Below are 57671 nucleotides of genomic sequence, written 5' to 3' on the forward strand. Positions count from 1 at the left end.
CGCTAAAGTGCAGGAGCTGAGGGGCGGCGGCGCCTTCAGCCAGCTCGACATCAATCTCGATCTCGCCGGCTTCCGCCTCACCGGAAAACTCGACCACCTCCTGCCGACCGGCCAGCTCCTCTATCGATGCGCGAGAATGCGCGCGCAGGATCGTCTCCGTTCGTGGCTCCTGCACCTCGCGCAAAATGCGGTCAATGAGGACGCAAGGCGCGAAACGCGCATCGTCACGCTCGACCGCGCGATCCGCTATCGACCCGTCGAAGGCGCAACCGAACGACTCGAAGCGCTGCTCGACCTCTACCGCGAAGGGCTTGCCGAGCCGATTCCATTTTTCCCGCGCACCTCGCTCGCCTGGGCCGAAAAAGCCGACAAGCCCGAAGCCGACCGGCGCAAAGCCGCGCTCGGCCAGTGGCTCGACGGCTTCGGCGGAATCGAAGGCGAGGGAAGCGACCCCGCCATCCGACGCTGTTTCGGCGAAGAACCGCCCTTCGGCGAGCGCTTCGCACAGATCGCGGACGAGCTGCTCCAGCCAATGATCGAGCACGGAGGGAAAGGATGAGAATCTGGCAACATTTTTCCCGTCGAGACCGTCAATCTGATGATATGTATCAGGATCATGCCGATTCATTCGAGACCTGGCTGTTCAATTGCCCCGGACTTCAGTCCGGGGATAGCGCACGAAAAAAAACAATGGGCTTTAGCCCAATTTCTTCTCTTGCTCTTTGGGGGACATTTCGTCGCTCCCGATCTTTTGAAAATGATTGGGCTAACGCCCTGATATATTTTGTGTTATTCATAAACCCCGGACTGAAGTCTGGGGCAATTGTTTGACAATTTTAATGGCCGGATTACTAAACATCCTCGACCATGCCGCCGTCGCGCTCTCCGGCATGACCCTCATCGAGGCGAGTGCGGGCACTGGCAAGACCTACGCCATCGCCTCGCTTTACCTGCGACTGCTGGTCGAAAAAGAGCTGCGGCCCGAGCAGATTCTCGTTGTCACCTTCACCGAGGCCGCCACGAAGGAGCTTCGCTCGCGAATCCGCCGCCGCATTCGCGAGGCACTCGACGTATTTCGCGGCGATGAGACGGAGGACGAATTTCTTGTCGCCTTGCGCGACCGCGCCGAACAATCCGGCTCGACCGAACAGGCCGCTGTGCTGCTCGAAGCGGCGCTTGCCGAGTTCGACATGGCCTCGATCTTCACGATTCACGGTTTCTGCCTGCGGGCGTTGCAGGATCAGGCCTTCGAGAGCGGGGCGCTGTACGACACCGAGCTGATGGACGACCAGTCCGCGCTTGCCGGGCAGGTGATCGACGACTTCTGGCGGGAGCGCTTTTTCGGAAGCGCCAACCGCCTACTCGCCTACGCGCTGCTGAAAAAGTGGACGCCCGACACCCTCATGGCGTTCCTGCAATCGTTGCAGCTCTCGGAGCACGACGTGGTGTTGCCGGTTTACGGCGAAACGGAGATCACACGGATCGAGAATGAAGCGCAAGCGGTCTTCGACGAAATACGGCGTATCTGGCGTGACGAGCGCGAGGCAATTTCGACGATTCTGCGCAGCGACAAAAGCCTCAGCCGTTCCGAAAAATTTTATCGCGATGATAAAGTCGAGCCGTTGCTGTCGTCGCTCGACGAGTTCGCGGCTGGCGGCAATCCCTTCGCGCTTTTTGACGGTTTCGAAAAGCTGACCGCCTCCGGCATCGCGGCAGGCACAAAGTCTTCCAAGACATCACCTGAACATCCCTTTTTCGAGGCCTGCGAGCGGTTGCAGTCGGCGGCGGATGAGCGGTTGCTGGCGCTTAAGTCCGAGCTTGTGACCTTCTATCGAAAGCGGCTGCCGGAGCGCAAAAAGGAGGGCAACATCCGCTTTTTTGACGATCTGCTTGCCGACCTTTACCACGCCCTCGCCGACGGTACTGAGGCTGACGCACTGACCGAGGCGCTGCGAAATCGCTATCGGGCGGCGCTGATCGACGAGTTTCAGGACACCGATCCGGTGCAGTACGACATCTTCCGGCGCATTTACGCTGGTTCGGATGCGCCACTTTTTCTCATCGGCGATCCCAAGCAGGCGATCTACAGCTTCCGGGGGGCCGACATTTTCACCTATCTGCAGGCTGCCAGCGACGTTGGCGAGGAGCGGCGATTTACGCTCAACACCAACTGGCGCTCGATGCCAAAGCTGCTCGACGGCTTCAATCGGCTTTTCGACCATGCCCGCCAGCCCTTCGTTTTCGACGGCATACCGTCACCGCCGCTCGTGGCGGGCCGCCTCACCGCCGAAAGCTCCGCCGAGCCGCCGCTCGAACTCTGCCTGCTCGATGGCGGCGAGGAGGACGGCAGCCTGAAAAGCGGCGACGCCACGCAGTTCGCAGCGGAAGCGTGCGCTTCGATGGTGGCCGAAACGATCGGTGGTGGCACGGAAGCGAGCGACATCGCGGTGATCGTGCGCACCCACCGGCAGGCCCGGCTGATGCAGGCGACGCTGCGTAAAGCGGGCATCGTGTCGGTCATGCGCAGCGACGAAAGCGTCTTCGCCTCCATCGAGGCCGAGGAGGTGCGCATGCTCGTGTCGGCGCTCGCCGATCCGGGCCGCGAAACGCTCGTACGCGCTGCGCTCGTTACGCCGATTTTCGGCCTGAACGGTAGCGACATCGCCCGCCTCAACAGCGACGAAAACGCTTGGGCCGCGCGGTTGCAGGAGTTTCGCGACTACCACCGCCTCTGGCGAGAGCGCGGCTTCATGGTGATGGCCCGTGAGCTGATGCGCCGCGAAGGGGTACGCGAGCGACTGTTGGCCACGGCGGGCGCGTCCGGCGAGCGGGCGCTGACCAACGTGCTGCACTGCTTCGAGCTGCTGCATCGCGAGGCGCACGCCAGGGGGCTTGGTATGGAGAGTCTCGTGGCGTGGTTCAGCGAGCGCGTGGCGAGGCGCGAGCGCGGCGAGGAGTACCAGATTCGCCTCGAAAGCGACGAACCGGCGGTCAAAATCGTCACAGCGCACGTCAGCAAAGGGTTGCAGTACCCGGTCGTCTTTTGCCCGTTCCAGTTCGTCGGCGGCAACGGCAAGGATGAGGTGGCGCTGTGCCACGATGAGGCTGGGCGGATGCTCCGCGATTTCGGTTCGGCAGCGCTCGCCCGTCACCGGACGCTTGCCGCGCGGGAGACGCTCGCCGAAAACCTGCGGCTCTTCTACGTCGCTCTGACGCGGGCCGAACAGCGCTGCATCTTCTTCACCACCCGCATCGTCGATGGCCGCAAAAGCGGCAAGCCGCCGCAACTTGCGCCTGCATCATATTTACTCTACGCCTCGGACGACGCCCGCCGTAGCGTCGATCCGGTTGCCAACGCGACGGCTGAGCTTTCGGCAATTGGCGTGGATACAATGGCCGGACGATTGGAGAAACTGGCGGATGAATCGGATGGCGCAATGCAGGTCAAACGGCTGACGCTGGGCGACGATTTCCGCGTGAGCGTCCCGTCTGCCGGAACGACGGAGCAGCCTGAACTCGTGCTTCGCCGGTTCGAGAAAATCCTCGAAACCGACTGGCGGATTGCGAGTTTCACCACGCTCAGCCGCCACAAGCACATGGCTTTCGAGCTGCCCGACCGCGACGAAAGCGCTCCGGCGGAACCCGCCGCGCCGCTCGCGCTGCCGGAAGCGGATCGCTCCATTTTCGCCTTTCCGAAAGGAGCCGGAGCGGGCATCCTGATGCACTCGATCTTCGAGACGCTCGACTTCGCCTCGGCATCGGAGACCGACATCGACACGGCCTGCGCGACGGCGCTCGACCGGTACGGCTTTGATGAGGCGTGGCAACCGGCGCTTGCCGGCATGGCGAGGGAGGTGCTCGCAACGCCGCTTTCGTCGCCCGGCGGCCCATTCACCCTCGGCGGCCTGAAGCCGCGAACATGGTTCACCGAGCTGGAGTTCTTCTTCCCGCTCAAACGCATCACCGCGCCGGAGTTGGCCGAAATGCTTGCGCAACATGGCGTTATCCCTGCGGGCGCCGATCCTGCCGCCGCGTTGCAGGCGCTCGATTTCGCGCCGGTGAAGGGGATGCTGATGGGTTTCATGGACATGGTGTTCGAGGTCCGGGGGCGATTCTGGCTGCTCGACTGGAAGTCCAACCATCTCGGCAATTCGGTCGAGGAGTACCGCCGCGAGCGGCTCGAACAGGCGATGACGGACAACCTCTACCGCCTGCAATACCTGCTCTACACGGTCGCGCTCGACCGCTACCTCTCGCTGCGCGTGCCGGGCTACCGCTACGAAACGCACTTCGGCGGCGCAATCTACGTCTTTGTCCGTGGCGTCAGTGCCGAACGCGGCGAAGCGTTCGGTTTCTACCGTGACCTGCCGTCCGTGGAGCTGATCCGCGAACTGAGCGAACTGCTTGTCGAAATGCCAACGGGGGAGGACGAAGGATGATCGATTTCATCGAACGACCTATCGACCGGCAGGCGGCGGCGTTTCTCTGCCGGGGCGTGACGGAAAATGCGGAACTGCTGCGCACTGTCGTTTCGCTGCTCAGTCAAGCGGTGGGGCAGGGGCATGTCTGCCTCGATCTGGAGGAGATCGCCGAAGAGGCTGTGCGAATTCCCGGAGAGGAAGAGGCGCTGCGTCTGCCCGACGCCGCCAGCCTCATCACCGCTCTGCGCTCGCTGCCGACGCTCGGCGAGCCGGGGGAGCATCGCCCGCTGATTCTCGACGACGCCGGACGGCTTTATCTTTATCGCTACTTCCGTTACGAAACGCTGCTTGCCGACGCCATCCGCGCCCGCGCTGGGTCGGAGAGCGTCGAGATCGGCGAAGCCGCGCTTGCCGCGCAGCTCGACCGCTACTTCGGCCCCGATTCATCGGGGGAGGATCGCCAGAGGCAGTCTGCGCTGACGGCGCTCAGGCGGCGCTTTTCGGTCATCTCCGGCGGCCCTGGCACCGGCAAAACCACCACCGTCGTGCGCATCCTCGGCCTGTTGCTCGAACAACCCGGCGGAGAGCGCCTGCGCATCGCGATGGCCGCGCCCACCGGCAAAGCCGCCGCGCGTCTCGCTTCGTCCATCGCCTCGCTTCGCGACGCGCTGCCGTGCGCCGAAAAGGTGAAAGGTGCGATTCCGAGCCAGGTCACGACGATCCACCGACTGCTCGGCACCTTGCCCGGCTCGGCCGGTTTTCGTCACAACGAGCGCAACCCGCTACCTTGCGACACCGTGATTGTCGATGAGGCCTCGATGGTCGATCTGCCGCTCATGACGGCACTCGTCACGGCGCTCCCGCCGCACGCCCGGCTCATCCTCATCGGCGACCGCGACCAGCTCGCCTCGGTCGAAGCCGGGGCGGTGCTTGGCGACATCTGCCGCGCCGCCGAATCGCCCGACTCTGCAATCGCCGGATGCGTCACTGTACTCGACCGCAACTATCGCTTCGGCGACGGCTCCGGCATCGCCGCCCTGAGCCGCGCCGTCAACGCTGGCGACGACCGCGAAGCCTTCCGCCTGTTCGCCGATTCCGGCAGCAGCACGATTGCGCTCGAAGCGCCGCCGACGCGCGAAACGCTCAAAAAGCGCCTCACCGCCGTGGTACTCGAAGGCTTCCGCCCCTGCCTCGAAGCCGAAACGCCCCTCGAAGCGCTGCGCCGCTTCGACCGCTTCCGCATCCTCACCGCTCTCCGCGAAGGCCCGTGGGGAGCAGCCGGCATGAACCACACCGCCGAAACGCTGCTCCACGAGGCCGGTCTCATCCGCTGCGACACGCCGTTCTACCGTGGCCGCCCAGTGCTCGTCACCGAAAATGACTACACCCACAAACTCTTCAATGGCGACACCGGCATCATTCTTCCCGACCCCGAAAACGGCAACCTCCGAGCCTTCTTCGCGGCTCCCGACGGCACCATCCGAGCTATCCCCCCGGAATTTCTGCCCAAGCGCGAAACCGCTTTCGCCATGACCGTTCACAAAAGCCAGGGATCTGAGTTTGACAGGGTTTTTGATGGTTTTGCCGCCAGAGGATACTCTTTTGCTGACGAGGGAGCTGATTTATACGGGGATTACGAGAGCGAAGCAGTCGGTGACGATCTGGAGCGAAGAAGCTGTTTTCGGCGCCGCAGTGAAGCGCCGGACGGAGCGGAGAAGCGGGTTGAGGGAGAGGTTTTTGAAAAACAAGTGAGATTTAACCGGACGTAAGCCTGAAAAAGCGGGAGCACTTGGTTGTGGAAAAAATGATTCAAATCAACCAAGGAGGTTCCACGCATGAAAACCAGGCATTACAGTACAGAACAGATCATCAGCACCTTAAAGGAAGCCGATTCCGGCATACCGGTCAAGGATCTTTATCGTCAACACGGCCTCAGCGATGCGACGATTGACAACTGGAAATCGAAGTACGGCAGCATGACGGTCAGTGAAGCCAAGCGCAACGCTGTCAGGCACTTGCATGAACACTTCGGGCGGCGTTTTAGAAAGCTCTGTATGCTGATTGGGCTGAGCCGTACAAGTTGGCATGACAAACCCAAACCGGATACCCATGAACCGGTTCGCCAGCGATTATGGGAGTTGGCCGATGAACAGAAGCGTCGGAAATTCGATAACGCCCCTGCATTCATCGGGAAAGCTCTTGATGCATGGGCGCATCGTCATGGAGTTAAACTGGTGTTCAATCGTCCGGGCAAACCGGTCGACAACACCTCTATTCGAGAGATCATCGGGCAATGGCAGGAGGATGACAATTCGATCCGCCCGCACAGCTCTTCAGGAAGGCTGATACCGGAAGAATTGATGGTTCAGCAAACGGATTTTTACCAAAAAGAAGTGGTCTTATAGACGGGGGCACGTCATACGCGGCCCGAGACTGATTTGCTTCTGTCCTCTGGGTAGTCGTTTTATTCTTAACTCTCTTTATTACATGATTTTATCATGAAAAATACAAATGATATTCTGCTGAAGTTCAAGCCGCTTGCTACACTTCTGGTTTCCCTGGCAATGGCTCCGGTGTCGGCTCCGGCAGCCGAGGTGCAGTCCGAGGAGATTGTCGTCAAAGGGACGGTTAATGCAACGCAAGGTTCGATTGAGTCGAAACGCCTGAAGAGCAGCGATACGACGACGATGCTCGAAGACACTGCTGGCGTCAACGTTCAGTCCGCAGGCGGGGTCTCCGGTCTGCCGGTCATCAACGGTCTGGCCGATGACCGGTTGCTGATCGCTGTCGATAACATGCTCGTCTGCTCGGCGTGCGGCAACCATATGAACCCGCCGCTCTCCTACATGCCCTCTTCAAGCGTCGGGAACATCTATGTTAACTCCTGCGTCGTCCCGGTCAGCAAGGGAGGCGACAGCATCGGCGGCATGATCCATGTTGAATCGGCAACCGCCGCTCTATGCTGTTGATGACCAGCTCCGAACCGAGGGCGTTGTCTCCTCTTATTACCGAAGCAAGAACCATGCCGCCGGAGCTTCGTTTGGCGCTACCGTGGCCAGCAGGAACCTGAGCCTCGGCGTTACGGCCTCGATCGATCACGCCGATGATTACCGCGACGGGAACGGGAACAAGATCACCTCCACCTATTACGAGGCGCGAAATTTCGGTTTGACCCTCGGGGCCAGGTCAGAAAATCATCGCCTGACGCTCAAAGCGGGTCACCAGTACATTCCGGGCCAGGGGTTCGTCAACCAGTGGATGGACATGCTCGTGAACAACTCCTCTTTCGTCAATCTCGGCTATCACGGAAGTTTTGACTGGGGCGCGATCGACGCTACCGGCTACTGGCAGAACACCTGGCACAAAATGGACTCCGGTGACGACAAGCTACCAATCGCGCTTGCTCCGCCGGTGAGCATGCCCTACATGCCGATGATAACCCGAGGTGTTTCTGTCGGTTATACCCTCAAGACGGGAATCAACCTTTCCGATGACGACATCCTCAGAGTCGGCAACGAGTTCCACCGGTTCAGCCTGAACGACTACTGGCCGCCCGTGGAGGGCTATCCTTCGATGTGGCCGGAAACGTTCCTGAACATCAACCACGGCCATCGCGATCGTTACGCTATTTTCGCGGAGTGGGAAGGGAAAGTATCCACCGACATGACGGCAATTCTCGGTGTGCGCAACGAGCAGGTGCGGATGGACACCGGTGACGTGCAGGGCTATTCGGGTGCTGCGATGTATTCAACACCTGCCGCTGCTTTCAATGCAGCGGATCATGCAAAGAGCGACAGCAACTGGGATTTCAGCGCACTGCTGAAGTTCGAGCCGGATGCTGCTTCGACTTATGAACTCGGTTATTCGCGCAAGACCCGCTCGCCCAATCTCTACGAGCGCTATGCCTGGTGCACCACCTGGATGACCAGCGGGATGCTGGGCTGGTTCGGCGACGGCAACGGGTATGTGGGCAATCTGAACCTCAGGCCGGAAATCGCCCACACGATCAGCGTGTCCGGGACGTGGCGCGATGCGGAGCGCAATGCGTGGCAACTGAAGATCACGCCGTACTTCACGTATGTGCATGATTACATCGATGTGAAGAAAATCGGAGAAAAAACCTTTCCTGCCCCCGGCAATGAGGTGCGCAACATCCTTCAGTTTACCAACATCAATGCCGAACTTTACGGTATCAATGTCTCGGGTTCGGTGGCACTCTGGAATAGCGAAGGGTTTGGCAACGGACGGCTTAACGGAACGCTCGGCTACGTTCATGGCATCGACATCGCAAATGGCGACAGCCTCTATCACATGATGCCGTTCAATGCCCGGTTGTCGCTGGAACAGAAACTTTCGGGCTTCACCAACACCTTTGAGATGGAGCTGGTATCGACGAAGAGCAAAACTGATCCGCTCCGGTTCGAGCCGCGAACGTCGGGCTATGTGCTGGTCAACATCGGCACGGCCTACGAGTACAAGAACCTGAGGGTCGATGTCGGAGTAACGAATCTGTTCGACAGGTTCTACTATCTCCCGCTGGGCGGCATCAATTACGATGATTTTCTTGCGAGCAAGAAGAGTACCGCATTCGAGCCGCTTGCCGGAATGGGACGTTCATTCAACGTAGCATTCACCCAGAAGTTCTGAGTAAAGCTGACTCCAAAAGCGGAGAATTGCCCTTGTGAAATTCTCCGCTTTACTAAAACGTCTCTCGATTTTGCTATAATGGCCCTACGGTGATTCTATGAACTCATTCTTAATCGACAAGTCATACCTTTATGAAGCGATTCACACTCAACACATGCAGGGCGACACTTTTTACCCTTATGCTCTCCTTGGGCCTGAGTGCCAATGCTCACGCATTTGAAAAAGGAGACAAAGCCGCGGATTTTTCGTTACCCGGCAAACAGGGGACGGTAAAGCTTTCGGACAAGGCGGGATCGGTGGTCTATCTCGATTTCTGGGCTTCGTGGTGCGGGCCGTGCCGCCAGTCGTTCCCGTGGATGAACGAGATGCAGACGAAGTATAAAGCCAAGGGCTTTCAGGTCGTCGCCGTCAACCTCGACGCCAAAACCGACGCCGCCGTGAAGTTCCTTGCGCAGGTACCTGCGGATTTTACCGTAGCGTTCGACTCGAAGGGGCAGATGCCTCGCGTGTACGGCGTGAAGGGTATGCCGACCAGTTTTCTGATCGACAGGAACGGTATGATTCTGTTACAGCACGCCGGATTCAGCTCCTCTGACAAGGCGGAGCTTGAGCGCCAGATTCAGGCGGCGCTGGGAGTCAAGTGATGAAAAAAACGATTGTTCTGGCTGGAGGCTCGCTTGTCGCGTTGCTTGCGATGATATCCGGACTTTCTGGATGTTCGAGCGTTCAGCCGTGGGAAAAGCAGAATCTGGCCAAGCCTGAAATGACCTTTGATCACGATCCGCTCGACGTACACTACACCGAGCATATCTATAGCAGCAAAGAGGGCGCCTCGGGCGGTTCCGGAGTCGGTGGCGGAGGGTGTGGATGCAATTGAAAAACAGATCGAAAATGGCGACGGCGCTGCTCACCAGTGCTGCCATGCTCCTGCCGTCGGCCAAGAAAGCCCAGGCGGAGGCAGCTCCCGAAGAGGGCGTCGTCAGCCTGAAATACCTGAACTATCACGACAGCCAGACGGGCGACACCGATCTGACGGCGGGCATGTCGATGAATCGTATGACTGTCAACGCATTGTCTTTTTATGGTATGGTGCCGATTGCGGGCAAGTGGTCGATCGCGACGACCTTCATCGAAGATTCGGTTACCGGCGCATCGCCAACCTACCACGGCTGGAGGTTTCCATCGGAGATCAAAAACGACAGCTCCTCCGGGGCATCGGGAGACCTGCGGCACGCCGGCGACCTGAGCCTCACCCGTTACTTTTCGCGAGGTACGCTCAGCCTCGGCACGAGCTACTCGCAGGAGTCCGACTACATTTCACGAGGCATTTCGCTTAACGGCACGCTCTCAACCGAGAGCAAAAACACCACCTTCAGTCTCGGGGCCGCCTACAGCAGCGACACGGTTTATCTCGACAAGCCGGCGGTCATCGAGTCAAAGCAAAGCGACACGCCGGGGCGCAAGTGCGTCGTTTCCGGACTGTTCGGCGTGACGCAGGTTGTGTCGCAGAACGACATCATGCAGGTGACTGCCACCTATACGCACGGCGACGGTTATTACAGCGATCCATACAAGGATCCTGACGTAAGACCCGGCAAACGGCGGATGTTTATCCTCATGACCCGCTGGAACCATCACTTCGACGGACCGGATGGTACAGCGCGGCTTTCGTATCGTTACTATACCGACACCTTCGGTATCGAGGCGTATACCTTCACGGCTGAATACGTCCAGCCATTGCCGCATGGCTGGGAGATCACACCGATGGTGAGGTACTATTCGCAAAGCGCCGCCAGCTTCTACGTGCCAACTGGTGACGATCCGCGTGCAGTGGCCCCGACGAACGGCATGGAGTATTACTCCGAAGATCAGCGGCTATCGGCTTTCGGTGCATTCAGTTACGGCGTAAAGGTCGCCAAGGAGCTGGGACGAAGCTGGAGCGCCGATGTGAAGTATGAACATTGTGAGCAGCGCTACGACTGGGGCATCAACGGCCACGGCGACCCGGGCATCCCGACGTTCGACTTCAGAAGCGTCCAGGTCGGCCTGTCGCGCAAGTTCTGAGGTTGGCCTTTCAAGGAAAAAAGGCTGAATCGATGTAACTTGCTGCTTCTATGCACAGATTCGGATTCAGGGCAATGGGCAGCGGGTGCGAAATCGTACTTGCCGGGATGACGAAAAAAGAGTCGAAAGCGCTTGCGGCGCTTGGCATGGAGGAGGTCGCCCGAATTGAGCGAAAGTATTCTCGATACCAGCCTGAAAGCGTGGTGTCGAGGATCAACGATTCCGCCGGAAAAGCGTGGGTCAAGTGCGATAAAGAGACGGTGGCACTGCTCGATTACGCCGATGCGGTTTGGCGCAGCAGCGGCGGACTGTTCGATGTGACGTCAGGCGTGCTGCGCCGGGCGTGGGATTTCGACAAGGCCGAAGTGCCTTCGCAGGAGTCGCTCTTCTCGCTGCTGAAGCTTGTCGGATGGCAACGGGTCAAGCGGCGTGAAAACGAAGTCCAGCTGTCGGAGAGGGGAATGCAGCTCGACTTCGGCGGCATCGGCAAGGAGTACGCCGCCGATGCCGCTGCGGAGACTCTCCGTGACCACGGCGCTCGGCACGGCTACGTCAATCTCGGCGGCGACATCCGCATCATCGGGCCAAAGCCCGGCGGCGAGCCGTGGACAATTGGCATCCGCGATCCGCGCAATCCCGACGGAACGATCGCCTCGATTTCGGTCAGCTCCGGAGCTATCGCCACCAGCGGCGATTACGAGCGATTTTTCGAGGTGGACGGGCGGCGCTACTGCCACATCATCAACCCGGCAACCGGCTGGCCGGTAACGTTCTGGCGCTCGGTGACGGTGCTCGCGCCGCTTGCAACCACGGCGGGCAGCGTCACCACCATCGCCATGCTGCTCGAAGCGGAAGGATTGAGCTACCTGAAAAAGTCAGGTTTTAGCTACCTAGCCATCGATCAAACCGACAGGATATACCATAACCACTGAAAAAAATCATGATACGACCATTGACCCCTCGACGCCTGATCTCGGTTCTCATCGTGCTGCTCATCATGCTCATGCGAAGCGCGAGTAGCATGGCCGCCGATTTTCTCGATCCCGAGCAGGCGTTTGTACCCAGCGCCGAGCTGACCGCAAACCACACCATTGCCCTGCACTGGAAGATTGCCAGGAAGTACAAGCTTTACCGCGATCAGGTGAAGGTGAGCGTCACGAATGGAGAGGCGAGTCTCGGCAAGCCGGTGTTTCCCGAAGGCATTCTTTTCACCGATCCCTCCACCGGCGAAAAGCAGGTGATCTATCATGATGAACTGAAGGTCGATGTGCCCATCAAACAGGCCGCCGCGCCCTTCACCGTGAGCATCGAGTATCAGGGTTGCTCCGAAGACGGGCTGTGCTATCCGCCGGTAACGACGGCCTTCCGGGTCGATCCGTCAAAGCCGGGCCCGCTTGCCATCGCCACCGCCGAAGCGGACGACAGCGGTTCAGCGGGGTTGGCACCCGCAGTGGCTCCAACGCAGCCGGAGACGGCCACGCCCGCCGATACATCGGAAAAATCGGGCGGTCAGAACGATATGTCGCTCGCCCAATCGACGCTTGAAGGCGGAAGCTGGTGGAAGATTTCCGCCGCCTTCCTACTGTTCGGCCTGCTGCTCTCGTTCACTCCCTGCGTGTTGCCGATGGTGCCGATTCTCTCCTCGATCATCGTCGGAGAAGGGGAGTCCACCAAGGCGAAAAGCTTCCTCATGGCGGTGGCCTACTGCCTCGGTATGGCGCTGGTTTACACCTCCCTTGGCGTGGCGGCAGGGCTTGCGGGCGAAGGGCTTGCCGGAGCGCTCCAGAAGCCGTGGGTGCTGGTAATGTTCAGCCTGCTGCTGATTGGCCTTTCGCTCTCGATGTTTGATGTCTACCAGCTTCAGGTGCCTGCGTCGTTGCAGAACAGCCTGAGCAAGACCTCCGGCAAGCTCAAGGGCGGCTGTTTCGTTGGCGTTTTCTTCATGGGAGCCATCTCTGCACTGATTGTCGGCCCCTGCGTCGCCGCACCGCTTGCCGGAACACTGGTTTACATCAGCCAGACGAAGGACGTTGTCATCGGCGGTCTGGCACTCTTTTCGATGGCGATGGGCATGAGCGTACCGTTGCTCCTGATCGGCCTGTCGGCGGGCAGCCTGCTGCCGAAAGCCGGGGCGTGGATGATTGGGGTCAAATATGTGTTCGGTCTGATGCTGATCGCCGTGGCGATCTGGATGGTGACGCCGGTGCTGCCTCCGCAGGCGCTTATGGTTGCATGGGGCGCACTCGGCATCCTCTGCGCAGTTTTCGCTGGACTGTTCGGTCCGCCTGCCGAGAAGCTCACCATCGGCGGCAAATTCACCAAAGCGCTCGGCCTGGTGCTTTTCATCATCGGCGTGATGGAGCTGGCAGGAGCCGCTTCGGGGGCAACCAATCCGCTCGAACCGCTGGCCGGACTGCGCGGCGGTTCTCCGGTTGCGGCTGCTAACAATGGCGAGACTGCTGAACTGGCCTTCAAAAGAATCCGTTCCGCCGAAGACCTCGACCGCGAACTTCAGGCATCGGCAGGCAAACCGGTCATGCTCGACTTCTACGCGGACTGGTGCGTTTCGTGCAAAGAGATGGAAAAATTCACCTTCAGCGACCCGAAAGTTCAGCAGGCTCTCGAGGGCGTCACCCTTTTGCAGGCAGACGTGACCGCGAACACCGCAGATGACAAAGCCCTGATGAAACGCTTCAACCTTTTCGGTCCTCCCGGCATAATCTTTTTCGACAAGTCAGGTCAGGAACAGAAAAACAACCGGATTGTCGGGTTTGTGGAGGCAGAGGAGTTTTTGGGACACTTGAAGAAATTATGAATCATGAGTGCTGAATGATGAATTGAAAGAGGGAGGTGTTGACGAAAGAGGAATTGGAAGTGCGTTGGGCGGGCCAGTGTGTCCGCCCTTTTTGTTTTTATAGACAGGGGCGTAAATGGTTTCATAATCTTTTCGTAGTTTTTTGATAATACTGACACCCGCGAAATAACTGGAGGGAGATTGGTCATGCGTACATTCGCCAGAAAATCGAAGAGCAGTTCGCAAAGTGCGGCACAAAAATCAGCAAATCCAGCCCGATCTTTTTTTGAGCAGAGCCGTGGGGCCGAATCGTTTTTTCAAAAACAGTCCGAGACTCCGCAAACGGCTCCCAGCGCGGGTACTGTAACCACGTCAATCATTCAGGCATCGCGCGGGCTGAAGCCGGGCGCGAGATTGGAGAAAATCAGCGGCGGCAGCACATTCAGCGGATTGAGCCGGTTTCCATCAAACGCCAAGTGGCGCGTGCCGCCGTCAGCTGATCTTCAGGCGATCCTCTCGTCCGGCACGGTTGAAGAGTCTGTTGTGCACTCCCGGGTTCGACGGCTGCTTGAACGGATGTACCGGGAGGGGCGGTTGTGCTCCGCCACCAGCGCAACCGATATTGGCGTGGTGATGAATGAAATATTCCCGATGCCAGGCCAGCTCGACCAGGCGGCCTACGAGCGCTATATCGATCCAGCCGACCGGACGATGGTCTATCACTCGGTTCGGGATGCCTACACCACGCCCAATACCGCCAACCGGGCCAATCTCGGTACCGCCATGCAGGATGCGGCTACCACGGCGCTGGCCGTCTCCAACGACGCCACCGGTCTTCGCGCAGTGTTCGGCCCCACCGAGTGGAGCACGGCACAGGCTGGCTATCGGCTGATTCACAACAGGCTCATCGCCATAAGCGCTGACATTGAGCATCGCATCAGCACCGATTACAACCTCGATGCTGAGGAAACCTTCCTCGGCAGGTGGGCCAGCTTCGACGATCAACACATTCACCTCCTCTCCAGAGTCGTGTCGGACCCGCTTACCCCGCAATCGAAGGTCACGCTTCTGCACGAAGCATCGCATCTGGCCGCGTCCAGAATCGACGATTACGGTTACTATGGGAGCCCCGGCTTCGAGGCCGCCGAAGAGGCGACAAAGGTCAACAATGCGGCGCACTACGAGGAGCTTCCCCGGAGAATCTGGGGCATAAGCCGCTATGCTGGTCAGACATTCACACCCGGCCTTTCGAGTTCTGGAGCGCCCCTCACCACCGAGGAGCAGATCCGGGCCGAAGGAGTGGAGTACTACCGTCTTGCGTGGGACGCGGCTGCGAACTTCGACAAACTCATCAAGGATGTTCGTCGCAACCAGCTGGACGGCACGCCTCTTGACGGAGCAACGGTTGCCCGGATGCTCGAAGTTTCGCCGCTGATGGATCTGACGTTGCACGAGCAGATGATTTCGCCGCCCGAAGTCACCGGGCTCGACATCACCACATCGGAGAGCATTGTCCGGGCAATGGGCATGGCCATGCGCAACGTTCCGAACGTGCCAAATGTCATGCCCATGGGGTCGTTCCTCTCCGCAGCTGACGAGATCGCCGCCGGAGTGAGCCTTGCCGTTGACGCAGCCATGGCCGCCTATGGTGGACTGTTGGGAGATGCTGCGCGTGATCGTCGGCTCGTGGACTGGCTCCACGATCATTACCGGAACGTCTATCCATGAGCGCTGAAACACCATCGATCCTGTTCGCCGGTGAACGGTTCGCACCCGGAACCGAGGTGATCGACCTGGTCAATGCTCTGGTGGTGACGCTCGATCCGTTGGGCGAGTTGCCTGAACTGCGCGTTCTGCGGCTTCAGCAAACCAACCCCCACGAATCACCTGGCGGCGCTCTGCTCGACTTGTCGGTGCTGCGCAAATGTCCGCATCTGAGCGTCGTCGAAATTCCGGAACAGAACGTGCGCTCGCTCGCCGGACTTGAGAATCACCGGGAGCTGCACACCCTCGACGTCAGCTTTACGCGAGTTACCGACCTTACGCCGCTGGCCGGTCTGCCAAATCTCGCCATCTTGCGGCTACGTCACACCCGCGTGACCGACCTCGCGCGGCTGGCCTCACGCGCAACGCTGAAAGAACTCGACATCGCCCACACCCCCGTCGCCGACATCTCCGCACTCCGCCATCATCCGTCGCTGGCGTCACTTGACCTCCGAGCCACAAGCGTCACCGACCTCGCCGCGCTCGCGGAAATGCCAGCGCTTCGCCGCGTCGTCGTGCAGCGCCTCGATGTTGATGATGCCGCGATCAAGCGACTGTGTAAGGTTCTGCCTGATGTTGAGGTGGTGTGAATGGGGTTGGAAAATGAGCTTTTGCTCTGTCATTTTGATAGAAGCGAAGAATCCAGTACATTTAAGTAGTCACGAAGTGTTCCGACGGGTTTCTTCACTACACGTTGTTCCGTTCAGAATGACAAAATATTCGTTTTTGGATTATTCGAGCCATCACCACTTTAAGCTTCATTAGGGGGTGTTATGCTACTACGTTTCTTAGCAATTATTGTATGTATGCTGACCGCACAAGCCGTTTTGGCCAAAGAATGCTGGTTACTGACAAAACTTGAGGGGAACATTGCGATGTCAACGGACAAGTATGCGTTTGTACCCGATAAATTCTCGAACCCGATAGTGCTTTGCTTCAATGATGATAACACGGGGACAGTTACGGATGACAATACTCAGTTTGTGAAGTTTGGTGCTTCCACGCTAGTTGGCTTGGCCACGAACCAAGGAATTGAGCTGATAGAGACATATCAGATTGATCGAGTGAAAGGAAAAGTTCTTTTTACAAAGAGCAGAATTGGAACTGCTACTGTTCTGCCAAACGGACCAGATGTGGTTTCGGCATGTGTGGGTAATGCTGAACGGATAAAGGATAAGCCTTAACCCAGCGATTTGCCAATATTTTTTTGTATCGGTTAAGTTTGATCTCTACCTCTTCTTGCGCAGTCTTTCGTTCAAATAACAGAAAATCATCCTCACTACAACGCCTCGAAAAACCCCTCCAGCGAACTCTGCGCAACCTCTTCATCACCAGCCTTGATCAGCTCGAAAGTCTTGTTTTTCGCCTTTGGATGCCAGAGCGAAATCACGGCGGATTCGGCGACGTCCGCCCGCGAGATCGAGCCACTGATTTTGTCGCCGGTGTCGAAGCGCAGCTCGTGCCGGAAGGCGGGGGCGTCGAGGAGACCGCCGGGGCGGAGGATGGTGTAGCGGAATCCCGTTTCTCCGTAGAGTTCGCGGACGGCGTCTTCTCCGGCGAGCTTCATGTCGAGCACGCGGCCGTACTTGTTGAGCGGGTGTTCGGGATGGGTGACGCCGAGCGAGCTGATGAGCACGAAGGTCGTCACGCCCGCCGTTTTTGCCGCCGTGGCGAGGCGGATGACGCCGTCGCGATCGATGGCGGAGGGCGGCGGCGCGTCGGGGTTCATCACGTTGCCGCCAATGGCGCAGATGAGAGCGTCGATATTCCGTACGGCGGCCTCGACCTCCGGGTCGCTCTGCACCGATCCGATGACGAGCTTGTCAACAATTTCGGGGCCGAAAAGCTCGATGGCTTTTTCGCCGGAACGCACGAAAAGCCGGAAATCGATGCCGTGCGCCTGAAGCCTGCGGACGACGAGCTGGCCAGTTCTGCCGGTCGCTCCCGCGACCAGCACGGTTCCTTTAAATGGTGGTTTCATCAGATCAGCCATTTACAGTTCAGAAAAACATCGAGAACTTCACGTTCATGATCATCGTGAGATCGACCAGCGCGTGCAGCACGAAAACGGTGCGGAGGTCGCGGTACCAGAAGAACGAGAGCGCCCAGCTCAGGGCGATCAGGAGCTGGATCGGCATGAAAAAGGGCTTGAACGGGCTGGTCTGCACGACGTGCTCTGGCAGAATGTTGAGCCAGAAGAGGCCGTGAATCAGGCCGCTGTAAATCATGAAAAAGAGGAAGCCCACGATGAAGCCCGCCCACTGGTTCTTGGTGAATTTGCCGACAAGCGACTGCCCGATCCTGAACACGGTGTAGAACATGAAGGTCTCCGCGATGCCGTTGCCGACGCTGAAGATGAGGGCGCTCCAGGGATCGAGCGTCCGGCCTCCATCGCTGGTCGAGTGGGAATAGATGTAGGCGTTGAGGCCCAGAATCACCACCGAAAAGATAAGCAGGCCGATGCGCCGCGCATCCAGTGGCGGATTGGGAGCGGTGATGTCCTTGCGAAAGAAGATCACACCGATGAGGATGGCGATGGCCCAATAGGCGTAAATCAGCAGGGGAGCCGGAATGTTGTGCATGGGGCGTTAAGGTTTTGGTTCAGGAAATTTCTTCAACCGGCTCGAACGCTTCGGCGTTGTAGGAACTGCGCACGAAAGGGCCGGATTGGACGTGCCGGAATCCGGCGTCCAGCGCGATTTCGCGGTAGCGCTCGAACTCTTCGGGCGTGACGTAGCGGCTGACTGGCAGATGCGCGGCGGTCGGTTGCAGGTACTGGCCGATGGTCACCATGTCGCAGCCGTGACGGCGCAGGTCGCCGAGCGACGCTTCGACCTCCTCCGGCATTTCGCCCATGCCGACCATCATGCCGGACTTGGTGGCGAGCCGGAATTTGCGCTTCGCCCGCCCGATAACCGAGAGCGACCGCTCGTACGACGCCTGTGGCCGCACCTTGCTGTAGAGCGACGGCACGGTTTCGATATTATGATTCAGCACTTCGGGCCGCTCCCGCATTACCAAATCGAGCGACTGTTCATTACCGCTGAAGTCGGGAATGAGGCATTCGAGACTCACACCGGGGTTCGCGGCGCGGATCACGCGGATGGTCTCGACCCAGTGCGATGCGCCGCCGTCGGCGAGGTCGTCGCGATTGACGCTGGTCAGCACGGCGTGCCGGAGCTTCATCGTCTTCACCGCCTCGGCGATCTTCGACGGCTCCGCCGGATCGGGCATCGCCGGGCGGCGCTCGGTGCCCACCGCGCAGAAGCGACAGGCGCGGGTGCAGACGTTGCCAAGCAACAGGAACGTCGCTGTGCCTTTCGACCAGCACTCGTGCAGGTTCGGACACATCGCCGAGCGGCACACCGTGTGCAGGCTTTGCTGGTTGAGCAGCTTGCGCGTCGAGGCGAACGACGAACCGGAAGCGAGCTTGATCTTGAGCCAGTCGGGTTTTTTTCCGGAGCCGGATTTCATGCGGCAGCGTCGGGTTGAGGGTGAACAAAATTTCACGAATATAGCCAATCCTGACAATTATGCCTGCTATCGTCGGATGGAGGGGGGGGGAGGGAGACGGGGTGGACAGAGAGACTGGAAAACGGTACATTGTTTGAAAGGAACTGCTCCGTTCAATCGTTCATTTCTCCGATCATGAAAAAGCTTTTCGCTGTTTTTGTGGTTTTTGTCGCCATGGCGCTGCTGCCCGTACTTGCTTCCGCAAAATCTGCTTCCAGGCCGCTCGCATTCGGTCTCTACAGTTACGAACAGCGCTCGAAAATCAATGCTGAGACCTACTGGAAATGCGACTATCCGGTGTTTGAAAGATCGAAAATTGGCGACATCATCAATGCGTCAATCCTGAAAGCGGTCGTCAGCCAAACCCCTTCGCCGGAGTCGCGACCGGCAGCAGCAACCATCAAAGCAGCGGCGAGCGCTTTCATCAAGGAGTGCGAAGCGATGATGAAAGATGAGCAGGTGCACTCATGGCCGTGGCAATCTGAGACCACCGGCGATGTGCTGCTTGACCGCCCTGGCCTGTTGACGGTTTCGATCTTTACCTACGCCTTCACCGGCGGAGCACACGGGATGAGCGTCACGCAATACCTGGTTTTCGATACCGCCACCGGCAGGCTGCGTGGTCTGAAGGACCTGTTCAGGCCGGGGTTCGAGGCAACGCTCGACAAGCTGATCGAGCGCCGATTCCGGCAGATGCGGGGCCTGTCGGCAAGTGACCCGCTCAATGGCGAAAAGGGAGGGCTGTTCGAGAACAAAATCACGCACAACAACAACTTCGCCGTGACCGGCTCCGGTATCCGTTTTCTTTTCAATCAGTACGACATCGCCCCCTACGCCGCCGGTCAGATATCCGTCGATCTCTCTTTCGACGACCTGAAAGGCATCCTCAAACCCTTGCCAGAACTCAAACCAATCAAGCCATGATGCGTCCAAACCTTCGATCTGAAGCGAGAACCAACGCTCGCCCGCGACAACTGTTTCTGTCTATCCTCTGGATGGCGTTGCTTTCGGAAACGCAACTGCCATCGATCAAAGTCGGCCAGGAGGTCGAGGTGCTGATCGACGATGAGAAGGCTGCGAGCAAGAAACTGACCGGCACAATCACCTGGATTTCGTCGAAGGCCGAATTCACGCCCAAATGCAGATATGACTATCAACTTCAATGGTGGGGGACATTCTTTAAATCAAGGTGAGATTTCAATATCTGCAACTTTACATAATTTATATTATACAACAATTTTGAGATTTAGCGGAGACTGGCTGATGGGACATGATCATGAGAGTCGTTCATATCAAAAAATCTCCGCACTTCGGTATATCTCATCATGAAAACTGTTACTTTCCGTTCTCCGGATTTTCGAGCCGTTTGCGAATATCGAGCAGCTCTTTGCGGCGGTCCGGGCTGGTTTCAGGGTATTTGAGATTGAGACTTTCGAGCGTATCAAGCACAATGCGGGAAACGATCAATCGCGCATTCTTTTTATCGTCTGCCGGAACGGCGTACCACGGAGCGTCTTCGCTGCTGGTCTCCTGGAGACAGGACTCGTAAGCCTCCATATACTTGTCCCAGAATTTCCGCTCTTCGAGATCGGCGGTACTGAATTTCCAGTTTTTGTTTGGGTCATCAATCCGGTCAAGAAAGCGCTTGCGTTGCTCCTCCTTCGACAAATGCAGGTAAAACTTGACAATACGAGTACCGTTACAGTGAAGATGCTGTTCGTGGCTGACAATTGAGCGGTACCGGTGATCCCATACTTTGCCGTTATGGGTGAGATCGTGAGGGATGTTCTGCATTTCAAGAATTTCCGGATGTACCCGGACAATAAGTACCTCCTCGTAATAAGAGCGGTTGAAAATACCGATCCGGCCCCGTTCAGGCAGCCAGCAGTTGGTTCGCCAGAGAAAATCGTGTTCGAGTTCCGTAGCTGACGGATGTTTGAAGCTGTAGACCTGGCATCCCTGCGGATTGACTCCCGACATCACATGCTTGATGGCGCTGTCCTTTCCGGCGGCATCCATGGCCTGAAAAACAAGCAGCACGGCATACCGATTGTCGGCGTACAGGATGTTTTGCAATTTGCTCAACTTTGCAACATGGTCGGCCAGCAGCTCATGGTACTCCTCTTTCGAGCTGTACACCGGATCGATCCGGGTTGGCCGTTTGGCGAGATTTGGCTTTTTACCCGGCTGAATTCTGAAAGCATCGAGATTGAATTTCATAAAGTTTCTCCCTTTACAGCGTCTCCCCGAAGGGATAGGCAGATCGAAATGAAATGAGATACCTCTTCTTCAAGTTCGCAAAAAACAGAATTGAATCATATCTTTTTCAATACCGCAGGATAAACAGAATCATTGCCATCCCCGTCTCGGAAAAACCAGGTTTTGGCATTCGGTTGTCAGGAGCCGTTTGAAGACTTGAGCTGGTTGACTTATAAGATCCTTCGGGAAGAATTGCATTTTCCACGATGCCGGTGCAGAGCAAATACCCGTCATCTGAACGCTAAATTCCACAGTTATGCAGTTTGTGATTACCGGCTCATTGGGGCACATCAGCAAACCATTGGCAACCCAGTTGAGCAAAGAGGGCCACGCTGTGACGGTCATCAGCAGCAACACCGAAAGAACAAAGGAGATCGAAGCGATCGGCGCTAAAGCAGCCATCGGCGGTGTGGAAGATACCGGATTCCTCACCGAGACCTTCCGGGGCGCGGACGCTGTTTTTACGATGGTACCTCCAAACATGAATGCCGCTGACTGGAAAGCCTGGATCGCCGGAATCGGCAAGAATTATGTGGCGGCCATCAAAGAATCGGGCGTCAAGCACGTGGTGAACCTGAGCAGCATCGGCGCCCATATGGTCGATAAATGCGGTCCGGTCAGCGGACTATCGCAGGTTGAACTGGCCATGGACGAAATGGCGGGGGTAAACGTCCACCATCTGAGGGCGGGCTACTTTTACACCAATTTTTTGACCGCTATCGGCCAGATCAAAAATCAGGGAATTCTGAGCGGCAATTACATGCCTGATGCCCCGATGGTGCTGGTGCATCCGGCAGACATCGCCGATATCGCCGCAAAGGCACTCAAGGATGAATCGTACCTCGGCAGAGGCTTCAGCTACATCGCCAGCGACGAGAAAACCCCGGCTGAAATCGTCACCATGCTCGGCAAGGCAACGGGAAGGACGGATCTCAAATGGGTCGAACACGCCGACAAGGAAGAATACGACGACCTGATTGCTATCGGCCTGCCAGAGGAGGTTGCCAAAAATTATACCGAAATGGGCGCCGCCCTGCGGTCAGGAGATATGAATGCGGACTATTTTCGCAACCGCCCGGTCATGGCCGGCTGGAGAACGTTTGATTCGTTTCTGCCCGAATTTACAGCGGCCTACAACGCCTGATACGCTTCCGGGGGGGGGCTGTTGCCTCTGGCGCAGCCCCGTTCACCGGTTTGTTAAGACAATGACACCGAAACAAACGCCGCAAAGCTGCGGCGTTTGTTATTTTATCCTTCCCTCTTCCCTTGCCCACTGCACCAGCGCGGCAAGAGCGCAGGAGAGCAGCCGGGTGCGCAGATTGTCCGCTCGGCTGGTGAGAATAACCGGCACTTTCGCACCCATGACGACACCCGCCGCGTCGGCGTGGCTGATGAAGGTGAGCTGCTTGGCGAGAATGTTGCCTGCCTCGATGTCCGGCGCGAGCAGAATGTCCGCCTCACCCGCAACTTGTGAAACGATGTGCTTCTCTTTCGCGGCCTGTCGGCTGATGGCGTTGTCGAAGGCGAGCGGTCCGTCGATGATGCATCCCGTAATCTGGCCACGCTCGGCCATTTTGCAGAGCGCCGCCGCGTCGAGCGTGGCCTGCATGGCGGGGTTGACCACCTCCACTGCCGCCAGCACGGCGATTTTTGGCAAGCAGCTCTCCCCTGTTAACGCAACCCAGGCATCGACGGCGTTCCTGCAGATGTCCGCCTTGGCGCAAAGATCAGGCGAGATGTTCACGACCGCGTCGGTAACGATAAGCCACTTGTGGTATCCCGCCGTATCCATCACGTAGGCGTGCGACAGCCGGCGCTCGGTGCGCAGTCCAGAACCATGGGCAACAATCGGCCCGAGCAGTTCATCGGTATGCAGCGAGCCTTTCATGATTGCTCTGACCTGTCCTGAAACCGCCAGCTCAACCGCCTTTTCTCCTGCGGCGTGGCTGTGCGGTGTGTCGATAACCTGCCATTTCGACAGATCGATTTCCGCTTTTTCAGCGGCTTTTTCGATGCGTCCAGCTGGCCCGACAAGTACGGGAGTGATCAGCTTTTCCATCACCGCATCGGACACCGCAGAAAGCACCTGGCTGTCAACCGGATGCACCACGGCGGTCACAAGCGGTGGGAGTGAAGAGCATTTTTCGATTACGGCATGGTAGCGGTCGTGAGGATGAACCTGAATTTCCGGCGGTTCATCGCTTGTAAAAGCGTGGTTTCTGTCGCTCATGGCGTCGGATCATTGGTTACGCAGAATGCATAAAAGAATATACGCAATGCAAGCATCGCCTACCCAGCTTGTCGCAAGTATTCACAAACGTTATTGCGTGGGCTGTGGCTCATGTGGCAACTCTTGTTAATTATTGGCATATGACCAATATTTCACTATATTAATGGCCTTACGTCTTCTAATGCCTTCGGGCATTAACCATTACCAGTGATCCGAAGTGAAAAAAGTACTGATTCTTGGCGGAGGTATTGCCGGTGTTGCGGCAGCCATCGCGTTCCGCAAGCGAGGGTTCGAGGTCGAGGTGGTCTCTGACCGGGAGTTCGTCTTCATCTACCCCATCGCCATCTGGATTCCGGTTGGCACAGAGAAGTTCAAGAATGTGGCGTTTCCGCTTGAGAAGCTTGCGCGGAAGCGCGGATTTGCGTTGACGCTCGACAAGGTGACGGCCATCGACGCCAGCCGCGATTCGGTCACGCTTGAAAAAGCGGGCGTGCGCAGCGACTTCGATTTTCTGGTGATCGCCCTTGGTTTGGACAAGATGAAGCACGAAGGCATCGAGTACACCCTGTCGATCTGCGGTGCTCCAGAGCACTCGATTCGGCTGAAGGAGAAGATCGACGCGCTTGTCGAGCGAGGCCACGGCAAGATCGCCTTCGGCTTCGGCGACAACCCGAAAGACCCGAGCGGCGTACGCGGCGGCCCCGGCTTCGAGCTGTTTTTCAACCTGCACCACAAGCTGACCAAGCTCGGCATCAGGGACAATTTCGAGATGACCTTCTTCGCCCCGATGGCGCAACCCGGCGCGAAAATGGGCCAGAAGGCGCTCGACATGATGGCCGTGATGTTCAAGGCGAAGAGCTTCAAGCAGCGCTACGGCAAGAAGATAACGCGCTTCGAGCCTGACGGCGTGGTGTTCGAGGATGGCAGCAAGCTTGAGAGCGATTTGACGATGTTCATCCCCGCCGGATCAGGCCACAGCGTTTTCAAAAACTCTGATCTTCCGCTGAGCGAAGCGGGCTTCGTGAAAATCGACGATTTCTGCCGCGTGGTCGGCGTGGATAGCTGGTACGCTGTCGGCGATTCAGCGGCGCTCGAAGGGCCGGAGTGGAAAGCCAAGCAGGGCCACATCGCGGAGTTCATGGCGGAATGCGCGGCCAACAACTGCCTCGCCGAGCACTTCGGCCATCAGGAACCGATGAAGGGCTACCAGGAGCACCTGAACGTCCTCTGCGTCATGGACACCGGCGACGGCGCAGGCTTCGTTTACCGCACCGGCCACAGCGAGATGTTCATCCCGATGCCAATAGTCGGCCACTGGCTGAAAAAAGCGTGGGGGTATTATTACAAGTTGTCGAAGATGAAATATATTCCGAGGATTCCGGTGATGTGAGTTGAGATTGGAAGATTGACGGGAAGGAGACGAATGACGTGATCCCGAATTTCAGAGTGGTTGTTTCAAAAGGTGTGCGCCAAAGAAAATCTGAGTCTGTATTCGATTGTCATTCTGAACGGAGCAACGCGAAGTGAAGAATCCATCTTATGTTGAACGAAAGATTCTGGAATTTTCGCTATGATCAGAATGACATCGGAAACAGCCATACTCAACCAATGAGTCATACCTTTGGCGAGAGTAGTAGTAATAGAGTTTGAAGTTATTTTACTTATTCTCTATCATTATCCGACTTGTATTCATTCTTGAATTTAAGACCTTTTGACAAATATTCACGCTGGTAGTCAACCACAAATTTTGATATTTCATACTCCCCCGCTTCCAACTTAGCTATGTAATACCACCAAAAGTCAACATTATTAAATAGCTGTTTTACCTGTGCTTTTTTACATACTGTAAAAGCTATCGTCGTGGCGGTCTCTTTTTGTTGGCTTTTTGTTTGGAGATACTCTTGTGTTTTATAATAACAGTGTTTGGCTAACCGAATACAGTCCTTAGCAGCAACGTCACGAACAAGTTCTTTTAGCTTTTTTATTTCTCTGCTTTCATAATCTACATCTGTATACATAGATGGCTCTCTGCCATATTTTAGAGTTATCATAAGATCAATAATTCCTTGCAACTCCTTTTGAAGGTCTCCGTGGGATAAAATTGATGCATAAAATGCTGCATCAATTTTGTTAGAATGATTTTCTAAGGAACTTCTAATTTTTTCCGCAACAGCCGAGTCGCTCAGGTTTCTCCCTTGTGAGTCAAATGCAATAAAAGATTTGCCTATTTCTTCAATAACAGCGACACCAATAAAATACGCCCTTGCCAAATGCCCTTAGCTTAGTAATATCTGCCCCTCCTTAATCAAATCTTTTGCATTTTCAAGTGCTGTAAAACAGTACTCAATTTAATAATTCAGCAGTATAACGAAATGAATTTGGCATTTGCAACTTACTCATTGAGTCACTCAATAATATTTATATGTTTTGTACGTAAAAAATTTTGAAAAACCTGTCATTCTGAACGAAACAAAGTGAAGTGAAGAATCCAGTCGGTACACCTGTGAGCTTTCTCAAAGACGCTGGATTCTTCGCTTCGCTCAGAATGACAAGTTATAAAAAACAGTCTCACATTTTCGTTTTTTCAATAAAGAACCCCGCCGCAAGCAGCGGGGTATGAAATCATCTTTTAAGCGCACTTTCCCGAAGCAAGCTTCGGGAAATGAGACCCAGAGAGATTCAATCTTCAACCTTAAAATCCGCCCATAAATAAAAAAAGCAGCCCCGCGCGAGTCAGAGCTGCTTTTTGTCTCTTTGTTTCCTGACGCTTACTTCTTGTCGGGAACCGGGCGTTCCGGCGTGACGGCGTAGTTGATCAGGTAGTCGTAGAGCCTGATGAGGCGCGCGTTCTGGTTGTTCTGGTCGATCCAGTGGCCGATCATGCCAATGGTGCGGGCCAAAACGAAGAAGCCGTTGAGCGAGTGCTCCGGGAAGCCGAGGTCCATGAGAATGCAGCCTATGGTGCCATCAACGTTCAGGATCAGGTTATCCTTCTTGGCCGTCGTGATCTTCTCGACTTCAAGCGCGTAGTCAAGGCACGGGGTGTGCTGCGACGTTTCGTTCTTCACGTAGCTGACGAGGTACTTCACGCGCTGGTCAGGATTCCTGAGGCTCTTGACCCTGTGGCCGATGCCGGGAACCGGGCCGACGTTCTTCTTCATCCAGGCAAGGAAGCCGGGGATGTCGTTCGGGTAATCCTTCACGCCCATCTTGAAGTATTTACCGGCGTTGGTCACGGCACCGCCGAAACGCGGGCCGATCATGGTCATGCCGGCCGATACTGCCTGCGGCATGTCGATACCGGCGCAGGCGGCAAGGATCGAGCCATAAGCGCCAGACACTGCCGGACCGTGGTCAGCGGAGATCATGATGATGCGCTTGATGATCTCAGACTCCTCGCGAGTCGGGAGCTTCTTGCTCCAGAGCAGACCGATGACATCCTCGATGCCATAGCCTTTCGAGCAAAGCTCCGAAGCGGCATAACCGGCATAGCGAGGCTCTTCGCCACGGTCGTCGGAGATGGTGGTGCGGATGAGCGGTTCGACGACCACTTCACCCTGCTTCATAACCTCCTGAACGCTCGGCGGCAGCTCGGGCAGCAGCGCCTCGTCGATTTCAGACTCCGGCTTGATGGCGCCGGAAGCGAGTAGTTCTTCGTAAACCTGCTTGATGGCTTTGCTGAGACCGCCGAAGGTGTCGGGCACGATTGCGCCAGCTTCACGCAGGGCGTTCATCTTGGAGCGGGCAGAGCCAGCACCCTTTTTCCCCTCTTTCGCGCCAGCGTGACCAAACTTCATTCCCTGAGGCAGAACCTCCTGGCAGGTACCGCCGATAGCGGCGATAAGACGGATGCGGCGCGGTTCGGCAGCCAGCCACTCGGCAGCTTCCTCTTCAAGGCTGCCGCCCACCTCGCCGATCAGAACGACCGCCTTGGTTGCGGGGTCATTCTCGAACATTTCGAGGTAGGTGACGAAGTCGGTGCCCGGATAGGCGTCACCGCCGATAGCCACAGCCGAGGTGATGCCATCACCGTTCTGGGCGCAAAGCCACATTGCCTCGTTGGAGAGGCCGCCAGACTTGGTCAGAACACCGAACGAACCCTGACGATAGAGGTTGCAGAGTTTCAGGTTGCGGTACTCGCCACCGATCACACCGAGACGACACTCGCCAGCGGACATGACGCCGATCGACGACGGGCCGTTCAGCATCTTGCCAAGTTTCTGGGCAAGTTTTTTCAAGCGTTTGGCATCCTTTTCCGGAACACCTTCGGTGATCATCGAGACCAGCTTGATGTTTGGGGATTCGAGTGCTTCCATCGCGGCCTGGGTTGCTCTCGATGCGCCGAGGTAGATGAGGGCGGTGTTGATTTCCGGGTGCTCATTGAGAGCTGGAGCCAGAGACGAATAGACGGTAACGTTCTTGAGTTCGCCACCGCGGAAGATTTCTTTCTGCTGCCCTGCTTCGGGCGGATACACGAAAGCCTGGACGGTCAGCGGACGGTTGATCAGGTAGTCGAACTGGGCCATGCGTTTTGCCGCATTGACGCCAGCCACACCACCAATGATGACTGCCCGGGTATCTTTATTTGCGAGAATGCTCACGGTTCAATCAAAGTTTAATGAGTTGCTGTATTCTTTAATTTCAAGGCCTTGGAAGGACATCCCTCAAGACTTCAGAGCCATGTCGACAATGTCGGTCATCGGCATGCTGCGGTCGTAGACGTGGATATCGAAGCCTTCCTCTTGGAGCTGCCTGATGGCTGCAAGACCCTGGGCCTCGTTCGGACCGCCGCGGCGCACCCAGATTTTGACGCCTTCGAGGTAGCCTTTGGACTTGCTCTCGCGGAAACCGTTGATGATACCGCTGAAGGTTGCCTTCACGTCGGTGAAGTTGGCGATAGCGCCGCCGACGATGATGTGCTTGATGTTGGGCAAACGGCAGATCGTTTCAGTAAGCGCTTCCACGGCCCAGTCGGCCGGGTCGCCCGAGTACTCTGCATAGTTGGCAATGGTGCCGCCGCGAGCTACAACCGCGTCGGCATAGAACACCGATGCGCCGCCACCTGCGGTCAACAGGGCGATTTCACCGCCGGGAACCTCGACAAACTTGACCGAACCTTTGATTCGGGAGTCGATGTCCATGATCTGCTGCTCGGCTTCGGTGAACGGGCGGCCAATTTCGGAAACCGGCTTGAAATCCCAGTCGGCGTGACGGAAACGGGCATCCCAATCGACGTTCATCACAGCGTCGAGCGCAGCAAAACGCATATCGCTCTTGCGGATGACCAGCGGGTTGATTTCGATGGACTGCGCGTCCTCATTGTCGAAGCAGAGGACGAGGCGCGAGCAGATTTTGCCGACGCGCTCGGCAATTTCGCCTTCGAAACCAGCCTCGACAGCCAGTTCGGTGAGGCGCTCGATGGAGGGATTCTCGTCGAGAGGAATCTGGATGCGGCGGACGCTGTCCCAGTTATCCTCGATATCGACACCGCCATGTTTGGAAATCAGTAACTCGGCACCATCCCTGTTGCCGATGATGGAGACATAGAATTCTGCGTCATGATCGAGCATTTCTGCCACAATGACCTGGCGAACTTCAGCCGTACCAACTTTGGCGCCCAGCATCTCCCTGGAGGCCTGGATCGCCTCTTCGAGATTGAGTCCGATTTTGACAAGACCAAGCTTGAACCGGCCGCCGATAGCTTCGTGAGCCTTGATAACAAGTTTCGATTCACGCAGCCATTTATTAGCTTCACCAAGCTGTGCAAGACGTTCAGGGTCCATGATGACAACATAGTTTGGTACAGGAATGCCCCACTTGTTGAACAACTTCATGGCTGGCCCTTCAAGAATTTTAGCCATGCTCTATCTGTTTATGATTATCGGGTAATTATACGAAAAGAAAAGTACAAAGTCTGAATATAACTATATTCACATTGGTTACAAGGCTGTTAAGCGCGTTAATTCTCAGTAAACGATAATTTTTTCTTATGAACGACTTCACTTTCTGGTGGCAACATCTTCCTTCCCAGATGAATCCCGTTATTTTTTCGGTGGGAAGCATCGCCATCCGCTGGTACGGCACTATGTACATCGTGGCATTTGGCCTTGTATATCTGCTCTCCCGCTATCGGATCGCCACCGAAAAGCTCCCGTTCGACAAGACCTTCCCTGGTGACGCCCTGACCTGGGCGATGGGCGGTGTGCTCATCGGCGGACGGGTCGGCTACATACTCTTTTATGGATTTGACTGGTTTCTGCAGGATCCGATCGGCACGTTGATTCCGATCCACTTCGGCAGCGGAACCTGCGCCTTCTCCGGCATCAACGGCATGTCGTTCCACGGCGGCCTGATCGGCGTAGCTATTGCTCTGTGGCTTTTCACCCGAGCACACAAGGTGGCTTTCCTCAAGACCGTCGATCTTTTCATTCCTGCCCTGCCGCTTGGTTACACTTTCGGGCGACTCGGCAACTTCATCAACGGCGAACTCTATGGCCGGGTGACCACCTCCCCCATCGGCATGTATTTTCCCGGTGCACCGACCGTAGCGCTGCGTCATCCTTCTCAGCTTTACGAAGCATTTTTCGAAGGCATTGTGCTCTTCATCATCCTCTGGTCGATCCGCAAAAAAGCCCCATGGCCCGGCTACCTCTCCGCCCTCTATCTCATCGGTTACGGCACGGTACGTTTCTTCATCGAATTCTTCCGCGAACCCGACCCCCAGCTCGGCTTCGTTTTCCTTAACTTCTCAATGGGCCAGGTACTGTGCGTTATGATGATAGCCGTTGGGTTTGTGATTCTGTCAGCATCGAAGCAGCGAGCAGCAAATGCTGATGTTGCTGGAGGCGGGCAGAAGTAGAGAGGATGTTTGATTTTGTCATTCGTCGCCTTGGAAAGACGGGGCGACGAATAGAAATAATATTATTTCTATTATTTATTAGATAATATCCCGAAATCCTCATCACCATCAATTTCAAATCTATTTTCCATCGGCACTTCATCATACCATTGCATACCATCTTTCCATATGCTTGCAACTATCATTTTGTTATTTATCGAAACAAATCTAATTCCAATATCAATACAGGCATCTCTAAAAAGTGTCATGAGCGGCCCAAGTGCAAGGCGGACGGAGCGCAGAAACCGGAGTGTACGCAGAGTACATGATGATTTCTAGCACCGACCAACGCAGCAATCGGGACGCAAAATAAGTTTTTAGAGGCGCCCAATACTTGAAATAATAGCCTTTCTGCAAACATCAGTCAAATCTGGAGGCAATAAAACATTATAATGCTTTCCATTCAATAACTTTTTCTCAATTCGATCATTTACTTTTTATAACATCATAAGACTTGCGCACATATTCTGTCTCGCTGTCATATGACTCTATTATCGAATGTTCAAGCGCATATTTTTCACCACCAACTTGAAAAACACAATCCACATCTTTGTTATCGTTATTCATATCATCTAGATAACAAATATCTGCAATTGGGTCAAACATCCCATAAAGCTGTTTACATGTATTGATGGCGAACTGTATTGCATTGTGTTCGTTTGATCTTTTCATATGTATTGATGATTTATAAAAAAACACAAAACAATAATATTTAATTCTTCCAACTCACTCCGCCGTCACAACTAACTCCTCACTCTTCCCAAAACACCTCCGGCGGATGATGAGGGTGACGATGATCGTGCTCATGGCCGTCGAGCCGACCAGCATGAACATGACGACAATCTGGTAGCGGATGGCGATGAGCGGGTCGGCTCCGGCGAGAATCTGGCCCGACATCATGCCGGGGATGAAGACGAGGCCCACGCCCATCATGGCGTTGATCGAGGGTATCATGCCCGCCTTGACCGCCCCTTTGAAAATGTCGCGGCTCGCCTCCTTGTAGTTCGCGCCGAGGCAGAGCTTCATTTCGACCACCTCCCGCTGCTGGCGCATCTGCGAGAAGAGGCGCTCAATGGAGATCGCCAGCGCGGACATCGAGTTGCCGATCACCATGCCCGCCGTCGGAATAAAGTAGCGCGGCTCCCACCACGGATGCACGCCGATGACCAGCCACGAAACGAAGAGCGCCGTGAGAAAGTAGCTCGACAGCATCGTCAGGAAAGTCGGCACTTCGTAGGCAATCTGCTTCTCCTTCACCCGCCCGCGCACGATGAACACCGCCGAAAACACCATCACCACAAAAATGCCGAGCGTTAGCCAGAGGTTCTGCGCCCCGAAAATGAAGGTCAGTGCGTAACCCATCAGGAAGAGCTGAGAAACCGTGCGGATGGTGCCGATGGTGATATCCTTGTTCAATCCGAGCTTCTGAATGAACGAGGTCGCTTGAGCGACAAGAATGAAAAGCAGCGCCAGCAGAAGCTGCGGAATGGAAATTTCGATGATCGGGTTCATGCGCATTCGAGGTTTCCGTTGCGGAAAATGCAGCTTCGCGCCTGTGGGAAGCTTGGGCGATAATCGCTGTGCGTGACGATGAGTACCGTTTTGCCCTCCTTGGTGTTAAGCCGCTCGACAATCGAGAAAACCATTTCGGCGCTTTCGGTATCAAGTGCTGAGGTCGGCTCGTCAAGCAAAAGCACATCCGGCTCGGTCAGAATGGCGCGCATGATCGACAGGCGCTGCTTCTGCCCTACCGACAATTTATTGGCCGACTGATCAAGCTTGACATCTTGGAGGTAAAAAGCGTCGAGCATCTGCTTCAGCGTCGCATCATTTGGCGCACTTTTCTGCTTGCCCTGCGCGAAGGTAAACGGAAGAAGCAGGTTGTCGCGGATCGTACCGTCGATCATCTGCGGAATCTGCGGAACATACGTCACTTTTGAGCGCAGTTCAGAGGGCGTAATCTCCGATACATTCCGTCCCTTGAACATGATCGAACCCGCACGGGGTGTATTCAAGCGGCAGATAAGGCGCAAAAGTGTTGACTTGCCGCTTCCCGAGGCTCCCTTGATGATGATGAACTCCCCCTTGCCGACATTGAGCGACAGATGTTCGAACACCGGCGGCCCATCTTTGTCATAGCCGAACGAAAGCTCTCTGAGTTCAAGAAGTTTTGTCATCGATAATTCTGTTTTGGGATGGCCCGGAGGGGCTGCGATTGTTGAAAAGATCGGAACTTATTTTGTTATTTACTAAAGCAACGAATTGACCAGCAACCTCATCCCTATCCGAATCATGAAAGCCCCTGAAGAACGGCTCGGCTCCTTTTACCTCGGCGCTGAATATGACCTGCAATCGGGTGCTCGACTTGAGCAACCGGTGCATTACGATGCCCGCGACCTGACCACCCATGCGGTCTGCGTCGGCATGACCGGCAGCGGCAAAACCGGCCTCTGCATCGACCTGCTCGAAGAGGCGGCACTCGACAAGGTGCCGGTGATCCTCGTTGATCCGAAGGGCGACATGACCAATCTGCTTTTGCAGTTTCCCGATCTCTCACCCGAAAATTTCCTGCCGTGGATCGACCAGGACGAGGCGCGTCGCAAAGGCAAGAGTCCCGAAGAGTTTGCCGCCGCAACCGCCTCGATGTGGAAAAACGGGTTGGCCGACTGGGGTATCGCTCCGGAGCGTATCCGGCAACTCAAAGCCGCTGCGGAATTTACAATCTACACGCCCGGCTCCGACGCGGGCATTCCGGTGAACATCCTCGGCAGCCTCGCCGCTCCCAAACTCGATTTCGATGCTGAGGGCGAAGCGATCCGCGAACGCATCACCGGAACGGTCAGCGCCCTCTGCGGCCTGGTCGGTATCGACGCCGATCCGGTCAAAAGCCGCGAGTCAATTCTGCTCTCCGGCATCTTTGAGCACTTTTGGCGGGCGGGTGCGGATCTCGACCTTGCTTCGCTGATCGGTTCGATCCAGAACCCGCCAATGCGGCAGATCGGCGTGTTCGATGTCAACACCTTCTACCCCGAAAAGGAGCGCTTCGAACTGGCCATGTCGTTCAACGCGCTGCTCGCCTCACCGTCGTTCCAGAGCTGGCTCTCCGGCCAGGCGCTCGACATCGCCTCTATGCTCTACACCGCCGACGCGCGGCCACGGGTCGCGATCTTCTCGCTCGCGCACCTGCCGGAGAACGAGCGGATGTTCTTCGTGACGCTGCTGCTCGAAAACGTGCTAACCTGGACACGCGCGCAGCAGGGCACCGCCAGCCTCCGGGCGCTGCTCTACTTCGACGAGGTGTTCGGCTACCTGCCGCCGGTCTCCCAGCCGCCATCGAAACGCCCGCTCATGACGATGCTCAAGCAGGCGCGCGCATTCGGCGTGGGATGCATACTGGTGACGCAGAACCCGGTCGATCTGGATTACAAGGCGTTGACCAACACCGGCACCTGGTTCATCGGCAAATTGCAGGCCGAGCGCGACAAGGCGCGCGTGCTCGAAGGGCTGAAAAGCGCCATCAGCGAGGCCGGTGGTTCGGACGCCGGGTTTGATTTCGACACGGTCATCAGCAAGCTTGGCAACCGGGTTTTCCTCATGCACAACGTGCACGAAGATCGCCCGGTGATCTTCCAGACCCGCTGGGCGATGAGCTTCCTCTCCGGCCCGATGACCCGCCCGCAGATCAAGACGCTCATGGCCGGACGCAAAAACGGCTCGCCCGCTGAACCTGCGACAGCTTCGCCAAGCCCCGCGTCGCCAGCCATCGCTGAAACTCCGGTGGCGGCGAGCGCAGCAAAAGCGATGCTTTCGGGCTATTCAGCCGTTCCGCCGGGACTCGACCCGTCGATCAAGCAGCTCTTCGTGCCCGCCACCATCGATCCGGCAACGGCGCTCGCCAAGCGTTCCAAGGGATCGCCAGCGTCGGCGAAACTACTCTACGAACCGGCGCTCATCGGCTGCGCTTCGGTCGATTTCGTGGACGCCAAACGCGGCATCAGCCAGAACCGCCGTGTCGTGCTCGCCTGCACGGAGATCGACGTCACGGGCAATCCCGACTGGGAGAAAAGCCAGGTTCTCGCCACAACGCAAGACCAGCTTTCGGATCGCCCGGACTCGCGAGCCGCCGGATTTGCGACGCTGCCCGAAACGCTCGGGAACGCCCGCAAGCTCTCGGCGTGCAGCCGCTCCCTGTCCGACTTTCTCTACCGGCGCGAACGCCTGCCGCTCGCCATCCATCCGGCCACAGGTCTCTTCCGCTCCGAGGGTGAAAACGAGCGCGATTTCACCATTCGCCTACAGCAGGCAGCGCGCGAACAGCGCGACCGCGAGGTTGATGCGCTCGAAAAGAAATATGCCGTCCAGCTTGAACGCATCGCGGAAAAGATCAGGAAGGAGGAGCGTGAGCTGGCGCAGGATGAGACCGAACATCAGAACCGGAAAACCGGTGAACTGATCGGACTTGGCGAAACCATGCTCGGCTTCTTCCTCGGCAGGAAAAGCACCCGGGGTATCAGCAGCGCAATCAACCGCCGCCGCATGACGGCCAACGCAAAAGCAGATGTCGAGGAATCGATCGAGACAATCGACGAGCTGAAACGCCAGCAGGAAGAGATCGAAACCGAGTTGAAAGAGCGGGCCGCCGAAATAGCCGCGCGCTGGGAACATCCCGAATCGGTGCTGACGACCGAAGAGATCGTTCCACGGCGAAGCGACGTGGTGGTTCAGATCGTGACCACCGGATGGCTTCCCTTCTGGCAGGTCACGCTTGATGCGGCTACGGGAGGCGGAACGCTCTTTGTGCCAGCGTACGAAACGGTGGACGCCTCGTAAAACTTACGCCTCGTTGCCGCGCTGTTTCCAGATCAGATCGCGGAAAAAGAAAAGCGCGGCCACGGCGAGTGTCAAGAAAGCGGCGGACCAGACGGGCATCGAAAAGCCCGAGCCGCCCTGGTACATCCACCAGCCGCCGAAGAGAAAGAAAACGACGGAAGCACCGATGCTGATCGCCTTTTCGGGCAGATTCTTGCCCATCATCCGGCCCACGATGACGGCCAACCCGTCCGATACCACCATACCAAGAGTCGAACCGAGCCAGACCGGAAGAAATGGGTTTGTGGTAGCGAGGCTGATCGTGGAGAGCATGGTTTTGTCGCCAAGCTCTGCCATGAAAAAGGTCGAAAAAACCAGCCAGAAGGGATTGACGCCGGTTTTGCACTCCCCCGCCTCGTCGTCGTCGAGGCTGTCGCCGCGTAGCGTCCAGAAGCCAAAAATGATGAAAGAGATACCCGCGATGAAAGCGATCCAGTCGCCCGGCAGAAGACCACCAACAAACCAGCCGATGCCCGCCGAAAAGACATGCACGGCAAGCGTCGCCCAGAAAATGCCCCACAGCACGACGCGCGTGTTGTAGCAGGTTGCAAGCGTCAGCGCCACAAGCTGGGTTTTATCGCCCAGTTCGGCGAGGAAAATCATGACGAGGGAGAGCCAGAATGCGTCCATACAAAAAGATCGGTGTTATTTGATTGCCGGTTATTTTTGGGGCACAAAATATTCCAAAAAGAGGCAATCTCCTACACTTCAAACGCGGCATTCACCCTTGCACGGTCTTCGCCAGCTCATCCGTATTGATTCCCTTCAGGCGCAACTGCTCAAGCAGTTGCCGATAGGTAGCGTCATCCATGTACGGCGTTCTCGACAAAACCCAGCAGCGCGTTGCGGAAGGATTCGACACCAGCGCCCACGAGTAGTCTTCGGCAAGCCCGATAACCCAGTAATCGGCTTTGATATACCTGAAAAAAGTGACAATCAGCTTGGCGTTGCCACTGCCCTCAACCGGCACGGCGGTCGCCCTGATTGACTTCTCCCGGCCATTCCGCTTGCACGAGTTGCGCACCATTACCATGCCTTTCGCGGCGTCAAGCGTGTACTCGGCTTTCGTGCTGGCACAGCCGCGCTGCTGCTTGCTCGGTATGGAGGCGATCTCATACCAGGTGCCGCAGTATTTCATAACATCGACCTCTGGTACGGTTTCCGGCCCGGTGGGCTGGAAATATTTTCGGATAAGATTTCTGAACATGGCTGAAACAGTGAGTGGTTTTGTCGAAACAGTTATACATCAATAAACCGGCGCAGGTAACGGCAAAGTTTCACATGCTAACCATTAACGAGCTCGTAGCGACTTGAAAGCATTGGTATTGTCGAGGTTTTTCAATAGCATTCAGGCATGAACGAACATCAAGCCAATACTGTTATCATGCCGAATATTCGTATTGCAGAACCCGCTGACATCGAGGCGTGCACCCGATTGCTGAATGTTCTTTTCAGCCAGGAACATGAATTCACGCCCGATCTGAAAAAACAGGAGGCCGGTCTCGGTATGATCATCGGCAACCCGTCAGCTGGAACGATCTTCGTCTGTGAAGCAGACGGGAACATCATTGGCATGGTCTCGCTGCTGAACCTGGTCAGCACGGCACTGGGGAAAAAGGTGGCAATGCTCGAAGACATGATCGTCGATCCGGCCTGGCGAAATCAAGGCATTGGCGCCATGCTGCTCGACTACGCCTGCCGCTGGGCGCAGGAGAATGGCTATGGCAGGATCACGCTGCTGACCGACGGCGACAACCTGTCGGCCCAGCGTTTTTACGAGACGCACGGTTTTGTGCGCTCAACGATGATGGCATTCAGAAAACAGCTATAATTCGAGAGGATAAAAGCTCATGAACGTCAAAGAGAGCGAACAGGCACAAGCCGACCAGCAGGCATGGATATGTGCCGAATGCGGCTACATTTATGACCCAGCAGAGGGCGATCTCGAAACGAACATACGCCCCGGAGTGCCGTTCGACAAGCTGCCGGAGGATTGGGCCTGCCCGGTCTGTAATCACCTGAGAAACCAGTTCACCGTATTCATTTCACAACTCTGAACATCAAAAACCAACAGCAGCATTATGGAACAGTGGAAATGCACGATCTGCGGATACATCTACAGCCCCGAAACCGGCGACCCCGAAGGAGACATTCCTGCCGGAACATCGTTTGAATCACTCCCCGACACCTGGATGTGCCCCATTTGCGGCGCAGGAAAAGAGGATTTCACGAAAGTGTGATTGGAGTCGCATAACTCTACTTTGTCATCGGAATCACTATCGTTTTCGAAATCGATTGTTCAATGCAATGACGCTCGATGACGATTTCGATAGCGATTTCGATTCAGACGCCTTCCCCTTGAAATAACATGGACGTCCCTGTTGTCACTCCATCTTGTTTTCCACCGAGCGGCTGGTCGCGATGGCAGCAGCTTTTCCGGCGGGATAGAGGCTTACGAGCAAAGCAAAGAGAATAGCGGCGGCTCCGACGGCGAAGAAGTCTCCGGCTTTCATGCTGACGGGGTAGGCGCTGATGATGAAGGCGCTTTTCGATGGGAGCTGCACGATGCCCCACAGCTCCTGCGCTTTGCAGATGAGCCAGGCCAAGAGCGAGCCAAGCGCCGTGCCGACAAGCCCCGTCAGCCCGCCTTCGACGATGAAGATCGTCATGAATTGCGGCCGTTCGAGGCCGAGGCAGCGGAGATAAAAGAGTTCGTGGCGCTTGTCAATGACCGTCATCGCGAGCGATCCGGCGAGGCTCAGAAGAGCCACCAGAATCACCAGCATCAATACGGCGAAGCTGGCCCACTTTTCAAGCTGCATCACGGCGAACATGTCGCGGTGCCGCTCTCCCAGCGTCAACACACGCAACGTTTTTTCCTGATGGGTTGCCGAAATCCATTCTCGCAGTCGAGCTTCGAGCGTTTCGTCGCTCACCCCGGCCTTGCCCCGGATGTCGATGCCAGAGTAGCGCTCACGACCGAAAAGCAGAATGTTCTGGGCCATTTCGACTGGCGCGAGCACGTAGCGGTCGTCGAACAGCTTTTGCAGCGAAAAGCTGCTTTGCACCCGCGCGTCGCTCATCGAGAGTGCGGGCATCAGCTCCGGTTGCCAAAGAGCTTGCAGACCTGCTGAAATCAGCTCCGGGCTGAAGAGCCGCACCGGTTCATCAGGGTAAAGCCGTAGCCTTTCGGCAAGCAGGTTGCCTGCCGAGATTCCGTCTTTGGAAAAATAGGGCTGTGTGGTTAAGGTCTTTTTCATCAGAGAGCGCTGCGCCTCGGCGGTCAGCCCGCGAACCATGATCAGCTCGCTCTTGCCCGACGCGGTGATGATCGTCTGCCCCTCTGCGAAAGGTTGCGCGGTTTCAACGCCATCGAGTTGGGCAATCGCCGCAAGCAGCGAGTCGCTCACCACGAGCGAGCGGCCCTGCGCAGGCACGATCTGCACCGGGCCTTCAACGGCCACGAAAAGATCGCGGGCCAACTTCTGGAAGCCGTTCAGCACGCTCATCACAACCAGCAGCGTCGAGACGCCGACCACGATCCCGGCAAGACTGATGCCGGAAATGATATTGATCACCCGAAACCGCTTGCGCGCGAAACTGTAACGTCTGGCTATCCAGATACCCGCTTTCATCGTTTTTTCCTCACGTGGTCAGTGCGGTTGCGGGCCGAAGCGAGGCGGCAACGCGTGATGGAATGAAAGCGAAAAGCAGCGTCAGCAACGCCACGCCCGCCGACACCGTGAGGTATTGCAGCGGATCGATTTCGAGCGGCACGTGGCGAATGAAATAGCTCTTTTCCGGCAGCGTAATGAGATGGAAATGCAGCTCGAAAAGTGACAGGCCAAGCGCGAGAAGGTTGCCCAGGCCAATGCCGACCAGCGAAATCATGAACGCCTGTCCCATAAACACCATGCTCACGGCGCGAGGTTCAAGACCAAGCGCGGTCAACATGCCGATCTCCCTCGTTTTTTCGATGATCAGCACGAGCAGCGTCGAAACGATGTTGAACACCGCCACGACCGTGATGGTGATGATGAGCAGCGGCATGATGTTTTTCTGAAGCTTGAGCCACTCGAAAAGGTTGGCGTAGCGCTCGTAAACCGTGTAGGAGTAGAAGGGATAGCCGAGCCTCGACGCGACGGTTGCCGAAATCGCCTGCAGATCGCGCAGGTTGGCGACATTGGCCTCGTAGCCCGAAATCATGCCGGGATGGTAAAGCTGCTGAAGTCTGCCAAGATCGGCGAACGCGATGATGTCATCGAATCCTTCGGTGAGTCCGGTATCGTAGATGCCTGCAACTTGCGCAACATGCAGGTCGAGGCTCGACAGCAGCTCCACGACGCTCTCCTTGCCGGCGATGCCGGATGCACCGTTTTTCCCCGCAATGCCGACGACCATCAGCCGGTCACCCGCTTTGACGCCAAGCTTCTCGGCCAGCGTCTTGCCGAGCAGAATCGGCAGCGAGCCGTCCGCCGAAGCCGGAGCCGCTTCAAGCAGTGCCGGACCGTTCTGCAAAAAGCGCGAACTCTCACGAGGATCGATCCCCTGAATCATCGCCGGAGCAATGTTCCCGCCTGCACCACCACTTCTGGCGCGGCTCCGGAACATCACATTTATGTCAAGAAATGGCGAAACCGAAACGATACCCGGCACGCTTTTCAGCGTCTGAAGGTCGCGGCGCGTTTCGAGAAACAGGCGCTCGTCCGGCTGGCGCACCTGAAGATGCGAGGAGAAACTGATAAGCTTGCCCTCGATCACCGACGCAAATCCGTTGACAATAGAGAGCGTCAGAATCAGTGCCGCCGTGCCCACAGCGATTCCAACCACCGCCGCCAGTACGATAAACGTCGGCTTCGACAACGACCGGGGCTTGAAGGCAAATCGCCTGGCAATGTAGAACTCGGCTTTCACTGAGTAGTCAATGGCGTGGATGATGAATCATGGTTCAAGAGAGGACTCGCCTCCCTTTTAATGCAGGGGAAGATAAGAATTTCTGGGTATGTGGAGTGGATTGTGCAGTAAAGATTGGGAAGGAGTTCGACGGCTGGAGCGGAATTGTAAAGGTCTTGGAGCAAAAGGTGATTTAAGGGATGTTGGAAATCCGGATTGTAAGGACAGTGACTCACAAGCCAAACCGAGTTATCCACCCACTACCGATCCGCCGACTCTTCTTTTATAATCTCCCTCGTAAATGCCAAAACCATATTTTTTCCTGATGACTTTGCTTTGTAAAGAGCTTTATCAGCATTAACAATCAGCGAAGTACCGTCAGTGGCGTCATCGAGCCATGAGGCAACGCCGATACTTACCGTCAGTTGTCCACCGGGCCGGTTGCTTTCATACTCGAACGGTTCGTTGCAGATGATGCTGCGCAGGCGCTCGGAAATCTCCAGCGCCGTTGCCCGGTCAGTCTTCGGAAACAGCACGGCGAATTCGTCCCCCCAAACCTCGATGGAATGTCAGTCATGCGACACTCCTCCCTGATAATTTCGGCGATTCTCGCCAGCACCCTGTCTCCGGCAACGTGCCCGTAGCGGTCGTTATAGTTCTTGAAGTTGTCGATGTCGATCATGGCGAGCGCGATGTCGCCGTTGAAGCGCCTTGCCCGTTCGACATCGATGATGAGATGCTCCTTGAAGTGGCGATAGTTGTAAAGATTGGTCTTTTCATCGAGGATGTACAACTCGTCGAGCTTGCGGTTTTTCTCCTCGATGTCATGGCACATGCTCGCGACCGATTCGCTGACGGAGCGCATTTCAGCGGATGGATCCTCGGCGTTCAAAAGGGTTTCAGCAGCTTCGGCGGTATCGTGCAGACTTTCGGAGAGATTGCAATTCAACAGGGCAAGCCGCTCTGAAAGTTTATGAAGCGGAATGATCGAGCGTCGGTAGCTAGAGATGATAAACCTGCCGCCAGCCAGCACAACAACGATCAGCAAAAGCGTAATGAACACGAGATAGTAATTCAGGCTGGCCGTAAGCCGAGCGTTTTCATCGGTGATCTTCGCGCTCAGGTTTGCGATCATGCCATCCATATCGACAATCATGAGCTGAAGCGATTCCCGGCTGACTGGCATGGCAAGTGGCTTGCGGTGCCTTAGCCACTGGTTGAGCATGCTGCCCGGCTGCACCTCCGCGCTGCGTCCGATTTCAGAAAAGCGGGCGCACTCAACCCGAAGCTTTGACTGAATATCAGCCTGCTTGTCAAGCGAAAGATGCTCATCCCCGAAAAGCTGCTCGATCGACGAAATTCTGGTGCGGCATTCGACCAGCCTCATGCGCAACGCCTCGTCTTCACTGATCTGATGAAGACGAGAACTCTGGAAAGCACCGAACCAGGCGGTTCCTCCGGCAGCCAGAATCAGCGCCACAATACCGAAAATCGTTGTCAACCGGAGGAAGCCTTTTCCAGTGATGTCGCTTTCGTGTTTCATGCAGTCACTTGAGAATGATGGTGCGCACGAGCTGTTCGTATGGCGCCATGTCGCCGCGCTCGAAGAGCTTCTGCCCCTCTTTGGCGAGCCATGCGCCGAATCCTGTCGCCAGCGGGTCGTACGGATCGTAGAGATAGAAAATATCCATGGAGAGCGGATACTCGCCCGTATAAACCGTTTCGGGGGAAGCCGCCACCGGCTTGCTGCCCGCACCGGCGCTCACCGGCACCGCTTTGATGCTGCTGCCATATCCACCGGAACGCAACGCCGCCGCGTAGGCGGGCAGCGTCATGACGGCAGCGGCGTTACGGTCGTCACGCACACGATTCAGGAGGCGCGGAAGATCAGGTTCGGCGGTAGCGTCCAGCGCATCCGTTCTACCGAAGAGCATCTCCGAAAGCAAAGCGCGTGCCCGCAGGTTGCTGCCGTCGAGGCAGGCGACGATTTTTCCCGGCGATCCGCCGAGCGATTTCCAGTCGGTAGCCTGGCCGGAAAACACCGCTTTCAGATCGGAAACCGAGACAGAACGGACAGGATTGGCCCGGTTGACGACAAACACGAGCGCATTGCGGGCAACCGGTTGTCGTTTGACGGGATGCTTCAGCGTGGAGAGTAGCGAATCCTCACGAGCTGAGAGTGCGCCCTCGATGAGAGCCGCATCGACCTTCTTTTCGAGAAGCTGCAAAACCGGACGGGAAGACTCAGAGGAGCGTTTGATGGCCGCTTTGGGGTACTGGTCCGAAAATGCCTCTGCCTGAATTCTGGCAACGGCAATGAGTGATTGATCCACCGCCACGGCAAGCGTTCCGCTGATGGGGGTGTCGCAGGAAATGGCTGAACCAAGCGGGCTTTCCGGCGAAGGCGCACGCATCCAGAGCCAGACAGGCACAGCAATGCCTGCGGCCAGGATAAGTGCAATCACGACGTCACGGAACCGGTGATTCATGGTATTTTCTTGGGCGTTAGACTGATAATATAGACAAAACGGCCAAAACATCTGAATTGTAAACATTTCGGAAATGGCCTGTTTCTTCATGGAAATAAAGCGTGAATTCACTAACATCCACTTTTCTGAATATTTATTCACTTCGGTGAGTTCGCCTTAAAACCCTGATGAATCATATCCCGATGCAGAATAAGAAGGTTACGGTTTCGGTCATCGGCGCTTCAGGATATTCAGGAGCCGAGCTGGTGAAGCTGCTCATGAAGCATCCGGGGGTCGTCATCGAAGAACTTTATGCCCACACCCAGGCCGGGAAGCACTTCACGGAGCTGTATCCGTCGATTCCCTGCGACAAGGTTTTCCAGACCTATTCCGGACAGACGAACAGCGACATTTACTTCCTTGCCCTTCCGCATGGCGAGGCGTTGCAGCTCGTACCGGGCATCGTGGCTGCCGGTAAAAAGGTGATCGACCTTTCGGGCGACTTCAGGCTGAAGAGCACCGCCGAGCACAAACACTTTTACGGCGGCGACAAGTCGGCGGAGGATGTGCTCCAGTACGGAATGCCGGAGCTGTTCCGCGACGAAATCACTGGTTCAACGGCCATCAGCAATCCCGGATGTTACGCCACGAGCATCATCCTTGGCCTCGCTCCCCTCTTCCGTGGCGGCATGGCGGGGCTCGAGGTCGAGTCGGTCAACGTGACGGCAATTTCAGGCATATCGGGTGCGGGCAGAAGCGCGAAGCTCGAACTCTCGTTCTCGGAGATGAGCGGCAACATGCGAGCCTACAAAGTGGGCAAGCACCAGCACACGCCGGAGATCATGCAGACGCTCGGCACCTCCGCGACCAATCCTTCGTTCCGCTTCGTCTTCACGCCGGTGATCGCCCCTTACGTCCGTGGCATCTACTCGGCGCTGAACGTGCGCCTCGCCTCACCGGTAGCAATGGAGCCGATCCGCGAACTTTACGCCAGTTTCTACGCCGACGCTCCGTTCGTCAGGCTGCGCGATGGCGTAACCGAGGTGAGCCACGTCGCCTACACCAACTTCTGCGACGTCAGCCTCGCCTTCGAAAACGACGGCTCGCTGGTAATCATCACAGCCATCGACAACCTCGTGAAGGGCGCGGCGGGTCAGGCAGTGCAGAACATGAACCTGATGCTTGACTTCGACGAAACAACAGCTTTGCTGTAATTATCAATCCGTAATTGACTTTATAAAGATTGAAACCATTCGAAAAATCGATTGCCGCCGTCAAGCGCCTCGCTGCCAGAACAAGCTGGCCTGATGGCGTGACGCCGGTTGTTGCCGATTCCGCTTCGGACAACGCTTTCTGGCCTGCGGGCTTCACGCTCTCGGGCATCAACGCGGGGATCAAACCGGTTCGCAAGGATCTGATGCTGATGCTCTGCGATGAACCGGCGAGCACCGCCTCGGTCTTCACGACGAACCGTTGCTGCGCGGCTCCGGTCGAACTGTCGAAGGCCGCTTTGTCGGCATCCGGAGGTAAAATGCGTGCGGTCATCTGCAACAGCGGCAACGCCAACGCAGCCACTGGAGCGTCGGGGATGGAAAACGCGCGGCTGATGGCTGAAACCACGGCAGCCGAGTTCGGCCTCGACGCCGGCGAAGTGCTGGTCGCCTCCACCGGCGTGATTGGCCAGCAGCTGCCGGTCGGCAAGATCGCCGCCGCCATGCCGTCACTAAAAGCAGCCTCCGGCGCGACGCACTGGCGCGACGCTGCCGAGGCGATCATGACCACCGATACCTTTCCGAAAGCGTTCGGCGTGGATGTGGCGCTCTCCGGCGGCGTGGCGAGAATCGCGGGCATCGCCAAAGGTTCGGGCATGATCTGCCCGAACATGGCCACCATGCTCGCCTTTCTCGGCACCGACGTCTCGATAGAGCCATCGCTCCTGCAGGAGCTCCTCGGCACAGCCAACGCGGTCAGCTTTAACGCCATCACGGTTGACGGCGACACCAGCACCAACGACATGGCGTCGATCATGGCAAGCGGCAAAGGGCCTGAGGTACTGCGCGGTTCGGACGATGCACGCCTCTTCGGCGAAGCCTTGCGATCGGTGATGACCATGCTCGCCCAGCTCATCATCGTCGATGGCGAGGGGGCGACCAAGTTCGTCGAGCTGCGCGTTACCGGTGCAAAGAGCGACGCGGAGGCTCGCATGGCGGCCATGACCGTGGCCAACTCGCCGCTCGTCAAAACGGCGATCCACGGCGAGGACGCCAACTGGGGACGCATCATCGCGGCGGCGGGACGCTCGGGCGCATCGTTCACTCAGGAGGAGCTGTCGGTGCATTTCGACGACGAACCGATCCTGAAACCGGGACTCAACGCCAACTTCTCGGAAGAACGTGCCAAGGAGGTCATGTCGAAGGACGAATTCACCATCACCCTCTCGCTCGGCAAAGGGTCGGGCAGGGCGACCGTGTGGACCTGCGACCTGAGCCACGGCTATATCGAAATCAACGGCAGCTATCGCAGCTGACCGCTTTTACCCATCATTCATTCGCAGACAGACATGGAAAAAATGTGCAGCGAGTTCCGTCCCGAGGGCAAGCGGCCCGAACCGGCCATCGGTTATATGCTCGTCGAGGCGCTGCCCTATATCAGGAAATTCGAGGGCAAGACCTTCGTCATCAAATATGGCGGCGCGGCCATGAAAGACGAGGTGCTCAAGAACATCTTTGCCGAGAACGTCACGCTGTTGCGCAAGGTGGGCATCAAGGTGGTGATCGTGCACGGCGGTGGCGATGCGATTACCAAAACCTCCGCAAAGCTCGGGCTGAAGACCACCTTCGTGCACGGCAAGCGCGTAACGGATCGCCAGACCATCGACGTGATCCAGATGACACTCGCCGGAAAGGTGAACCAGGACATCGTGCAGCTCATCAACGAGGATGGCGGCAACGCCGTCGGCGTGAGCGGCCTCGACGCCGACATGATTCTGGCCAAGCCCTCGCCGAACGCGGCAACGCTTGGCCTCGTGGGCGAGGTGGCCGAGGTCAACACCAAGTACATCGACCTGCTCTGCGACGCCGGGCTGATTCCGGTGATCGCCCCCATCGGCTATGACATGGAGAGCAACATTTACAACATCAACGCTGACGACGCAGCTGCGGCCATCGCCGTGGCGCTCAAGGCCGAGAAGCTCATCTACGTCAGTGACGTGGAAGGCGTGCGCGTCGGTAACCGGATTCTCAAAACGATCTGCAAGGCGGATGCGGCGGAGTTCATCGAAAAAGGGATCATCACCGGCGGCATGATTCCCAAGGTGGTCTCGGCTTACCAGACGCTCGACGGCGGCGTCGGCAAGGTGCACCTCATCGATGGTCAGATCACCCACTCGCTGCTGCTTGAAGTCTTCACCAACGAGGGTGTCGGCACGCAGTTTGTCAACGAAATCGAAAACGAACCAACCGCTGAAGGAGCAGCCTCATGAGCCAGGATACAACAGGCAACGGATCGAAAAAACGCGACTTTCTCGGATTCACCGGCCTCGACGCAGCAAAGATTATCGAGCTGTTCGACTACTCGCTGCACATCAAGCGGCAGCGCGAAACCAACCGAAACAGCGACGAGTTCCGCCCGATCCGCCACAAAACCGTGGCCATGATCTTCAACAAGCCCTCGCTGCGCACGCGCGTTTCTTTCGAGCTTGGCGTTTATGAACTCGGCGGCCACGCCATCAGCCTCGAAGGCAAGGCGATCGGCGTCGGCGAGCGTGAGTCGGTCGAGGATATCGCCCGACTGCTGTCGCGCTACAACGACGCGATTGTCGCCCGACTGCACGAGCACGAAATCATCGAGACGCTCGCAGCGCACGCCGATATTCCGGTCATCAACGCCCTGACCGACCGGTCGCATCCTTGCCAGATTCTGGCCGACGCCTTCACGCTCTACGAAAAGGGATTGTGGCATGACGACACCAAGCTGGTCTTCGTCGGCGACGGCAACAACGTGGCCAACTCGTGGATCGAGCTGGCGGGCATCCTCCCCTTCCACTTCGTGCTCGCCTGCCCGGAAGGTTATCTGCCGGACGAGAAACTGCTGAAGCAGGCTCGCGCCAACGCCAAAAGCAAAATCGAGATTCTGCATGACCCGATGGAGGCGGCCAGAAACGCTGACGTGCTCTACACCGACGTCTGGACCAGCATGGGTCAGGAGGAGGAGATGGCCGAGCGCCTGAAGGTGTTCGCACCGTTCCAGATCAACTCAAAGATGATGGCAGAAGCCAAACCGTCGGCAGTGGTGATGCACTGTATGCCTGCGCACCGCGGCCAGGAGATAAGCGCCGAGGTGATGGATGGCCCGCAATCAATCATCATCGACGAAGCCGAAAACCGTCTGCACGTGCAGAAAGCGCTCATGGTGAAGCTGATGAACCACGACGTCTATCGCAAGTTCCACCTGACGCACCGCCTGAACCGCGCCGCCAATCGCCTGAAAGCCTGATGCGAAAACGATGAACAAGGTCAGCAGGCAGAAAAAGATCAGGGAACTGATCGAAAACCACGAGGTCTCGGGCCAGCAAGAGTTGCTCGGGATGCTGGAAAAGGAGGGTATCGTGGCCGCACAGGCAACCCTTTCGCGCGACTTCGCCGAAATGGGAGTCGTCCGGCATCGCACGGCGGATGGCGGCTACCGGCTCGCCGTGCCCGAAGAGCAGCAGGTGGACATCATCAAGGGGTTGGTCGGCATGGAGGTGCTCTCGGTAGCGTCGAACGAAACCTCGATTATCATTCGCACCCTGCCGGGGCGCGCGCATGGCGTCGGCTCGTTCCTCGACCGGCTCACAAACGACGACATTCTCGGCACCATTGCTGGAGATGACACGGTGCTGGTCATTCCGGCCACGGTCAGGAAAATTTCGTCCGTCAAATCATATATTCAGAAAATTCTCTCACAACCATAACGGGTACCTACGCATGAGCAAGGAAAAAATTGCGGTCGCCTACTCCGGCGGCCTCGACACATCAGTCATGATCAAGTGGCTGAAGGACAAGTATGAAGGGGCGGAAATCGTGGCCGTCACGGGCAATCTCGGCCAGAAGATGGAGATCGACAACCTCGAACCCAAAGCCATCGCCACCGGCGCGAAGTCGTTCCACTTCGTCGATCTTCGCAAAACATTCGTCGAAGAGTATATCTGGAAAGCGCTGAAAGCTGGCGCGCTCTACGAGGATGTGTACCCGCTCGCCACGGCGCTTGGCCGTCCTCTGCTCGCGAAAGCGCTCGTTGATGTTGCGCTCGCCGAGGGCTGCACCATGCTCACCCACGGCTGCACCGGCAAGGGCAACGACCAGGTGCGCTTCGAAGTGACCTTCGCCGCACTTGCCCCGCAGATGAGCGTGATCGCTCCGCTGCGCATCTGGGAGTTCACCTCGCGCGAACAGGAGATCGCCTACGCCATGGAGCACAACATTCCGGTTTCGGCCACCAAGAAAAACCCGTATTCGATCGACGAGAATATCTGGGGCATCAGCATCGAGTGCGGCGTACTCGAAGACCCGATGGTTGCGCCTCCGGCTGACGCCTACCAGATCACCACGGACCCCGAAAAGGCTCCCGATGAACCGACCGTCGTCGATATCGAGTTTGTCCAGGGCGTGCCCGTGGCGCTCGACGGCCAGATGATGGAGGGCCTCGACCTCATCGTGAAGCTCAACGAGCTTGGCGCGAAGAACGGCGTCGGCAGGCTCGACATGATCGAGAACCGCGTGGTTGGCATCAAATCGCGCGAAATCTACGAAGCTCCGGCAGCCACGATCCTGCACTTCGCCCATCGCGAGCTCGAAAGACTCACGCTCGAAAAGTCGGTCTTCCAGTACAAGAAGAACATCAGCCAGGACTACGCCAACATCATCTACAACGGCACCTGGTTCTCGCCGATGCGCAAAGCGCTCGACGCCTTTGTGGACGAAACGCAGAAGCCGGTCACGGGTATGGTCAGGATCAAGCTCTACAAAGGCTCGATGACCCTGCTCGGCCGCACCTCGCCCAACTCGCTCTACAACGAAGCGCTGGCCACCTACACCGAAGCCGATACCTTCGATCACAAATCGGCTGAAGGCTTCATCAAAATCTATGGATTGGGCCTGAAGACCTTCCATGAGGTGAACAAAGGCGAGTGATAATCGAGAATTATCGCGATTGAAAACACAAAGCAGGCACGGATTTTCGATGCCTGCTTTTTTATGGCACATGTGATATGATTAAAAACTTTATTTTATAAAGTTTTTCTGATAATAAAAAGAATCAACTGCTTTTACCCCACGAACAAAAATCTCTCGGCATTTTTGTTACAGAACATATCCTTCTCTTCCAGAGTGAACGCATCAGTGTTAACAAAATATTGCAGATAACTGCTGTATGAACTTATATCCTGCAGATTGATCATAAAATCAGACCCAAATATAATCCGTTCTATCAGCCTCTCCCGCTGTTCAGCATCATACTTATTGATAAATTTCGCCAAATCAGTATAAGCTCGACTCTCCACACCTTGATATGATATATCGGTATAAAAATTTTCATACTTATATCGACCATTTTCAGAATCCCGTTCAAGAATCATATCTGCAATCTTCCTGCGCCAATCAGGAGCATCGCTCCCTCCAAAATGAGCCAGATTAAGCCTTAGTTTTGTAAATGGCTTTTCACCATTCTGATCAATATAATCCAGCGCCTTCTCCCATCGATAAGGACTTGAAAGATCTTTATAATCGTTTTTTACAAGAAAGCCGCCAGGACTGCAATGTGCAGTTATCGGAATATTATGATCTATACAATACTGATAGAGGTAACAGACTTTCTCGCGTTCAACATCATCTTCCGGCCAGGGATCGAAACCAAGTGGAGGATAAACTTTTATACCTAAAAAATAGTGAGATCCAATTGACTCAATATCACCGTTAAATTGACGCCAATTGACAGCATCAATTTTTTTTCGCCTCATCTGAGGCGATGTATCATATTTAAATTCACCGAAATTTTTATCCAGAAGCTGTACAAGACTGACTGAAATACTTTTACCTGTTATATTGTCTTTTTCAGAATAATAATTCTTTGTATTGACACCCATAAAGGGAACGATCTGAAAAAGCAGTTCTGCGTAACCGTCGATATATTTATCCCGATACAGGTAGTAATCTCTTATTCCTGTACACAAATCCTCAACCTGCGCAACAATTGGCTTCCACCTGACCTTGTATATCAGATTTGTTTTACCGGAATCTTTCAGGCCAAAATCCATAATGAGCGGAGTAAAAACTATTTTATCATACTCTTTCTTTTCACCATTCCCAGAGACAATAAGAACATTATTCGATGGCATTTTTTTTCGTAATTCCTCCTCCATCTGGATAAGACAATCACCGATATCCGTCTCCATTGCAGCCAGCAAATTCATAACATTAGCAAGCTTCGCCTTTACCTTATCAAGCAAGGTTGACTTTATCTTGGAAATTTCTATTTCTCTTTTCTTTTTATCTCCAAATTTAACCACGACAAACACAAACAAGATCATGGCCATCAAGGAAAAAGCATAAAGCATCCATTTGATAACCTCAAAATGACCGGTCAGCAAAAGCGTTATAACAACAGCTGGAGTAACAAAAAGAAACATGACCAGAGCAGCTTTCAGATACACGGAGTATTTCAGCAACAGAGGTTTTATGCTGTCATTATAGATCCTCTTGATAATCGCGCTGAGATTGGGATGGCTCAGATTCATCATGTGGCAATGTGAATCATAAAAATATCTCATATCAACCTCCCTTATCAAATATTGAAATTAGAGAAACAGAGCCGTACGAAGTCATCTTTTGCACCGCTGGTGCAATAAACAGCAGGTCACCTGGTAACATTCAGGCTTGCATCGCCTGCCTTAGTGCTGTGGCATTGAATACCAGCCGGATTGCAGAAATCCGATCTCCTGTAACGGTAAAAAACTCTGCGGTGCGAATAACCCCCCGCGGGAGAGGCCGTATGGCAATCTCATACAGCAGCGCCGCACCGGTTTTGTCATAAAAATACTGCAACAGCTCTACGCTCTGCACCATCTGCCGGAATTGGGTCAGTGCTGCGATAAAATCGTCGGCTTTGGTAAACGTGTCCATACTTCCTCTGCAATCGAGGTCGTCAGCAAGGCAGTTGCGAGCCGTAGCAAAATCCCCGCTTGTCCAGGCGAGATGATAGGCTTCGATCAGCTTTCGGGTATCCATGGTTAAGGCTCCTGTGATTATTCCTGAAACTGTCCGGCAACAACTACAAATCTCACACAATCGCAGCTATGAAGCAACACCCGGCATTTGTCGGCAATGCTATACCGTACGATCCATCAAAAAAACCTTTTTCAGCCATCCATTGTTGAAGAAAGTGTGCAATAACGAATCACACTGATAAAAAGGGGACGAGATCATGAAAACCGTAATGCTGATGCTGACAACAAGCCTCCTGTTCGCAGGGTGCTCCGTGCTGGGAAAGCGGAGCGCAGCGGAACCGCCCTACGAACTGCTGAAACACGATGGAGCGTTTGAAGTGCGTCGTTATGAGCCTATGGTGATTGCCGAAACCTTCATCGACGACGAGAGTTACAGTAATGCAAGTGGCAAGGGATTCAACCGGCTGGCCGGATATATTTTCGGCAAAAACAGGTCGAAGAGTTCTATCAGCATGACGGCGCCGGTTTTACAGGAGCGCGGCAGCGAAAAGATCTCCATGACAGCGCCGGTACTTCAGCAAGCAGGCAAAGGTGGATGGAGCATGGCGTTCGTGCTTCCCGAGGGTTTTACCCTCCAGTCTGCCCCCGAACCGCTCGATCCCGAAGTGAAGCTCAGAGAGCTGCCGCCCTCAACGATTGCCGTGGTCACCTTCTCAGGCCTGCACTCCGCCGCCAATCTCGAAAAGTACGGCAGGCAATTGCAAGCCTGGCTCAAAAAACAGGGCTATCGCGCGATTTCGGAACCCAAGCTCGCTTCGTACGATCCGCCATGGACGATTCCCTTCCTGCGGCGTAACGAGGTGCAGATCAGGATTGAGCCCGATCACGGTTGATCCGGCAAGGAGTAATCGGGGATTTGCTGCCGGTGCGCGCTCTGTCTCGTTTCCCGGATAAACAGGCAGACCGTTTAGCTGGACGTGGAAGAGACCTTGAGGATTCGAGAACGACAGAAACCCAACGACGGATCCCCGATGGAAAAGTATATTGAGACCGGCAGCAACTCTGTAACCATCAAAGCAACCACAATATGGCCATGACCGTTGAAATCAGGAACAACAAGCTCTGCATCGAAATCGACCTCGAAAAACCGACTCCCTCGTCATCCGGTAAAACCCTCGTTGTCGCCAGCACTCACGGCAACGCCGTCACTGACGTCATGATCGAAGGCAAACCCGTAACCATCGGTCTGAACGCCTACATCAAAAAGTAACACGAACCGAAGAACGTGCATCCAATTTGCGGTGCACGTTTGCGTGTCAGTCAACTGATCACTGAGCCTGAACTATTGTTTTATCCGGGTTTAATTGACGGAAATGTAATCCTTTGCTTTTGTAGCATCTTCAATGACCGTCAGCCCGAAAAACACTTCCACATCGCCCAATTGCTTCGGCGATGTCACCTTATCCTTGAAACTCTCCCTTATCTTCACCATGAGTTCCGGATGAACGGTCACGGTTGACGGATTCTTGACATTGCGGAATCCAAATAACATAGCAGCCAATATTTCTTCACGGAAAAAATCAGTGCCTACCCCATACCTCTTTCCCATCTCACCCCCTGTTTTTTTTCAACAAATATATCTGATTCACAACCAAATCAAATGCTCTCTTTAGACAGCAAAAGCTCAGACTCCATAGATCCGGGAAAAAATGCTGTCACTGATCATGATGAATATGGGGGCCGTTTCAATCCACGCGCCAGTCCACCGGGAGTCGAAGCTGGAGCCTGTTTCAATCCACGCGCCCGCGCGGGGCGCGACGATCAACGACGACGGTGCTGACCTGCCGGTCAAATTGTTTCAATCCACGCGCCCGCGCGGGGCGCGACCAGGTCCAGATTCCGTCTGCTCTGCACGCCGTCAGTTTCAATCCACGCGCCCGCGCGGGGCGCGACTAGTGCGAGGAGGTGGGGAAATTGGTAGTGCAAGATGTTTCAATCCACGCGCCCGCGCGGGGCGCGACCGGGTTCCGGGCAGGGAGTAACGAGTACTGTCTTCCAGTTTCAATCCACGCGCCCGCGCGGGGCGCGACCGTCCAGTTGGTGTATCCGGCTGAGTGTGTCAAGTTTCAATCCACGCGCCCGCGCGGGGCGCGACACAAGATTGATCTTATTCGTGATTGGCTGTTAACGGGGTTTCAATCCACGCGCCCGCGCGGGGCGCGACGACAATTGAGCGGTGCAAGCAAGCAGAGCCGGTGCTCGTTTCAATCCACGCGCCCGCGCGGGGCGCGACGGACGGAGAAAGACATTATCTGGCTTGACGAAGTTTCAATCCACGCGCCCGCGCGACGGACGGAGAAAGACATTATCTGGCTTGACGAAGTTTCAATCCACGCGCCCGCGCGGGGCGCGACTCGGCTAGGCTGTATGTCGACTCGACTGCTCGAGTTTCAATCCACGCGCCCGCGCGGGGCGCGACGATGCGGATACCCGCCCCACCCACCAGTGCATGGAAGTTTCAATCCACGCGCCCGCGCGGGGCGCGACTGGGGTGGGGGGTTGAACAGAAAATCGCCTCACGCGTTTCAATCCACGCGCCCGCGCGGGGCGCGACTATCCAAATGTGCGTCTCGCACCGGCTGCTCTTCTCGGAGTTTCAATCCACGCGCCCGCGCGGGGCGCGACACGACGACGGTGCTTCCGACCTGCCAATCAAATTGTTTCAATCCACGCGCCCGCGCGGGGCGCGACTTGCTTGCTGATTACAGACTGGTTAAGGCGACAAAGTTTCAATCCACGCGCCCGCGCGGGGCGCGACGGCGGCATGGGCGGCTGCACTTGCGGACTGGAATGTCGAGTTTCAATCCACGCGCCCGCGCGGGGCGCGACGTGACCATCGGGGACAACATGGAGGTCTTTTCCGTAGTTTCAATCCACGCGCCCGCGCGGGGCGCGACGATATGGCCCAAAAACAGACCAAGGGATTCTGCGGTTTCAATCCACGCGCCCGCGCGGGGCGCGACTTTGGGAGCCTGGAGCAAGAGGGGCATTTGATTTGTTTCAATCCACGCGCCCGCGCGGGGCGCGACAGGGGTTTGTGGTCGTCCCGATCCCGTACCAAGGGTTTCAATCCACGCGCCCGCGCGGGGCGCGACCCCCATGTAAAAAAGACATAAGACATCTATTTAAATGTTTCAATCCACGCGCCCGCGCGGGGCGCGACGTACGCGCCAACTATCAACGGAGCAGGCAATACCGCTGTTTCAATCCACGCGCCCGCGCGGGGCGCGACGGGATCGATTACTACGTCTTCGTTTGCCGCGATGTTTCAATCCACGCGCCCGCGCGGGGCGCGACCAGCGTCACAATCTCAGTTGACGACCCGACTCCTGTTTCAATCCACGCGCCCGCGCGGGGCGCGACTGATCCGGCTCGCGGGAAAAAGCTCGATGCAATCGTTTCAATCCACGCGCCCGCGCGGGGCGCGACCGTTTGGCTGTATCGTCAGATATTCCGCGGCTTCGCAGATGAGTTTCCGCGAACCGCTGCGTATGCCAAACAACATTTTACGCGAATCTGACGATGCAATCAATATCTGCATACAAAAAAACAACTAATTTCATGCGCGAACCCACCAGCACTTCTGGTACAGCTTCCGGTTCGCGATTTACAAAATCAGCGTTCCTTCGAGATCACGAGGCTCTTTTGCGCCTTCGTGCTCTACCCTGCCCTGCCAGTTCGAGCCGAGAAAGTAAAACCGCAAGCTATCGAGTTTCGGATCCATCTCATTGAGCAGTTTCGCCCTCAATTTAACCCACTGGGCCGGATCGACGTGGCATTCGAATACAGAAAACTGGACACGCTGCCCGTAATTCTGGCAGGTCTTGGCTATTCTGCGCAACCGCCTTCGACCGGCAGCCGTTTCGGTGTTGACATCATAGGCAACGAGAACCATCATGGGCTATCTCCAGACAAATGGTGGATAAGTGTCGATATCTCCCCTGATGTACCGGGCGAGCAGCATGGCCTGCATGTGCCAGAGCAATCCGACGGCCATTTTTTCCCCAACAAACGGATGTTCGATCTCTTCCTGCTTTCTTTGCTGATAGGCTGTAATCAACGTTTTTCGAGTATCATCTTTCATGATCACCGCCCCTGTTTCTGAAGTCTCGAAATCTTTTGGCTGCACCTGCCCTCGATTAATCAGTGTCAGCACCAGCCGGTCGCCGATATAAGAACGGAACTCTTCAAGCATATCGAGGGCCAGGCTTGGCCTTCCCGGACGGTCTTTGTGGAGAAAGCCCGCCGCTGGATCGAGCCCGCAAGACTCAAGCGCTGAACGAATATCATGCGTCATCAGCGTATAGACGAAGGAGAGCATGCAGTTGACCCGGTCAAGCGGCGGCCGCCGGTTACGGCCATTGAACCTGAAAGCTGGATCGTGATGGGTAATGCACTCATCGAAAACACTGAAATAGGCTCTTGCCGCCTCCCCTTCAATCCCTCTGATCAATTCGTGATCCGTAGCCTCCTGCAATCGCCGGACACATCCGGCAAGCAGATGATGAGTCTTTTTCAACCGCTCCTCATCCGTTTTTCCGGGATGATCGCGTAACACCCTCGACAGCGTCACCCTTGCGTTTCCTATTTTACCGATGACAAATAAACGGGCCAGAATCGCCGTCTGGTAATAGTTATCAGCCATCCGGTACTGTGCCCTGCGCAGTAAAATGTTCCCTCTCACCGGCCCCTGCATCTGGCAGAGAAATCGCCCGTGCTCGGTCAGAAAAGTGACGGTAATACCAAGCTCCGCACAATGCCCAAGCAGGAACGGGCTACACGAGACCTGCCCGAAACAGAGAACTCCGTTCAGCATGTGCAACGGAATACGGGTTTTTTCGACACGGTCAATCGAAATGACGACGCACTCCCCCTCTTTGGAGAGATAAGCGCCCTGCGTCGTCACGAATAAGGTATTGAGATGTTTCTTCAAATTTCCTCCTCCGACAATTCACGGTATAACTTCTCGACATATCGCTTGGCCGCACCTTGCCGTTCGAGCACTTCGGGCATACATTCATCGACAAGTGAACACTGTTTACATTTCGGACCGAATTCCGGCTGCGGCATCACGCCCGACGCAAACAGCTCATGAACTCCCGCTGCCGCTGCAACGGTCTTGGCGCGTAACGGCTCATCGAAAACCACATCGAGCCGGTGCATTGTCTGACCGTAAAACAACGCACCGGTCAGGATGGTGCAGGAGCGCATCTCTTCGAGGCACATCGCCTGTGCGCAAAGCTGAACCTTGTCGGCATCGTGCTTTTTCGGCTTGCCGCGTTTGTACTCGACAGGAAACGGCTCAAAGCCATCCTGCCGCCGATGCCACTCCACAACGTCCGCAACACCGGAGACGCCAAGCGCCAAACTCCGCAACGCCACGCTGCGTGTAACCTTCACGCCCTCACGGTAGGATGAAACTCCGCTGTCCGCCCGCTCATGCATCTCCCGTCCCTCGGCAGTGAACTGATTCTCGCTCCAGACCTGTTCGAGATGAATCAACGCACACTGCCGCGGACAAAAAACATAATGCTGCAACGCGGATAGCGCTATGAAATCGGATTCGGGGTACATGGTTATCCGAGTTTTCGCAAGAGTTTCACCTCGCCAAGATTCGACTCATCGACCCGCACTTCGTAATCTTTAAACGAACGCGCCGGGCCTTCGGAATCCTCTTTGCGCTTCACCGTGACTCGCTCGAAAAGCTGGCTTGCCGGAGCATTCCCCAAAGCCGAACTGTGCTCGAAAACATACAGCCCGCGCGTGGACATCAAACCACGAGCCGCCGAACGGTCATGCTCAAACAGGTTCAAGAGAGCATTCCAGAAAAGCTCAAGGTCTTCCTCGGAAAAGCCCGTTTGCCGGGCAAAATTCGCTGACACGAAACCATGAGCGCGATACAGGCCATACGGAACGGTGTATTTTCGGCCCATCGTCCGGTTGTCGCCGCTCTGTTTTTCCGCTTCCGCTTCGGTCGCTACGGCCATTCGCGTAATACTATGCTCCAACGCCACGACAGGCTCGACCGAGCGAGCAAAGGTTATCTGAATCGGGCCGCGTACCTGGCCGGCATTTGCTCCGGTTGACATCACGGCTCCGAAAGTCCTTATGTCGTAATATGTTGCACACATTTGAACACGGCCTTTCTCAACCTCTCCACCTTGGGCAGCTCCGTCTTTATTCCTTTTCTTGCCATCTTTCGGATCGGCTGGAACCTCATGAAGATCGATGTTCAACTCCGCATAAGCTTCATCAATCTTGTTATTCAGAACCGCTTTTTCCTTGATGAAAATATCCTGCCCTGACAACTGCGCGAAGTTGCGAACCTTACGTTTCAAACAAACATCGGTCACCAGACCCATGCCGGTTTCAGCATCGATTCGCGGAAGATTGCCTGCATCTGGATCGCCATTCGGGTTTCCGTCCTGAACATCGAAAAGCAGAACGAAATCATAGCGTTTATCGACAGTAGTCATAATGATTCTCCTTTGGTTTCATTATTGTTATCTGAATCTTTCTTTTTGAAAAAGTCCTGGCGCTGGTGGTAATAACCAATCGCAAAACGGGCCTGATCTTCCATTGAAAGAT

At 56.0% G+C, this 57671-nt stretch carries 54 protein-coding genes, 2 pseudogenes and 1 CRISPR repeat array (2 of these 57 running past the window's edge); of the genes and pseudogenes, 31 read left to right on the forward strand and 25 right to left on the reverse strand.

What is annotated here, in order from left to right:
* From recC to NY406_RS04550, 14 genes and pseudogenes are all read left to right on the forward strand, one after another.
* A protein-coding gene (gene recC, locus NY406_RS04485) for an exodeoxyribonuclease V subunit gamma (protein ID WP_260633535.1) crosses the window boundary here: on the forward strand, window positions 1-559 show its 3' portion. The gene continues 2639 nt to the left of window position 1, outside the view; only the last 559 of its 3198 coding nucleotides appear in the window; the start codon falls outside the window, past its left edge; its stop codon occupies window positions 557-559.
* Between the two features lie 280 nt (window positions 560-839).
* Window positions 840-4439, forward strand: coding sequence for an exodeoxyribonuclease V subunit beta (gene recB, locus NY406_RS04490; RefSeq protein WP_260633536.1), 3600 nt, complete (start codon window positions 840-842; stop codon window positions 4437-4439).
* Window positions 4436-6173 (forward strand): annotated as a pseudogene (recD, locus tag NY406_RS04495) (exodeoxyribonuclease V subunit alpha). Before recB ends, recD begins: the two are co-directional and overlap by 4 nt.
* An 83-nt stretch (window positions 6174-6256) precedes the next feature.
* Window positions 6257-6826 (forward strand): transposase, encoded by a 570-nt coding sequence (locus NY406_RS04500; protein WP_260633537.1) that lies wholly within the window; start codon window positions 6257-6259, stop codon window positions 6824-6826.
* Window positions 6827-6919: 93 nt separating this feature from the next.
* A complete protein-coding gene (locus NY406_RS04505; protein ID WP_260633538.1) occupies window positions 6920-7390 on the forward strand; it encodes a TonB-dependent receptor plug domain-containing protein in 471 nt (156 codons plus the stop codon).
* Window positions 7356-9068 (forward strand): TonB-dependent receptor domain-containing protein, encoded by a 1713-nt coding sequence (locus tag NY406_RS04510; protein ID WP_260633539.1) that lies wholly within the window; start codon window positions 7356-7358, stop codon window positions 9066-9068. The genes NY406_RS04505 and NY406_RS04510 overlap by 35 nt, the downstream gene beginning before the upstream one ends.
* Before the next feature lie 131 nt (window positions 9069-9199).
* Window positions 9200-9712, forward strand: a complete 513-nt coding sequence (locus tag NY406_RS04515; protein WP_260633540.1) for a TlpA family protein disulfide reductase — start codon at window positions 9200-9202, stop codon at window positions 9710-9712.
* A complete protein-coding gene (locus tag NY406_RS04520; protein ID WP_260633541.1) occupies window positions 9712-9945 on the forward strand; it encodes a DUF4266 domain-containing protein in 234 nt (77 codons plus the stop codon). The genes NY406_RS04515 and NY406_RS04520 overlap by 1 nt, the downstream gene beginning before the upstream one ends.
* A gap of 14 nt (window positions 9946-9959) precedes the next feature.
* A complete protein-coding gene (locus NY406_RS04525) occupies window positions 9960-11132 on the forward strand; it encodes a DUF3570 domain-containing protein (protein ID WP_260633542.1) in 1173 nt (390 codons plus the stop codon).
* Window positions 11133-11182: 50 nt separating this feature from the next.
* Window positions 11183-12064 carry an FAD:protein FMN transferase gene (locus tag NY406_RS04530; protein ID WP_260633543.1) on the forward strand — a complete coding sequence of 294 codons (882 nt, stop codon included), beginning with the start codon at window positions 11183-11185 and terminating at the stop codon, window positions 12062-12064.
* 8 nt (window positions 12065-12072) lie between these two features.
* Window positions 12073-13947 (forward strand): protein-disulfide reductase DsbD, encoded by a 1875-nt coding sequence (gene dsbD / locus NY406_RS04535; protein WP_260633544.1) that lies wholly within the window; start codon window positions 12073-12075, stop codon window positions 13945-13947.
* 393 nt (window positions 13948-14340) lie between these two features.
* Window positions 14341-15654, forward strand: coding sequence for a hypothetical protein (locus NY406_RS04540; RefSeq protein WP_260633545.1), 1314 nt, complete (start codon window positions 14341-14343; stop codon window positions 15652-15654).
* On the forward strand, window positions 15651-16280 hold the full coding sequence (locus NY406_RS04545) for a leucine-rich repeat domain-containing protein (RefSeq protein ID WP_260633546.1): 630 nt from the start codon (window positions 15651-15653) through the stop codon (window positions 16278-16280). The genes NY406_RS04540 and NY406_RS04545 overlap by 4 nt, the downstream gene beginning before the upstream one ends.
* A 216-nt stretch (window positions 16281-16496) precedes the next feature.
* Window positions 16497-16874, forward strand: a complete 378-nt coding sequence (locus NY406_RS04550) for a hypothetical protein (RefSeq protein WP_260633547.1) — start codon at window positions 16497-16499, stop codon at window positions 16872-16874.
* Window positions 16875-16969: 95 nt separating this feature from the next.
* Here NY406_RS04550 and NY406_RS04555 read toward each other — a convergent pair whose 3' ends face one another.
* Genes NY406_RS04555 through lipA form a run of 3 tightly spaced genes read right to left on the reverse strand, consistent with a single transcriptional unit; the run spans window position 16970 to window position 19164 of the window.
* Window positions 16970-17671 carry an SDR family oxidoreductase gene (locus NY406_RS04555; RefSeq protein ID WP_260633548.1) on the reverse strand — a complete coding sequence of 234 codons (702 nt, stop codon included), beginning with the start codon at window positions 17669-17671 and terminating at the stop codon, window positions 16970-16972.
* A 19-nt stretch (window positions 17672-17690) separates the two neighbouring features.
* Window positions 17691-18272, reverse strand: a complete 582-nt coding sequence (locus NY406_RS04560; protein ID WP_260633549.1) for a hypothetical protein — start codon at window positions 18270-18272, stop codon at window positions 17691-17693.
* Between the two features lie 19 nt (window positions 18273-18291).
* Window positions 18292-19164 (reverse strand): lipoyl synthase, encoded by an 873-nt coding sequence (lipA, locus tag NY406_RS04565; RefSeq protein WP_260633550.1) that lies wholly within the window; start codon window positions 19162-19164, stop codon window positions 18292-18294.
* Window positions 19165-19338: 174 nt separating this feature from the next.
* Here lipA and NY406_RS04570 point away from each other — a divergent pair, with 174 nt between their 5' ends.
* Together NY406_RS04570 and NY406_RS04575 are read left to right on the forward strand one after the other, a co-directional pair.
* A complete protein-coding gene (locus tag NY406_RS04570) occupies window positions 19339-20127 on the forward strand; it encodes a DUF3298 and DUF4163 domain-containing protein (RefSeq protein ID WP_260633551.1) in 789 nt (262 codons plus the stop codon).
* Window positions 20124-20396, forward strand: coding sequence for an HlyD family efflux transporter periplasmic adaptor subunit (locus NY406_RS04575; RefSeq protein ID WP_260633552.1), 273 nt, complete (start codon window positions 20124-20126; stop codon window positions 20394-20396). Before NY406_RS04570 ends, NY406_RS04575 begins: the two co-directional genes overlap by 4 nt.
* Before the next feature lie 142 nt (window positions 20397-20538).
* On the opposite strand, the gene NY406_RS04580 is transcribed toward NY406_RS04575, so the two are convergent.
* Complete coding sequence (locus tag NY406_RS04580) at window positions 20539-21423, reverse strand: ADP-polyphosphate phosphotransferase (RefSeq protein ID WP_260633553.1); 885 nt, start codon at window positions 21421-21423, stop codon at window positions 20539-20541.
* A 352-nt stretch (window positions 21424-21775) separates the two neighbouring features.
* Between NY406_RS04580 and NY406_RS04585 the strand changes: the two genes are divergently transcribed.
* Window positions 21776-22606, forward strand: coding sequence for an NmrA family NAD(P)-binding protein (locus NY406_RS04585; protein WP_260633554.1), 831 nt, complete (start codon window positions 21776-21778; stop codon window positions 22604-22606).
* A gap of 99 nt (window positions 22607-22705) precedes the next feature.
* Here NY406_RS04585 and NY406_RS04590 read toward each other — a convergent pair whose 3' ends face one another.
* Entirely contained in the window at window positions 22706-23692 is a 987-nt protein-coding gene (locus NY406_RS04590) for a phosphate acetyltransferase (protein ID WP_260633555.1), read from the reverse strand.
* Window positions 23693-23909: 217 nt separating this feature from the next.
* Here NY406_RS04590 and NY406_RS04595 point away from each other — a divergent pair, with 217 nt between their 5' ends.
* Window positions 23910-25082: an NAD(P)/FAD-dependent oxidoreductase gene (locus tag NY406_RS04595; RefSeq protein WP_260633556.1), complete on the forward strand. Its 1173-nt coding sequence runs from the start codon at window positions 23910-23912 to the stop codon at window positions 25080-25082.
* A 271-nt stretch (window positions 25083-25353) separates the two neighbouring features.
* On the opposite strand, the gene NY406_RS04600 is transcribed toward NY406_RS04595, so the two are convergent.
* The 3 genes from NY406_RS04600 to NY406_RS04610 form a co-directional block, all read right to left on the reverse strand.
* Window positions 25354-25962, reverse strand: a complete 609-nt coding sequence (locus NY406_RS04600; RefSeq protein WP_260633557.1) for an AbiV family abortive infection protein — start codon at window positions 25960-25962, stop codon at window positions 25354-25356.
* A gap of 498 nt (window positions 25963-26460) precedes the next feature.
* Window positions 26461-28293: a citrate/2-methylcitrate synthase gene (locus NY406_RS04605; protein ID WP_260633558.1), complete on the reverse strand. Its 1833-nt coding sequence runs from the start codon at window positions 28291-28293 to the stop codon at window positions 26461-26463.
* A 63-nt stretch (window positions 28294-28356) separates the two neighbouring features.
* Complete coding sequence (locus NY406_RS04610) at window positions 28357-29553, reverse strand: ATP citrate lyase citrate-binding domain-containing protein (protein ID WP_260633559.1); 1197 nt, start codon at window positions 29551-29553, stop codon at window positions 28357-28359.
* A gap of 128 nt (window positions 29554-29681) precedes the next feature.
* Between NY406_RS04610 and lgt the strand changes: the two genes are divergently transcribed.
* Window positions 29682-30551, forward strand: a complete 870-nt coding sequence (lgt, locus tag NY406_RS04615; protein ID WP_260633560.1) for a prolipoprotein diacylglyceryl transferase — start codon at window positions 29682-29684, stop codon at window positions 30549-30551.
* Between the two features lie 465 nt (window positions 30552-31016).
* Here lgt and NY406_RS04620 read toward each other — a convergent pair whose 3' ends face one another.
* The 3 genes from NY406_RS04620 to NY406_RS04630 form a co-directional block, all read right to left on the reverse strand.
* Window positions 31017-31196, reverse strand: coding sequence for a hypothetical protein (locus tag NY406_RS04620; RefSeq protein ID WP_260633561.1), 180 nt, complete (start codon window positions 31194-31196; stop codon window positions 31017-31019).
* Window positions 31197-31316: 120 nt separating this feature from the next.
* Complete coding sequence (locus NY406_RS04625) at window positions 31317-32102, reverse strand: ABC transporter permease (protein WP_260633745.1); 786 nt, start codon at window positions 32100-32102, stop codon at window positions 31317-31319.
* Window positions 32099-32767 carry an ABC transporter ATP-binding protein gene (locus NY406_RS04630; protein WP_260633562.1) on the reverse strand — a complete coding sequence of 223 codons (669 nt, stop codon included), beginning with the start codon at window positions 32765-32767 and terminating at the stop codon, window positions 32099-32101. The genes NY406_RS04625 and NY406_RS04630 overlap by 4 nt, the downstream gene beginning before the upstream one ends.
* Before the next feature lie 115 nt (window positions 32768-32882).
* Here NY406_RS04630 and NY406_RS04635 point away from each other — a divergent pair, with 115 nt between their 5' ends.
* The gene (locus NY406_RS04635) at window positions 32883-35420 is read left to right on the forward strand and encodes an ATP-binding protein (RefSeq protein ID WP_260633563.1); all 2538 of its coding nucleotides are present in this window, start codon (window positions 32883-32885) and stop codon (window positions 35418-35420) included.
* 3 nt (window positions 35421-35423) lie between these two features.
* Here NY406_RS04635 and NY406_RS04640 read toward each other — a convergent pair whose 3' ends face one another.
* Together NY406_RS04640 and NY406_RS04645 are read right to left on the reverse strand one after the other, a co-directional pair.
* Complete coding sequence (locus NY406_RS04640) at window positions 35424-36089, reverse strand: TMEM165/GDT1 family protein (RefSeq protein ID WP_260633564.1); 666 nt, start codon at window positions 36087-36089, stop codon at window positions 35424-35426.
* A gap of 91 nt (window positions 36090-36180) precedes the next feature.
* On the reverse strand, window positions 36181-36666 hold the full coding sequence (locus tag NY406_RS04645) for a lipocalin family protein (protein WP_260633565.1): 486 nt from the start codon (window positions 36664-36666) through the stop codon (window positions 36181-36183).
* Between the two features lie 177 nt (window positions 36667-36843).
* On the opposite strand from NY406_RS04645, the gene NY406_RS04650 reads away from it, so the two are divergent.
* Genes NY406_RS04650 through NY406_RS04660 form a run of 3 tightly spaced genes read left to right on the forward strand, consistent with a single transcriptional unit; the run spans window position 36844 to window position 37699 of the window.
* Window positions 36844-37290, forward strand: coding sequence for a GNAT family N-acetyltransferase (locus NY406_RS04650; protein ID WP_260633566.1), 447 nt, complete (start codon window positions 36844-36846; stop codon window positions 37288-37290).
* A 19-nt stretch (window positions 37291-37309) separates the two neighbouring features.
* On the forward strand, window positions 37310-37516 hold the full coding sequence (locus NY406_RS04655) for a rubredoxin (RefSeq protein ID WP_260633567.1): 207 nt from the start codon (window positions 37310-37312) through the stop codon (window positions 37514-37516).
* 24 nt (window positions 37517-37540) lie between these two features.
* Window positions 37541-37699: a rubredoxin gene (locus tag NY406_RS04660; RefSeq protein ID WP_260633568.1), complete on the forward strand. Its 159-nt coding sequence runs from the start codon at window positions 37541-37543 to the stop codon at window positions 37697-37699.
* Between the two features lie 144 nt (window positions 37700-37843).
* On the opposite strand, the gene NY406_RS04665 is transcribed toward NY406_RS04660, so the two are convergent.
* From NY406_RS04665 to NY406_RS04685, 4 genes and pseudogenes are all read right to left on the reverse strand, one after another.
* Complete coding sequence (locus tag NY406_RS04665) at window positions 37844-39094, reverse strand: ABC transporter permease (protein ID WP_260633569.1); 1251 nt, start codon at window positions 39092-39094, stop codon at window positions 37844-37846.
* A 10-nt stretch (window positions 39095-39104) separates the two neighbouring features.
* Window positions 39105-40373, reverse strand: a complete 1269-nt coding sequence (locus NY406_RS04670; RefSeq protein ID WP_260633570.1) for an ABC transporter permease — start codon at window positions 40371-40373, stop codon at window positions 39105-39107.
* A gap of 239 nt (window positions 40374-40612) precedes the next feature.
* Window positions 40613-41895: pseudogene (locus tag NY406_RS04680) on the reverse strand (diguanylate cyclase).
* A 4-nt stretch (window positions 41896-41899) separates the two neighbouring features.
* Window positions 41900-42841: a substrate-binding domain-containing protein gene (locus tag NY406_RS04685; RefSeq protein WP_260633573.1), complete on the reverse strand. Its 942-nt coding sequence runs from the start codon at window positions 42839-42841 to the stop codon at window positions 41900-41902.
* Window positions 42842-43008: 167 nt separating this feature from the next.
* Between NY406_RS04685 and argC the strand changes: the two genes are divergently transcribed.
* Genes argC through NY406_RS04715 form a run of 6 tightly spaced genes read left to right on the forward strand, consistent with a single transcriptional unit; the run spans window position 43009 to window position 48993 of the window.
* A complete protein-coding gene (gene argC, locus NY406_RS04690; protein ID WP_260633574.1) occupies window positions 43009-44034 on the forward strand; it encodes an N-acetyl-gamma-glutamyl-phosphate reductase in 1026 nt (341 codons plus the stop codon).
* A 29-nt stretch (window positions 44035-44063) separates the two neighbouring features.
* The gene (argJ, locus tag NY406_RS04695; protein ID WP_411267091.1) at window positions 44064-45347 is read left to right on the forward strand and encodes a bifunctional glutamate N-acetyltransferase/amino-acid acetyltransferase ArgJ; all 1284 of its coding nucleotides are present in this window, start codon (window positions 44064-44066) and stop codon (window positions 45345-45347) included.
* 33 nt (window positions 45348-45380) lie between these two features.
* On the forward strand, window positions 45381-46301 hold the full coding sequence (gene argB, locus NY406_RS04700; RefSeq protein WP_260633575.1) for an acetylglutamate kinase: 921 nt from the start codon (window positions 45381-45383) through the stop codon (window positions 46299-46301).
* Window positions 46298-47314 (forward strand): ornithine carbamoyltransferase, encoded by a 1017-nt coding sequence (gene argF, locus NY406_RS04705; RefSeq protein WP_260633576.1) that lies wholly within the window; start codon window positions 46298-46300, stop codon window positions 47312-47314. Before argB ends, argF begins: the two co-directional genes overlap by 4 nt.
* A gap of 10 nt (window positions 47315-47324) precedes the next feature.
* Window positions 47325-47774, forward strand: a complete 450-nt coding sequence (argR, locus tag NY406_RS04710) for an arginine repressor (RefSeq protein ID WP_260633577.1) — start codon at window positions 47325-47327, stop codon at window positions 47772-47774.
* Window positions 47775-47787: 13 nt separating this feature from the next.
* The gene (locus tag NY406_RS04715; RefSeq protein ID WP_260633578.1) at window positions 47788-48993 is read left to right on the forward strand and encodes an argininosuccinate synthase; all 1206 of its coding nucleotides are present in this window, start codon (window positions 47788-47790) and stop codon (window positions 48991-48993) included.
* A 134-nt stretch (window positions 48994-49127) separates the two neighbouring features.
* On the opposite strand, the gene NY406_RS04720 is transcribed toward NY406_RS04715, so the two are convergent.
* Together NY406_RS04720 and NY406_RS04725 are read right to left on the reverse strand one after the other, a co-directional pair.
* Window positions 49128-50597: an amidohydrolase family protein gene (locus NY406_RS04720; RefSeq protein WP_260633579.1), complete on the reverse strand. Its 1470-nt coding sequence runs from the start codon at window positions 50595-50597 to the stop codon at window positions 49128-49130.
* Window positions 50598-50727: 130 nt separating this feature from the next.
* Window positions 50728-51084, reverse strand: coding sequence for a nuclear transport factor 2 family protein (locus NY406_RS04725; RefSeq protein ID WP_260633580.1), 357 nt, complete (start codon window positions 51082-51084; stop codon window positions 50728-50730).
* 196 nt (window positions 51085-51280) lie between these two features.
* On the opposite strand from NY406_RS04725, the gene NY406_RS04730 reads away from it, so the two are divergent.
* Together NY406_RS04730 and NY406_RS04735 are read left to right on the forward strand one after the other, a co-directional pair.
* Window positions 51281-51916 carry an SOUL family heme-binding protein gene (locus tag NY406_RS04730; protein WP_260633581.1) on the forward strand — a complete coding sequence of 212 codons (636 nt, stop codon included), beginning with the start codon at window positions 51281-51283 and terminating at the stop codon, window positions 51914-51916.
* A 194-nt stretch (window positions 51917-52110) separates the two neighbouring features.
* The gene (locus tag NY406_RS04735; protein WP_317618668.1) at window positions 52111-52293 is read left to right on the forward strand and encodes a hypothetical protein; all 183 of its coding nucleotides are present in this window, start codon (window positions 52111-52113) and stop codon (window positions 52291-52293) included.
* Between the two features lie 90 nt (window positions 52294-52383).
* Here the strand turns inward: NY406_RS04735 and NY406_RS04740 are convergent, their stop codons facing one another.
* The 6 genes from NY406_RS04740 to cas8c form a co-directional block, all read right to left on the reverse strand.
* A complete protein-coding gene (locus NY406_RS04740; protein ID WP_260633583.1) occupies window positions 52384-52632 on the reverse strand; it encodes a hypothetical protein in 249 nt (82 codons plus the stop codon).
* 178 nt (window positions 52633-52810) lie between these two features.
* Window positions 52811-54512: direct repeats of the CRISPR family, unit length 32 nt; unit sequence GTTTCAATCCACGCGCCCGCGCGGGGCGCGAC.
* Window positions 54513-54690: 178 nt separating this feature from the next.
* On the reverse strand, window positions 54691-54981 hold the full coding sequence (gene cas2, locus NY406_RS04745) for a CRISPR-associated endonuclease Cas2 (RefSeq protein WP_260633584.1): 291 nt from the start codon (window positions 54979-54981) through the stop codon (window positions 54691-54693).
* A gap of 3 nt (window positions 54982-54984) precedes the next feature.
* The gene (gene cas1c, locus NY406_RS04750) at window positions 54985-56016 is read right to left on the reverse strand and encodes a type I-C CRISPR-associated endonuclease Cas1c (protein WP_317618669.1); all 1032 of its coding nucleotides are present in this window, start codon (window positions 56014-56016) and stop codon (window positions 54985-54987) included.
* Window positions 56013-56657, reverse strand: a complete 645-nt coding sequence (cas4, locus tag NY406_RS04755) for a CRISPR-associated protein Cas4 (RefSeq protein ID WP_260633586.1) — start codon at window positions 56655-56657, stop codon at window positions 56013-56015. Before cas4 ends, cas1c begins: the two co-directional genes overlap by 4 nt.
* Window positions 56658-56659: 2 nt before the next feature.
* Entirely contained in the window at window positions 56660-57559 is a 900-nt protein-coding gene (cas7c, locus tag NY406_RS04760) for a type I-C CRISPR-associated protein Cas7/Csd2 (protein WP_260633587.1), read from the reverse strand.
* Window positions 57556-57671, reverse strand: the final stretch of a protein-coding gene (gene cas8c, locus NY406_RS04765; protein WP_411267099.1) for a type I-C CRISPR-associated protein Cas8c/Csd1. Its footprint extends 1645 nt past the window's final position; only the last 116 of its 1761 coding nucleotides appear in the window; the start codon falls outside the window, past its right edge — the gene reads right to left on this strand; it ends in the stop codon at window positions 57556-57558. Before cas8c ends, cas7c begins: the two co-directional genes overlap by 4 nt.

This window comes from Chlorobaculum sp. MV4-Y, assembly GCF_025244685.1.
In the GTDB taxonomy this organism is placed as follows: domain Bacteria; phylum Bacteroidota; class Chlorobiia; order Chlorobiales; family Chlorobiaceae; genus Chlorobaculum.

Coding starts and splice junctions, on each gene's coding strand:
- NY406_RS04645 (WP_260633565.1), bottom strand. CDS start 36,666: ATGTTCAGAAATCTTATCCGAAAATATTTCCAGCCCACCGGGCCGGAA.
- NY406_RS04510 (WP_260633539.1), top strand. CDS start 7,356: ATGTTGAATCGGCAACCGCCGCTCTATGCTGTTGATGACCAGCTCCGA.
- lipA (WP_260633550.1), bottom strand. CDS start 19,164: ATGAAATCCGGCTCCGGAAAAAAACCCGACTGGCTCAAGATCAAGCTC.
- NY406_RS04665 (WP_260633569.1), bottom strand. CDS start 39,094: ATGAAAGCGGGTATCTGGATAGCCAGACGTTACAGTTTCGCGCGCAAG.
- lgt (WP_260633560.1), top strand. CDS start 29,682: ATGAACGACTTCACTTTCTGGTGGCAACATCTTCCTTCCCAGATGAAT.
- NY406_RS04515 (WP_260633540.1), top strand. CDS start 9,200: ATGAAGCGATTCACACTCAACACATGCAGGGCGACACTTTTTACCCTT.
- NY406_RS04635 (WP_260633563.1), top strand. CDS start 32,883: ATGAAAGCCCCTGAAGAACGGCTCGGCTCCTTTTACCTCGGCGCTGAA.
- argF (WP_260633576.1), top strand. CDS start 46,298: ATGAGCCAGGATACAACAGGCAACGGATCGAAAAAACGCGACTTTCTC.
- cas2 (WP_260633584.1), bottom strand. CDS start 54,981: ATGATGGTTCTCGTTGCCTATGATGTCAACACCGAAACGGCTGCCGGT.
- NY406_RS04725 (WP_260633580.1), bottom strand. CDS start 51,084: ATGGATACCCGAAAGCTGATCGAAGCCTATCATCTCGCCTGGACAAGC.
- NY406_RS04640 (WP_260633564.1), bottom strand. CDS start 36,089: ATGGACGCATTCTGGCTCTCCCTCGTCATGATTTTCCTCGCCGAACTG.
- argB (WP_260633575.1), top strand. CDS start 45,381: ATGGAAAAAATGTGCAGCGAGTTCCGTCCCGAGGGCAAGCGGCCCGAA.
- NY406_RS04580 (WP_260633553.1), bottom strand. CDS start 21,423: ATGAAATTCAATCTCGATGCTTTCAGAATTCAGCCGGGTAAAAAGCCA.
- NY406_RS04655 (WP_260633567.1), top strand. CDS start 37,310: ATGAACGTCAAAGAGAGCGAACAGGCACAAGCCGACCAGCAGGCATGG.
- argC (WP_260633574.1), top strand. CDS start 43,009: ATGAATCATATCCCGATGCAGAATAAGAAGGTTACGGTTTCGGTCATC.
- NY406_RS04730 (WP_260633581.1), top strand. CDS start 51,281: ATGAAAACCGTAATGCTGATGCTGACAACAAGCCTCCTGTTCGCAGGG.
- NY406_RS04545 (WP_260633546.1), top strand. CDS start 15,651: ATGAGCGCTGAAACACCATCGATCCTGTTCGCCGGTGAACGGTTCGCA.
- recB (WP_260633536.1), top strand. CDS start 840: ATGGCCGGATTACTAAACATCCTCGACCATGCCGCCGTCGCGCTCTCC.
- NY406_RS04685 (WP_260633573.1), bottom strand. CDS start 42,841: ATGAATCACCGGTTCCGTGACGTCGTGATTGCACTTATCCTGGCCGCA.
- cas7c (WP_260633587.1), bottom strand. CDS start 57,559: ATGACTACTGTCGATAAACGCTATGATTTCGTTCTGCTTTTCGATGTT.
- NY406_RS04735 (WP_317618668.1), top strand. CDS start 52,111: ATGGCCATGACCGTTGAAATCAGGAACAACAAGCTCTGCATCGAAATC.
- NY406_RS04590 (WP_260633555.1), bottom strand. CDS start 23,692: ATGAGCGACAGAAACCACGCTTTTACAAGCGATGAACCGCCGGAAATT.
- cas4 (WP_260633586.1), bottom strand. CDS start 56,657: ATGTACCCCGAATCCGATTTCATAGCGCTATCCGCGTTGCAGCATTAT.
- argR (WP_260633577.1), top strand. CDS start 47,325: ATGAACAAGGTCAGCAGGCAGAAAAAGATCAGGGAACTGATCGAAAAC.
- NY406_RS04740 (WP_260633583.1), bottom strand. CDS start 52,632: ATGGGAAAGAGGTATGGGGTAGGCACTGATTTTTTCCGTGAAGAAATA.
- NY406_RS04525 (WP_260633542.1), top strand. CDS start 9,960: ATGGCGACGGCGCTGCTCACCAGTGCTGCCATGCTCCTGCCGTCGGCC.
- NY406_RS04625 (WP_260633745.1), bottom strand. CDS start 32,102: ATGAACCCGATCATCGAAATTTCCATTCCGCAGCTTCTGCTGGCGCTG.
- NY406_RS04720 (WP_260633579.1), bottom strand. CDS start 50,597: ATGATGAATCTGAGCCATCCCAATCTCAGCGCGATTATCAAGAGGATC.
- NY406_RS04560 (WP_260633549.1), bottom strand. CDS start 18,272: ATGCACAACATTCCGGCTCCCCTGCTGATTTACGCCTATTGGGCCATC.
- NY406_RS04650 (WP_260633566.1), top strand. CDS start 36,844: ATGCCGAATATTCGTATTGCAGAACCCGCTGACATCGAGGCGTGCACC.
- NY406_RS04630 (WP_260633562.1), bottom strand. CDS start 32,767: ATGACAAAACTTCTTGAACTCAGAGAGCTTTCGTTCGGCTATGACAAA.
- NY406_RS04570 (WP_260633551.1), top strand. CDS start 19,339: ATGAAAAAGCTTTTCGCTGTTTTTGTGGTTTTTGTCGCCATGGCGCTG.
- dsbD (WP_260633544.1), top strand. CDS start 12,073: ATGATACGACCATTGACCCCTCGACGCCTGATCTCGGTTCTCATCGTG.
- NY406_RS04620 (WP_260633561.1), bottom strand. CDS start 31,196: ATGTTTGACCCAATTGCAGATATTTGTTATCTAGATGATATGAATAAC.
- NY406_RS04500 (WP_260633537.1), top strand. CDS start 6,257: ATGAAAACCAGGCATTACAGTACAGAACAGATCATCAGCACCTTAAAG.
- NY406_RS04575 (WP_260633552.1), top strand. CDS start 20,124: ATGATGCGTCCAAACCTTCGATCTGAAGCGAGAACCAACGCTCGCCCG.
- NY406_RS04520 (WP_260633541.1), top strand. CDS start 9,712: ATGAAAAAAACGATTGTTCTGGCTGGAGGCTCGCTTGTCGCGTTGCTT.
- NY406_RS04660 (WP_260633568.1), top strand. CDS start 37,541: ATGGAACAGTGGAAATGCACGATCTGCGGATACATCTACAGCCCCGAA.
- NY406_RS04555 (WP_260633548.1), bottom strand. CDS start 17,671: ATGAAACCACCATTTAAAGGAACCGTGCTGGTCGCGGGAGCGACCGGC.
- NY406_RS04505 (WP_260633538.1), top strand. CDS start 6,920: ATGAAAAATACAAATGATATTCTGCTGAAGTTCAAGCCGCTTGCTACA.
- NY406_RS04610 (WP_260633559.1), bottom strand. CDS start 29,553: ATGGCTAAAATTCTTGAAGGGCCAGCCATGAAGTTGTTCAACAAGTGG.
- NY406_RS04715 (WP_260633578.1), top strand. CDS start 47,788: ATGAGCAAGGAAAAAATTGCGGTCGCCTACTCCGGCGGCCTCGACACA.
- NY406_RS04550 (WP_260633547.1), top strand. CDS start 16,497: ATGCTGACCGCACAAGCCGTTTTGGCCAAAGAATGCTGGTTACTGACA.
- NY406_RS04530 (WP_260633543.1), top strand. CDS start 11,183: ATGCACAGATTCGGATTCAGGGCAATGGGCAGCGGGTGCGAAATCGTA.